At 66.1% G+C, this 55,400-nt stretch carries 57 protein-coding genes (2 of these 57 running past the window's edge); 26 read left to right on the plus strand and 31 right to left on the minus strand.

Annotation, left to right across the window (positions count from 1 at the left end):
• A protein-coding gene (locus ACHQ4I_RS22350; RefSeq protein ID WP_420773743.1) for a helix-turn-helix transcriptional regulator crosses the window boundary here: on the minus strand, positions 1–990 show its 5' portion. 6 nt of this gene lie to the left of the window's left edge; the window shows 990 of its 996 coding nt (coding positions 1–990); the start codon lies at positions 988–990; the stop codon falls past the left edge of the window.
• Between the two features lie 88 nt (positions 991–1,078).
• Here ACHQ4I_RS22350 and ACHQ4I_RS22355 point away from each other — a divergent pair, with 88 nt between their 5' ends.
• A complete protein-coding gene (locus tag ACHQ4I_RS22355; RefSeq protein WP_420773744.1) occupies positions 1,079–1,375 on the plus strand; it encodes an MTH1187 family thiamine-binding protein in 297 nt (98 codons plus the stop codon).
• Between the two features lie 109 nt (positions 1,376–1,484).
• On the opposite strand, the gene pafA is transcribed toward ACHQ4I_RS22355, so the two are convergent.
• The 5 genes from pafA to dop form a co-directional block, all read right to left on the minus strand.
• On the minus strand, positions 1,485–2,843 hold the full coding sequence (gene pafA, locus ACHQ4I_RS22360; protein WP_218007602.1) for a Pup--protein ligase: 1,359 nt from the start codon (positions 2,841–2,843) through the stop codon (positions 1,485–1,487).
• A 235-nt stretch (positions 2,844–3,078) separates the two neighbouring features.
• Positions 3,079–3,876, minus strand: a complete 798-nt coding sequence (prcA, locus tag ACHQ4I_RS22365; protein ID WP_420773745.1) for a proteasome subunit alpha — start codon at positions 3,874–3,876, stop codon at positions 3,079–3,081.
• Positions 3,873–4,739 (minus strand): proteasome subunit beta, encoded by an 867-nt coding sequence (gene prcB, locus ACHQ4I_RS22370; protein ID WP_420773746.1) that lies wholly within the window; start codon positions 4,737–4,739, stop codon positions 3,873–3,875. The genes prcA and prcB overlap by 4 nt, the downstream gene beginning before the upstream one ends.
• Positions 4,736–4,930, minus strand: a complete 195-nt coding sequence (locus ACHQ4I_RS22375; RefSeq protein WP_014351559.1) for a ubiquitin-like protein Pup — start codon at positions 4,928–4,930, stop codon at positions 4,736–4,738. Before ACHQ4I_RS22375 ends, prcB begins: the two co-directional genes overlap by 4 nt.
• Before the next feature lie 193 nt (positions 4,931–5,123).
• Positions 5,124–6,623 carry a depupylase/deamidase Dop gene (gene dop / locus ACHQ4I_RS22380; protein ID WP_420773747.1) on the minus strand — a complete coding sequence of 500 codons (1,500 nt, stop codon included), beginning with the start codon at positions 6,621–6,623 and terminating at the stop codon, positions 5,124–5,126.
• Between the two features lie 138 nt (positions 6,624–6,761).
• Between dop and ACHQ4I_RS22385 the strand changes: the two genes are divergently transcribed.
• The 3 genes from ACHQ4I_RS22385 (at position 6,762) to ACHQ4I_RS22395 (ending at position 9,465) form a co-directional block, all read left to right on the plus strand.
• Positions 6,762–7,991, plus strand: coding sequence for a DUF418 domain-containing protein (locus ACHQ4I_RS22385; RefSeq protein ID WP_420773748.1), 1,230 nt, complete (start codon positions 6,762–6,764; stop codon positions 7,989–7,991).
• Between the two features lie 210 nt (positions 7,992–8,201).
• Positions 8,202–8,918 (plus strand): hypothetical protein, encoded by a 717-nt coding sequence (locus ACHQ4I_RS22390; protein WP_420773749.1) that lies wholly within the window; start codon positions 8,202–8,204, stop codon positions 8,916–8,918.
• A gap of 19 nt (positions 8,919–8,937) precedes the next feature.
• Positions 8,938–9,465, plus strand: a complete 528-nt coding sequence (locus ACHQ4I_RS22395; RefSeq protein ID WP_420773750.1) for an NUDIX hydrolase — start codon at positions 8,938–8,940, stop codon at positions 9,463–9,465.
• On the opposite strand, the gene ACHQ4I_RS22400 is transcribed toward ACHQ4I_RS22395, so the two are convergent.
• Positions 9,466–10,080 carry a TetR/AcrR family transcriptional regulator gene (locus ACHQ4I_RS22400; RefSeq protein ID WP_420773751.1) on the minus strand — a complete coding sequence of 205 codons (615 nt, stop codon included), beginning with the start codon at positions 10,078–10,080 and terminating at the stop codon, positions 9,466–9,468.
• 61 nt (positions 10,081–10,141) lie between these two features.
• On the opposite strand from ACHQ4I_RS22400, the gene ACHQ4I_RS22405 reads away from it, so the two are divergent.
• Both ACHQ4I_RS22405 and ACHQ4I_RS22410 read left to right on the plus strand, forming a co-directional pair.
• Positions 10,142–10,729 (plus strand): alpha/beta fold hydrolase, encoded by a 588-nt coding sequence (locus ACHQ4I_RS22405; RefSeq protein WP_420773752.1) that lies wholly within the window; start codon positions 10,142–10,144, stop codon positions 10,727–10,729.
• Positions 10,726–10,983, plus strand: a complete 258-nt coding sequence (locus ACHQ4I_RS22410; protein WP_420773753.1) for a putative antibiotic biosynthesis monooxygenase — start codon at positions 10,726–10,728, stop codon at positions 10,981–10,983. The genes ACHQ4I_RS22405 and ACHQ4I_RS22410 overlap by 4 nt, the downstream gene beginning before the upstream one ends.
• Positions 10,984–10,999: 16 nt before the next feature.
• Here ACHQ4I_RS22410 and ACHQ4I_RS22415 read toward each other — a convergent pair whose 3' ends face one another.
• A complete protein-coding gene (locus tag ACHQ4I_RS22415) occupies positions 11,000–11,716 on the minus strand; it encodes a TetR/AcrR family transcriptional regulator (protein WP_420773754.1) in 717 nt (238 codons plus the stop codon).
• A gap of 96 nt (positions 11,717–11,812) precedes the next feature.
• Here ACHQ4I_RS22415 and ACHQ4I_RS22420 point away from each other — a divergent pair, with 96 nt between their 5' ends.
• Positions 11,813–12,712, plus strand: a complete 900-nt coding sequence (locus tag ACHQ4I_RS22420; protein WP_420773755.1) for an AurF N-oxygenase family protein — start codon at positions 11,813–11,815, stop codon at positions 12,710–12,712.
• Complete coding sequence (locus ACHQ4I_RS22425; protein WP_420773756.1) at positions 12,709–14,385, plus strand: DUF4873 domain-containing protein; 1,677 nt, start codon at positions 12,709–12,711, stop codon at positions 14,383–14,385. The genes ACHQ4I_RS22420 and ACHQ4I_RS22425 overlap by 4 nt, the downstream gene beginning before the upstream one ends.
• A gap of 5 nt (positions 14,386–14,390) precedes the next feature.
• On the opposite strand, the gene ACHQ4I_RS22430 is transcribed toward ACHQ4I_RS22425, so the two are convergent.
• The gene (locus ACHQ4I_RS22430; protein WP_420773757.1) at positions 14,391–15,260 is read right to left on the minus strand and encodes an alpha/beta fold hydrolase; all 870 of its coding nucleotides are present in this window, start codon (positions 15,258–15,260) and stop codon (positions 14,391–14,393) included.
• 45 nt (positions 15,261–15,305) lie between these two features.
• Here ACHQ4I_RS22430 and ACHQ4I_RS22435 point away from each other — a divergent pair, with 45 nt between their 5' ends.
• The gene (locus ACHQ4I_RS22435; RefSeq protein WP_420773758.1) at positions 15,306–16,082 is read left to right on the plus strand and encodes an AraC family transcriptional regulator; all 777 of its coding nucleotides are present in this window, start codon (positions 15,306–15,308) and stop codon (positions 16,080–16,082) included.
• Between the two features lie 15 nt (positions 16,083–16,097).
• Here ACHQ4I_RS22435 and glnA read toward each other — a convergent pair whose 3' ends face one another.
• Entirely contained in the window at positions 16,098–17,531 is a 1,434-nt protein-coding gene (gene glnA, locus ACHQ4I_RS22440) for a type I glutamate--ammonia ligase (RefSeq protein ID WP_420774177.1), read from the minus strand.
• A gap of 326 nt (positions 17,532–17,857) precedes the next feature.
• Here glnA and ACHQ4I_RS22445 point away from each other — a divergent pair, with 326 nt between their 5' ends.
• The 5 genes from ACHQ4I_RS22445 (at position 17,858) to ACHQ4I_RS22465 (ending at position 24,714) form a co-directional block, all read left to right on the plus strand.
• Positions 17,858–19,453 (plus strand): hypothetical protein, encoded by a 1,596-nt coding sequence (locus ACHQ4I_RS22445; RefSeq protein WP_420773759.1) that lies wholly within the window; start codon positions 17,858–17,860, stop codon positions 19,451–19,453.
• Between the two features lie 340 nt (positions 19,454–19,793).
• Positions 19,794–21,605, plus strand: coding sequence for an AMP-dependent synthetase/ligase (locus tag ACHQ4I_RS22450; protein WP_420773760.1), 1,812 nt, complete (start codon positions 19,794–19,796; stop codon positions 21,603–21,605).
• Positions 21,606–21,625: 20 nt separating this feature from the next.
• Entirely contained in the window at positions 21,626–22,798 is a 1,173-nt protein-coding gene (locus ACHQ4I_RS22455) for a PucR family transcriptional regulator (RefSeq protein ID WP_420773761.1), read from the plus strand.
• 164 nt (positions 22,799–22,962) lie between these two features.
• Positions 22,963–23,781, plus strand: coding sequence for an AraC family transcriptional regulator (locus ACHQ4I_RS22460; protein ID WP_420773762.1), 819 nt, complete (start codon positions 22,963–22,965; stop codon positions 23,779–23,781).
• A gap of 51 nt (positions 23,782–23,832) precedes the next feature.
• The gene (locus ACHQ4I_RS22465; RefSeq protein WP_420773763.1) at positions 23,833–24,714 is read left to right on the plus strand and encodes a sterol desaturase family protein; all 882 of its coding nucleotides are present in this window, start codon (positions 23,833–23,835) and stop codon (positions 24,712–24,714) included.
• Positions 24,715–24,717: 3 nt separating this feature from the next.
• Here ACHQ4I_RS22465 and ACHQ4I_RS22470 read toward each other — a convergent pair whose 3' ends face one another.
• Entirely contained in the window at positions 24,718–25,170 is a 453-nt protein-coding gene (locus ACHQ4I_RS22470; protein WP_420773764.1) for a hypothetical protein, read from the minus strand.
• A gap of 96 nt (positions 25,171–25,266) precedes the next feature.
• Here ACHQ4I_RS22470 and ACHQ4I_RS22475 point away from each other — a divergent pair, with 96 nt between their 5' ends.
• From ACHQ4I_RS22475 to ACHQ4I_RS22485, 3 genes are all read left to right on the plus strand, one after another.
• Positions 25,267–25,560, plus strand: a complete 294-nt coding sequence (locus ACHQ4I_RS22475) for a DUF6412 domain-containing protein (protein WP_420773765.1) — start codon at positions 25,267–25,269, stop codon at positions 25,558–25,560.
• Between the two features lie 95 nt (positions 25,561–25,655).
• Positions 25,656–26,537, plus strand: a complete 882-nt coding sequence (gene yidC, locus ACHQ4I_RS22480) for a membrane protein insertase YidC (protein ID WP_420773766.1) — start codon at positions 25,656–25,658, stop codon at positions 26,535–26,537.
• A gap of 306 nt (positions 26,538–26,843) precedes the next feature.
• The gene (locus ACHQ4I_RS22485) at positions 26,844–27,494 is read left to right on the plus strand and encodes a slipin family protein (protein ID WP_420773767.1); all 651 of its coding nucleotides are present in this window, start codon (positions 26,844–26,846) and stop codon (positions 27,492–27,494) included.
• Between the two features lie 54 nt (positions 27,495–27,548).
• Here ACHQ4I_RS22485 and ACHQ4I_RS22490 read toward each other — a convergent pair whose 3' ends face one another.
• Positions 27,549–27,926, minus strand: a complete 378-nt coding sequence (locus ACHQ4I_RS22490; RefSeq protein WP_420773768.1) for a nitroreductase family deazaflavin-dependent oxidoreductase — start codon at positions 27,924–27,926, stop codon at positions 27,549–27,551.
• Between the two features lie 77 nt (positions 27,927–28,003).
• On the opposite strand from ACHQ4I_RS22490, the gene ACHQ4I_RS22495 reads away from it, so the two are divergent.
• The gene (locus ACHQ4I_RS22495; protein ID WP_420774178.1) at positions 28,004–28,513 is read left to right on the plus strand and encodes an NUDIX hydrolase; all 510 of its coding nucleotides are present in this window, start codon (positions 28,004–28,006) and stop codon (positions 28,511–28,513) included.
• 213 nt (positions 28,514–28,726) lie between these two features.
• On the opposite strand, the gene ACHQ4I_RS22500 is transcribed toward ACHQ4I_RS22495, so the two are convergent.
• Together ACHQ4I_RS22500 and ACHQ4I_RS22505 are read right to left on the minus strand one after the other, a co-directional pair.
• Positions 28,727–29,407 carry a TIGR00266 family protein gene (locus tag ACHQ4I_RS22500; RefSeq protein WP_420773769.1) on the minus strand — a complete coding sequence of 227 codons (681 nt, stop codon included), beginning with the start codon at positions 29,405–29,407 and terminating at the stop codon, positions 28,727–28,729.
• A 71-nt stretch (positions 29,408–29,478) separates the two neighbouring features.
• A complete protein-coding gene (locus tag ACHQ4I_RS22505; RefSeq protein ID WP_420773770.1) occupies positions 29,479–29,847 on the minus strand; it encodes an arsenate reductase family protein in 369 nt (122 codons plus the stop codon).
• 169 nt (positions 29,848–30,016) lie between these two features.
• Here ACHQ4I_RS22505 and ACHQ4I_RS22510 point away from each other — a divergent pair, with 169 nt between their 5' ends.
• Positions 30,017–30,286 carry a hypothetical protein gene (locus ACHQ4I_RS22510; RefSeq protein WP_420773771.1) on the plus strand — a complete coding sequence of 90 codons (270 nt, stop codon included), beginning with the start codon at positions 30,017–30,019 and terminating at the stop codon, positions 30,284–30,286.
• Between the two features lie 132 nt (positions 30,287–30,418).
• Here ACHQ4I_RS22510 and ACHQ4I_RS22515 read toward each other — a convergent pair whose 3' ends face one another.
• A complete protein-coding gene (locus ACHQ4I_RS22515; RefSeq protein ID WP_420773772.1) occupies positions 30,419–31,732 on the minus strand; it encodes an aspartate aminotransferase family protein in 1,314 nt (437 codons plus the stop codon).
• A 107-nt stretch (positions 31,733–31,839) separates the two neighbouring features.
• Positions 31,840–32,802, minus strand: a complete 963-nt coding sequence (locus ACHQ4I_RS22520; RefSeq protein WP_420773773.1) for an NADP-dependent oxidoreductase — start codon at positions 32,800–32,802, stop codon at positions 31,840–31,842.
• 394 nt (positions 32,803–33,196) lie between these two features.
• Between ACHQ4I_RS22520 and ACHQ4I_RS22525 the strand changes: the two genes are divergently transcribed.
• Positions 33,197–33,697, plus strand: a complete 501-nt coding sequence (locus ACHQ4I_RS22525) for a hypothetical protein (RefSeq protein ID WP_420773774.1) — start codon at positions 33,197–33,199, stop codon at positions 33,695–33,697.
• Positions 33,698–33,714: 17 nt separating this feature from the next.
• On the opposite strand, the gene ACHQ4I_RS22530 is transcribed toward ACHQ4I_RS22525, so the two are convergent.
• From ACHQ4I_RS22530 to ACHQ4I_RS22560, 7 genes are all read right to left on the minus strand, one after another.
• Positions 33,715–34,329: a cutinase family protein gene (locus ACHQ4I_RS22530; protein WP_420773775.1), complete on the minus strand. Its 615-nt coding sequence runs from the start codon at positions 34,327–34,329 to the stop codon at positions 33,715–33,717.
• Positions 34,330–34,827: 498 nt separating this feature from the next.
• Positions 34,828–35,589: a DUF8020 domain-containing protein gene (locus tag ACHQ4I_RS22535; protein ID WP_420773776.1), complete on the minus strand. Its 762-nt coding sequence runs from the start codon at positions 35,587–35,589 to the stop codon at positions 34,828–34,830.
• 70 nt (positions 35,590–35,659) lie between these two features.
• Positions 35,660–36,910 (minus strand): ABC transporter substrate-binding protein, encoded by a 1,251-nt coding sequence (locus tag ACHQ4I_RS22540; protein ID WP_420773777.1) that lies wholly within the window; start codon positions 36,908–36,910, stop codon positions 35,660–35,662.
• Complete coding sequence (locus ACHQ4I_RS22545) at positions 36,900–37,964, minus strand: branched-chain amino acid ABC transporter permease (RefSeq protein ID WP_420773778.1); 1,065 nt, start codon at positions 37,962–37,964, stop codon at positions 36,900–36,902. Before ACHQ4I_RS22545 ends, ACHQ4I_RS22540 begins: the two co-directional genes overlap by 11 nt.
• Positions 37,961–38,842: a branched-chain amino acid ABC transporter permease gene (locus ACHQ4I_RS22550; protein WP_420773779.1), complete on the minus strand. Its 882-nt coding sequence runs from the start codon at positions 38,840–38,842 to the stop codon at positions 37,961–37,963. The genes ACHQ4I_RS22545 and ACHQ4I_RS22550 overlap by 4 nt, the downstream gene beginning before the upstream one ends.
• A 2-nt stretch (positions 38,843–38,844) precedes the next feature.
• The gene (locus ACHQ4I_RS22555; RefSeq protein WP_420773780.1) at positions 38,845–39,570 is read right to left on the minus strand and encodes an ABC transporter ATP-binding protein; all 726 of its coding nucleotides are present in this window, start codon (positions 39,568–39,570) and stop codon (positions 38,845–38,847) included.
• Positions 39,567–40,325, minus strand: a complete 759-nt coding sequence (locus ACHQ4I_RS22560) for an ABC transporter ATP-binding protein (protein WP_420773781.1) — start codon at positions 40,323–40,325, stop codon at positions 39,567–39,569. Before ACHQ4I_RS22560 ends, ACHQ4I_RS22555 begins: the two co-directional genes overlap by 4 nt.
• 223 nt (positions 40,326–40,548) lie before the next feature.
• Between ACHQ4I_RS22560 and ACHQ4I_RS22565 the strand changes: the two genes are divergently transcribed.
• Positions 40,549–41,835, plus strand: coding sequence for a PucR family transcriptional regulator (locus ACHQ4I_RS22565; RefSeq protein ID WP_420773782.1), 1,287 nt, complete (start codon positions 40,549–40,551; stop codon positions 41,833–41,835).
• Positions 41,836–41,863: 28 nt separating this feature from the next.
• On the opposite strand, the gene ACHQ4I_RS22570 is transcribed toward ACHQ4I_RS22565, so the two are convergent.
• The 7 genes from ACHQ4I_RS22570 to ACHQ4I_RS22600 form a co-directional block, all read right to left on the minus strand.
• Positions 41,864–43,006, minus strand: a complete 1,143-nt coding sequence (locus ACHQ4I_RS22570) for an ABC transporter substrate-binding protein (protein ID WP_420773783.1) — start codon at positions 43,004–43,006, stop codon at positions 41,864–41,866.
• Positions 43,003–43,779, minus strand: a complete 777-nt coding sequence (locus ACHQ4I_RS22575) for an ABC transporter permease (RefSeq protein WP_420773784.1) — start codon at positions 43,777–43,779, stop codon at positions 43,003–43,005. Before ACHQ4I_RS22575 ends, ACHQ4I_RS22570 begins: the two co-directional genes overlap by 4 nt.
• Positions 43,776–44,681 carry an ABC transporter ATP-binding protein gene (locus ACHQ4I_RS22580; RefSeq protein WP_420773785.1) on the minus strand — a complete coding sequence of 302 codons (906 nt, stop codon included), beginning with the start codon at positions 44,679–44,681 and terminating at the stop codon, positions 43,776–43,778. Before ACHQ4I_RS22580 ends, ACHQ4I_RS22575 begins: the two co-directional genes overlap by 4 nt.
• Positions 44,678–45,568 (minus strand): ABC transporter permease, encoded by an 891-nt coding sequence (locus ACHQ4I_RS22585; RefSeq protein WP_420773786.1) that lies wholly within the window; start codon positions 45,566–45,568, stop codon positions 44,678–44,680. Before ACHQ4I_RS22585 ends, ACHQ4I_RS22580 begins: the two co-directional genes overlap by 4 nt.
• A gap of 109 nt (positions 45,569–45,677) precedes the next feature.
• Positions 45,678–46,715, minus strand: coding sequence for a TIGR03842 family LLM class F420-dependent oxidoreductase (locus ACHQ4I_RS22590; RefSeq protein WP_420773787.1), 1,038 nt, complete (start codon positions 46,713–46,715; stop codon positions 45,678–45,680).
• Positions 46,716–46,735: 20 nt separating this feature from the next.
• The gene (gene hydA / locus ACHQ4I_RS22595; protein WP_420773788.1) at positions 46,736–48,157 is read right to left on the minus strand and encodes a dihydropyrimidinase; all 1,422 of its coding nucleotides are present in this window, start codon (positions 48,155–48,157) and stop codon (positions 46,736–46,738) included.
• 16 nt (positions 48,158–48,173) lie between these two features.
• Positions 48,174–49,010: a nitrilase-related carbon-nitrogen hydrolase gene (locus ACHQ4I_RS22600; RefSeq protein WP_420773789.1), complete on the minus strand. Its 837-nt coding sequence runs from the start codon at positions 49,008–49,010 to the stop codon at positions 48,174–48,176.
• Between the two features lie 122 nt (positions 49,011–49,132).
• On the opposite strand from ACHQ4I_RS22600, the gene ACHQ4I_RS22605 reads away from it, so the two are divergent.
• The gene (locus ACHQ4I_RS22605; protein WP_420773790.1) at positions 49,133–50,593 is read left to right on the plus strand and encodes an aminotransferase-like domain-containing protein; all 1,461 of its coding nucleotides are present in this window, start codon (positions 49,133–49,135) and stop codon (positions 50,591–50,593) included.
• On the opposite strand, the gene ACHQ4I_RS22610 is transcribed toward ACHQ4I_RS22605, so the two are convergent.
• Positions 50,590–52,335 (minus strand): CocE/NonD family hydrolase, encoded by a 1,746-nt coding sequence (locus tag ACHQ4I_RS22610; protein ID WP_420774179.1) that lies wholly within the window; start codon positions 52,333–52,335, stop codon positions 50,590–50,592. The genes ACHQ4I_RS22605 and ACHQ4I_RS22610 overlap by 4 nt on opposite strands.
• Before the next feature lie 466 nt (positions 52,336–52,801).
• Between ACHQ4I_RS22610 and ACHQ4I_RS22615 the strand changes: the two genes are divergently transcribed.
• The 4 genes from ACHQ4I_RS22615 to ACHQ4I_RS22630 all read left to right on the plus strand — a co-directional run.
• Entirely contained in the window at positions 52,802–53,530 is a 729-nt protein-coding gene (locus ACHQ4I_RS22615; RefSeq protein WP_420773791.1) for a peptidylprolyl isomerase, read from the plus strand.
• 143 nt (positions 53,531–53,673) lie between these two features.
• A complete protein-coding gene (locus tag ACHQ4I_RS22620; RefSeq protein WP_420773792.1) occupies positions 53,674–54,546 on the plus strand; it encodes an LLM class F420-dependent oxidoreductase in 873 nt (290 codons plus the stop codon).
• Positions 54,547–54,709: 163 nt separating this feature from the next.
• Positions 54,710–55,147, plus strand: a complete 438-nt coding sequence (locus tag ACHQ4I_RS22625; protein ID WP_420773793.1) for a hypothetical protein — start codon at positions 54,710–54,712, stop codon at positions 55,145–55,147.
• Between the two features lie 45 nt (positions 55,148–55,192).
• Positions 55,193–55,400, plus strand: partial view of a DUF2332 domain-containing protein gene (locus ACHQ4I_RS22630; protein WP_420773794.1) — the 5' end (the start) only. Its footprint extends 770 nt past the window's final position; only the first 208 of its 978 coding nucleotides appear in the window; it begins with the start codon at positions 55,193–55,195; the stop codon falls past the right edge of the window.

The following is a 55,400-nucleotide window of genomic DNA, read 5'->3' on the forward strand; positions in this document are numbered from 1 at the left end:
CGTGACCTCCGTGTGGTCGAAGACCGAACGCAATCGCGCCACCACGTCCGCGCGCAGTTCCTCGGGTGCGAGCACCACGGCGTCGGGGCCGAGGCCGGTGATCAAGCGCGCCAACCAGTCTCGGGATCGGATCGGCAATTCGACGACTACGCCACTGCGTTCGCCGATCGTGCGCTCCTCCATCACGGGGCCGAGTCTGCGGATTTCGCGCCCGCGGCCTTCGGCCACCCATACCGTCGCGGTGCCGGTGACCGGTGCGCTGCCGGTGACGGTGCCGACGATCTCACGCAGGTCGACGCCCTCGGGCTTGCCGACCGCATTCGGCGGGCCGTAGGCGGTCACATCGTCGCCGATGCGCGATAGCCGGAAGCTGCGGACCGCCTCCCGGTTCCGGTCGTGCCCGACCAGATACCAGCGGCCGTTATGGGTCACCACACCCCAGGGCTCGACATCGCGCATGACGTACGGCTCGTTGATAGCGCCCCGATGTTCGAATCGCACCGCCTGACCGGCGTCGATGGCGGCGAGCAGCTTGCCGAGCACCGCATCCGAGCCGCGAGTGCGAGCCGGGACCGCGGGCACCGAGGCCACCGCGGCATCGGTCTCCACATGGATTCCGGCCGCGCGCAATTTCAGCAGCGCCCCCTCGGCCGCGGCCGCCAGTTCCGGCGACTCCCACATCTGCACCGCGACCGCGACCGCCGCCGCTTCCTCACTGGTCAGATCGATATCGGGCAGCTCGTAGGCGTCGCGGTTGATCCGGTAGCCCTCCACTGTCGAATACCGGCTGACCTGCCCGACTTCCAAGGGAATGCCCAGGTCACGCAGTTCGTTCTTATCCCGCTCGAACATTCGACTGAACGCCTCGTCGCTGGCCGAATCCTCGTACCCCGCGACGCTGTCCCGGATCCGCTCCGCGGTCAGGAATTGCCGGGTCGACAGCAGCGCGATGACCAGATTCATCAGCCGCTCGACCTTGGATATCGCCACTCGACACAGGGTAATCGGCCATCCGTCGCGACCGCGCGTCGGCGCGCGATTACCCCCATTCCGGTTGCCGCGCCGCCATCATGGACTCATGATCATCGCGTTTTCCGTGACGCCGCTGGGTGCGGGTGTGGATGTCGGCCGCGCCGTCGCCGAGGCGGTCCGAGTGGTACGGGCCAGCGGCCTGCCGAACCGAACCGACGCCATGTTCACCACGATCGAGGGCGAATGGGACGAAGTGATGGGTGTGGTCAAATCCGCCACCGACGCCATCCTCGCCGTCGCTCCCCGCTGCAGCCTCGTACTCAAGGCCGACATCCGCCCCGGCGTAACCAACGCAATGACCTCGAAAGTCGAAACCATAGACCGCTACCTCGCCGAGGGCTGAACCAGTTCCCAGGTCCGCGTCGAGCGTAGTCGAATGGTGGTTGCCGAGGACGTGGTGAACCACCATTTGTCTACGCTCGGCACAGCAGGGCGGGCCGAGCTGGACCCGCCTACATCGAGGCGATCAGACGATCGACCCGCTCGTCTACCGAACGGAATGGGTCCTTGCACAACACCGTTCGCTGCGCTTGGTCGTTCAGCTTCAGGTGCACCCAGTCCACGGTGAAGTCGCGACCTGCTTCCTGGGCCGCGGTGATGAAGTCGCCACGGAGTTTGGCGCGGGTGGTCTGGGGTGGGGTATCCACGGCGGCGTCGACGGCTTCGTCTTCGGTGACGCGCTTGGCCAGGCCTTTGCGCTGGAGCAGGTCGAAGACGCCGCGGCCGCGCTTGATGTCGTGGTAGGCCAGGTCCAGTTGGGCGATCTTGGGGTCGGACAGCTCCATGCCGTAGCGGTCCTGGTAGCGCTGGAAGAGTTTGCGCTTGATCACCCAGTCGACCTCGGTATCGACCTTGGCGAAGTCCTGCGCCTCGACCGCGTCCAGGGTGCGGCCCCACAGGTCGACGACCTGGTCGATATTCGGGTCGCGGTCGCGGTTGCGCAGGTGCTCGACGGCGCGGGCGTAGTACTCGCGCTGGATGTCGAGGGCGCTGGCCTGCCGCCCACCGGCGAGCCGGACCGGACGACGGCCGGTCAGGTCGTGGCTGACCTCGCGGATGGCGCGGATCGGGTTGTCCAGGGCGAAATCGCGGAACGAGACGCCCGCCTCGATCATCTCCAGCACCAGCGCCGCCGTGCCGACCTTCAGCATGGTGGTGGTCTCGGACATATTCGAGTCACCGACGATGACGTGCAGGCGGCGGTACTTCTCGGCGTCCGCGTGCGGCTCGTCGCGGGTATTGATGATCGGCCGCGAGCGGGTGGTCGCCGAGGAGACGCCCTCCCAGATGTGCTCGGCGCGCTGCGAGAGGCAGAACGTGGCCGCCTTCGGCGTCTGCAGCACCTTGCCCGCGCCGCAGATCAGCTGGCGGGTGACCAGGAACGGCAGCAGAACGTCCGAAATGCGGGAGAACTCCCCCGCACGCACGACAAGGAAGTTCTCATGGCAACCGTAGGAATTGCCGGCCGAGTCCGTGTTGTTTTTGAACAAGTAGATGTCGCCGCCGATGCCTTCCTCCGCGAGGCGCTGTTCGGCGTCGATCAGCAACTCCTCCAGCACGCGCTCACCGGCCCGGTCATGGGTGACCAGCTGCGCCAAGTTGTCGCACTCTGCGGTGGCGTACTCCGGATGCGACCCGACATCGAGGTAGAGCCGAGCACCGTTGCGGAGGAACACGTTAGAGCTACGGCCCCAGGAAACTACCCGGCGGAACAAATACCGGGCCACCTCGTCGGGGCTGAGCCGGCGGTGTCCGTGGAAGGTGCACGTCACACCGAATTCGGTCTCGATCCCCATGATTCGTCGCTGCACACTATCGACATTACAGCCATGTCATGTACTCGCGTGGGGCTGCGGACAACCCCGATGCATACGTCTTCACAACGATTTCGCACGTGAGCGAAACGTTCAACGGAAAACTATCGCCGCGCCGCCACCCTGAGCAGCCGAACGTTCACCGCCGGCCACCGGCCCAGACGAAAGGCCCTCCCGACGAATCGGGAGGGCCTTTCAGAGCCCGCCGAACAACCCGGCCTCAGCCAGGCTGCTACTCCGACTTCGGAGCGTCCTTCGACTCCTTCTCCTCGGCCGCCGCCGTGGCCGCCGCGGCCTTGGCCTTGCTGCCCGACTTTCCGCCGGTCAGCAACTGTTCCAAGGTCGGGCCGGCGACCCGGCGGAATGCCCGCCGCGGCCGCGCCTGCTCCAGTGTGGCGACCTCCAGCGAACCCACCCCGAGCACCCGCTTGTCCTTGTCCGCGGCGCCCTCGGGCAACCCGGCCTGCAGGGCCTTCACCGCGACCGCAACCGCGCTGGCCAGGTCGAGACCGGGCTTGTAGGAGGTCTTCAACGCGGTCATGATCGGCTCGGTCGTGCCGCCCATCACCACGTATTCGCGCTCGTCGACTATCGAACCGTCGAAGGTGATCCGGTACAGCACCGAGTCCGGCGACTGTTCCGGATAGCCCACCTCGGCCACGCAGATCTCCACCTCGTAGGGCTTGAGCTGATCGGTGAAGATCGTGCCGAGGGTCTGCGCGTAGGCATTGGCCAGTCCGCGACCGGTGACATCGCGCCGGTCGTACTGGTAGCCCTTCAGGTCGGCCTGCAGAATGCCGCCGCGGCGCAGCGCCTCGAACTCGTTGTACTTGCCGACGGCCGCGAACCCGACGCGGTCGTACAGCTCGCTCACCTTGTGCAGCGTCGCCGACGGATTCTCCGCGACGAACAGCACACCCTTGTCGTAGGTCAGCACGATCACACTGCGACCGCGAGCGATGCCCTTGCGCGCGAGTTCGGTCTTATCGCGCATGATCTGTTCGGCCGACGCGTAATACGGCAGTGTCATGCTGAGGCACTCCCCTCTTCCGCGGCCTCGCGATCGGCGACGATCGCCCGCGTGATCTCCTCCAACCGCGATTCGGTCACCTCGTCGGCGCCCTCATCGTTGATCACGATCGCCGTCGGGTAGATGCCGCGCACCAGATCCGGTCCGCCGGTGGCGGTGTCGTCGTCGGCCGCGTCGAAGAGCGATTCGACGGCGATGCGCAATGCGCGGTCCTCATCGATTCCCTTGGCGTACAGCTTCTTCAACGACGACTTGGCGAACATCGAACCCGAGCCGACCGCGGTGTAACCGAACCGCTCCTCGCTGCGCCCGCCCACCACGTCGTAGGACACGATGCGACCGGCCTTGTCCGGATCGGTGGCGTGCTGGTCATAGCCGACCAGCACCGGAACCACCGCCAGACCCTGTAGTGCGGCGGGAAGGTTGTCGCGCACCATCTTCGACAGCTTGTTGGCCTTGCCGTCGAAGGTCAGCGAGACACCCTCGATCTTCTCGTAGTACTCCAGCTCCACCGCGAACAATCGCACCATCTCGATGGCCATGCCCGCGGTGCCCGCGATACCGGCCGCCGAATAGGTGTCGGTGATGTACACCTTCTCGATATCCCTGCTGGCCAACAGGTTTCCCTGGGTGGCCCGCCGGTCACCGGCGATCAGCACACCGCCGCGGAAGGAGACCGCCACGATGGTGGTGCCATGCGGAGCCAGGTCCTTCGCGGCGGTGCCACCGGAAGTTCCGGTGGCACCCTCGATCGCGCCGAATCGGTTGCCGGGCAACAGTTCCGGTGCGTGCATGCGCAGGTGTTCGGTGAATGACGAGAGGGCGTGCCCCGGGTGGAGACGCAAGGGGTCACCTGCTGTCACTGGCCACCCTTCTGCACATACGCGCGAACGAAGTCTTCCGCGTTCTCCTCGAGCACATCATCGATCTCGTCGAGCAGGTCGTCGGTGTCCTCCGCCAGTTTTTCGCGGCGCTCCTGACCGGCGGCGTCTACGCCCTCCGGCCCCTCGTCCTCGTCGCCGCCCCCGGCGCGCTTGGTCTGCTCTTGTGCCATGGCAGCCGACCTCCTCTGTCCTCATCATGACCAGGGCTCTATTCTGAGCACGACCCCGGTCATGAGCAATGTCCGTGCCCGTACATCAACACTACCCAGCCGCCCCGACAACGTGTCGTATTCGGCGCCGATGTGCTCCCGAGTCGACATCTACGTCAATCGCCCGGTGCACGCGAATTCCCTTGGCCGAGAACTATGTCGTGAGCTGTTCGACCAGTTCAGCGGCGGTATTCACGCCGTCGAGCAGCTTGCCGACGTGGGCCTTGGTGCCGCGGCGGGGTTCCAGGGTCGGGATGCGCACGAGCGAATCGCCGCCCAGGTCGAAGATCACAGAATCCCAGCTGGCCGCCGCGATATCGGCGCCGAATCGACGCAGACATTCGCCGCGGAAGTAGGCGCGGGTGTCGGTCGGCGGCTTGGTCATCGCATCGAGGACCTGCTGCTCGTTGATCAGGCGCTTCATCGAGCCACGGGCGACCAGGCGGTTGTAGAGCCCCTTGTCCAGGCGGACATCGGAGTACTGCAGGTCCATCAGGTGCAGCTTGGGCGCGGCCCAGCTCAGGCCCTCCCGCTTGCGCATACCCTCGAGCAGGCGCAGCTTGGCGGGCCAGTCCAGCAGGTTGGCACACTCCATCGGATCGCGTTCGAGCAGATCCAGCACCATCGCCCAGTTCTCCAGAACGTCCTTGACGCGCTCGTCGTCGTTGCCGCTGCGGGCCACGAACTTCTCGACCCGGTCCAGGTAGATGCGCTGCAGGGCGAGTCCGGTGAGTTCGCGGCCGTCGGTGAGCGCCACCGTCGCGCGCAGGGTCGGATCGTGGCTGATCTGGTGTACGGCGGTGACCGGGCGGGCCAGCTGCAGATCCGACAGATCCTCGCCCGCCTCGATCAGGTCGAGCACCAGCGCGGTCGTGCCGACCTTGAGGTAGGTGGACATTTCGGCGAGGTTGGCGTCGCCGATGATGACGTGCAGGCGGCGATATTTGTCCGCATCGGCGTGCGGCTCGTCGCGGGTGTTGATGATGCCGCGCTTGAGGGTGGTCTCCAGGCCGACCTCGACCTCGATGTAGTCGGCGCGCTGGGACAGCTGGAATCCGGCGTGGTCACCGGACTGGCCGATGCCGACCCGGCCGGAGCCGCAGATCACCTGGCGCGAGACGAAGAACGGGGTGAGCCCCACGATGATCTGGTTGAACGGGGTGTCGCGGCTCATCAGGTAGTTCTCGTGGGTGCCGTAGGAGGCGCCCTTGCCGTCGACATTGTTCTTGTACAGCTGCAGCCGCGGCGCGCCGGGCACGCTGGAGGCGTGCCGCGCCGCCGCCTCCATGACGCGTTCGCCCGCTTTGTCCCAGATGACCGCGTCCATCGGGTCGGTGACCTCGGGTGCGGAATACTCCGGATGGGCGTGGTCGACGTAGAGCCGGGCGCCGTTGGTGAGGATCATATTGGCCGCGCCGACCTCGTCGGCGTCGATCACGGGGGCCGGACCGTTCATGCGACTCAGGTCGAATCCGCGCGCATCGCGCAGCGGCGACTCCACCTCGTAGTCCCAGCGAGTGCGCTTCGCCCGCGGCACACCCTCCGCGGCCGCATAGGCGAGAACCGCTTGGGTGGAGGTGAGGATCGGGTTGGCGGACGGCTCGGTGGGGGTGGAGATGCCGTATTCGACCTCGATGCCGATGATGCGCTGCATACCGTCGAGCCTAGGCGACGCACGGTCGCCGCCTGTGGCGACCGGCGGCATCGGCGATCCCGATGGATGTCAATGTCATACCGAGGGTGGTACTTCCGGAGGATACGTGCAGGCCGGAGCGGGCTGGATATTCGGAGCATGACCGATTCGATCGCCGAAATCACGGGGCGACACCACACGCCGGACGAGCCGATCACCCCCACAACGACGGCCCCCGCGCGGCTGGAAGCATTGGACGTGCTGCGCGGCATCGCGATCCTCGGCACGCTCGGCACCAATATCTGGATCCTCACCAATGCCGAGGGCCTGGTCGGCTACCTCGACGAACTGGGGCATTCCACGACCGGCTGGATGTGGGCCGAGCGGGTGCTGCAGCAGCTGACGCAGGGCAAGTTCCTCGGGTTGCTCACCATCATGTTCGGCATCGGCCTGGCCATCCAGCAGGGTTCCGCGGTGCGGGGCGGGCGGCGCTGGCCGGGCAGCTATCCGTGGCGGGCCGGCTTGCTGCTCCTCGACGGTGTGCTGAATTTCGTCTTCGTCGCGGAGTTCGACGTGCTGATGGGGTACGCGATCACCGGACTCGTCGTCGCCTTCATCCTGGCGACGAGCGATCGCGCGCAATGTCGTTGGCTGATCATCGCGGCCGGTTTCCATATCGCGATGCTCACCCTGATCGCGATCGCGATGGCCTTTGCGAGCCAACAGGATCCGACGCCGCGCGAAGCGCTGGACCCGAATCCCTATGCGAACGGGTCGTTCTGGGATCTGGTGCTGTTCCGGCTGGAGAACGCGGGCATGTTCCGCTTCGAGCCGATCTTCATCTTCCCGATGTCGATCGCGCTGTTCCTCGCGGGTGCGCGGTTGTTCCGGGCCGGAGTGTTCCGGCCCGAGGGCGCGCGCATTCGCCGACGGCTGATGATCATCGGATTCGCGGTTGCCGCGCCGATCGATCTGGCCGTCGGTGTGCTCGGCGGGGGTGATCTGGTGTTGCTGACCAGGTACGGCACGGCCCCGTTCGTCGCCTTCGGCCTGCTCGCGCTGGTGGCGCAGTTCTACCTGCGCCGCCCGCGCCTCGGATTCGTCGGCAGGCGGCTCACCGAGGTCGGCCGCAGCGCGTTGAGCTGCTACATCCTGCAGAATCTGGTCGCTTCGATCTTGTGCTACGGGTGGGGCTTCGGGCTTGCGGCGCAGGTGTCCCCTGATGCAAGGGTGCCGTTCACTGTCGGTATCTACGTAGTGGTCGCGCTGATCATCGTCACCGCCGCGCACCTGTGGTTGCGCCGGTTCGAGCGCGGTCCGGTCGAGTGGGTGTGGAATCTCAGCTATCGGGCACTGGCCCGCGAACACCGAGTCAACGCGTCCGAGTAGTCGCGATGCATGCATCGCCGCAGCTCGAGCACCAGAAATCCGTGCCATGGCGGCCATATGCGGCGGAGTGTGAGCCGGAAAGAACACGAGTACAGAACTACTCGTGTTCTTTCCGCGCGGGTGCCGGATTCTTACTCGGCGTCACCAATTGCGTCGACGTATCGATTTCAGTGGCAGTGGAGGTGCGTCGTGTCGGAACCGGCCCGAGCAATGAGTAGGGATCACGCGTTCGCCGAGCTCGAACGTCTCGCGAGCGAAGACCTGATCCTCTTCGACGGGCCCGCATCACCAGCCATGGTCGGATTCGCCGGATTCGACCCGCACTCCGGTCGACCCCTACCCGGCAGTCTCGCCGGGGTGATCATCCGCCGCGGCAACACCCCGGCGACCCCCGAACACCTCGACCCGCGAAATGCGCTGGCGCTGGTGCGATTCTGCCGATTCCTCGCCGCCAATTTCGGCGTCACCGAGCTGATGGTGCTCGGGATGGACGGCGGCGGAACGCATTCGGACGGCACCCCGCGCATCGACTGCCACGGCCAGGGGCGCGCGGTGGACTTCGTCGGGGTCACCATGCCGGTCGGCGATGTGTCGCGCAGGATCAGCGTTGCGACGCACTGGGGCACCGTCGAGACCGAGATGACACCCGGCGGCGCCTGGCCGAGCGGGTCCCGGATGCGCTATCGACTCGACGAACCCGATGCGAGTCCGCTCGGCGACCCGGATGGCGATCTGTTCGTCGCCGACTTCTTCCGCAGCGTCTACGACTTCGCGGCCAGCGAATGGCAGGACTGCTCCGACAGTCCCGATCCCGCGTGTGCCATCTCCACCATCGGCGATCCGAGTTTCATCCTGCACCCCGACCATCCCGACGCCAGATCCGTCGACCACATCCACTTCCAGATCGGTAAGTCGGGGACGGAGTGAGTGGACTAGCGTCGTCGAGGTGACGCTCGCCGACCGATATCCGTTGCTGCACACGCCTACTCGGTGGGAATGGGGCGGTCTGGACGTTCGATTCTCCACCGATCTGCCGCCCGACGAACTCGTCACCAATATCCATGTCATCTGCTTCGTCGGCACCGAAATCGTATTGTGCCGCGACGATCGCGATATCTGGATCGTGCCCGGCGGCACCAGAGAAGCGGGCGAATCGAGCGACGACTGTGTGCGCCGCGAGCTCATGGAGGAGGCCGGCGCCCGTCCGATCGGGCCCGTGCGGCCGTTCGGGGCCCATCACACGACCACCGATCGCCCTGCGCCGCATTATCCTTGGCAGCCGCATCCGCACAAGGCATGGTTGTGGTGCACAGCGGATGTGGTGCTGGAGTCCGCGCCGACCAATCCCGACGATGCCGAGAACATTCTCGAGGTCCGGACATTTCCGCCCGACGAGGCCATGCGCCTGTCCCGTACCGACGGTGACCATATGGCCGAGTTGCTGGCCCTGGCAATGGAATTCCATCGAGCGTGATTATCGGCGCGCGCGAAACCCGTTGAGCAGTCGGGCGATATCGGCCGGCGCGTGTTCCGGTCGCAGCGGTGCGTGTTCGACGAGTAGGCGGTACCAGAACGGACCGAAGATCAGGTCGGTCGCGTATTCCACGTCCAGGTCGGCCGCGAGCTCACCACGCGCCACACCGCGGTTCAGCACGCGTATCACGACATCTCGCCGGGTTTGCACCCATTCGCGGAACGGCCCGGCGAAGTCCGGATCCAACTGGGCCTCGGCCATCAGCCCGCGTAAAGCCTTGACCCGCAGTGGATATTCGACGACCCCGTACAACGCCGCGAGGAAGACGGTCAGGTCCTGCTCGGCCGATCCGGTGTCCGGGTCCGGCATGCGCGCGGTGACCGCGGCGCCTTGCGCATCCATCACCAGGGTCGCCTTCGATTTCCACCAGCGGTAGATGGTGCTCTTGGCGACGCCCGATCGGGCCGCGACACCTTCGATGGTCACCTTGCCGAAGCCCTGTTCCTCCAGCAGTTCGGCCGTCGCCCGCAGTACCGCATCGCGCGCGGACTGGCTCCGGATCCGCCCGCCGGACCGCGGCGCCGCGGTGTCTCCCACATCACTTCCCTTTGCCATGGCGATCAGTGTATCGTTTGCGAAACGCTACGCAGCGTTTCGATTTAGGAGTTGAGTGACAATGAGTGCGATCGTCGTTAACCACGGGCTCGGAGCACGCGACGACAGCGTGTGGTTCCCGTACTTCGCGGCGGAGTTGACCGCCTCGGGGCATACGGTAAGCATCCCGAATCTGCCCGATCCCGAAGCGCCCCGGCTGGATTCGTGGCGCAAGACCTTCGCCGAGGCCGCGGCCGCGGCCGGTCCGGCGAGCGATACCGTGCTGGTCGGCCACAGCATCGGCGGTGTCAATGTGCTGCGGATGCTCGAACAGCACGATGTCGCCGCGGCCGGGCAATTCGCCGGGGTCCTGCTGGTTTCCACCGCCGCGCACGAGGTCGGCTATGACCTGTTGGCCGAATTCTTCGACGGACCGTTCGACTGGGCGCGCATCCGCACCGCGGCTCGTGAGTTCCGCGTGTTGGCGGCCGTCGACGATCCGGTCAATGTCCCCGATCCGGTCGAACACGTCGGACTGCTGGTCCGCGGCTTGGGGGCCACCGCGGTGCTGACGGCGACCGGTAGCCACCTGGGCAACTATCCCGACGATCACATCGAACTGCCCGAGGCGGTTCGGTTGGTCGGCGAAATCCGAGCGGCCACACGATGATTCAGCAGCAGACCAACGAAAACAGCCAGCCTGCTGTACAACCCGCGGGTCCGGTCAAGTGGAAGCTGTGGCTGCTGACGGTGGTCGGGATCTATCCGCTGCTCACCGTGCTGGTGACGGCTACCGCGCCGCTGCTCGACTCGATCGCACCGCCGCTTCGGCTGGCGATCATTGTTCCGATCGCCGTCGCGGCCATGGTGTGGGTCGTCATGCCGTTGCTGACCCGCCGCTTCGCGCGGTGGCTCATGCGATGACCCGCGCGAGGCGATTCTATTGGGACCGTACCGGTTCCGCGCGGTTCAGTAGATCGCTCACGATCGTGTCCCGCTCCAGCGGCACCCCGAGGCTGCGCGCATTGCCTTCGAAAAGCGCCAGCACCGATTCGGTCAGAATGCCCTCGACCTGATCGGAGGTGAGGGTGGTCGCGGCGTCGGAGCGCCAGTTGCTCACGAAGCCGTCGACGAAGCCGATAATGCCGAAGGCCATCGGACGGGCGCGGTTCGGGTCGATACCGAAGCGCGCCAACGAGATGGCGAAGAGGTCGGCGAGTCTGCCGCCGATGCGATCGCGCGCGCCGGTCAGCGCCTGGGACGAATCCCCTTGTGGTGCGGCGTCACCCAGGAATCGGTGCAGATTCGGATGACGCTCCACCCAGCCGACATAGGTACCGACGGCACCGCGCACCGCATCACGCAAGGTGCCGTCGGGCTGCAGAGTCGGCATCAGCGCCCTCAGCAGTGAATTCAGGATCTCCTGACGGATCTGCTCGTCGAGATCGGCGCGCCCGTCGAAATGCCGGTACACCACCGGCCGCGGCAACCGCAGCCGGTCCGCGATCGCCTGCACGGAGACCTCGACTCCCTGCTCTTCGATCACCGTGATCGCCGCGTCGATGACATCGGCGCGGCGACGGGCCTTGTGGCCGTTCCAGCGGGTGCTGCGGCCATCTGCCCCCGCGGGCTCGCGCTTTCCGCTGGTCGTGGTCACAAAATCACGATACCCGCCCGACTATTGACCGTGACAGACTGTCACACTAATCTGAGTGTAACAGCTTGTATCGGGTATTCGAGAGTTGGAGCTGACATGGGCAACGAGGCCGCAGTCATCCCGCAGGAATCCTTCGCGCAGCGACTGCTGACCGGTTCGGTGAAGAAGTCCTATGAACCTGCCGTCGATATGGACTGGGACGCGCCACTGGATCCGGACAAACTCTTCCTGCCGCCCGAGATCATCTCGCTGTACGGCACCGCGCTGTGGGAATCGATGAGCCCGCAGGAGCGCCGCGAACTGTCACGCCAGGAGCTGGCCAATGTGCTGTCGGTCGGCATTTGGTTCGAGAACCTGCTCAACCGGCTGCTGCTGCGGGAACTGCTGCGCGACGATCCGACCACCCGCCATTCGCACTACACGCTCACCGAAATGGGCGACGAGTGCCGGCACATGATGATGTTCGGCAAGCTGATCGACCGGATCGAGGCGCGCCCGTATTGGCCGCGACTGCCGGGACGGCTGGCCATCGGTGCGCTGCCGCTGTTCCTGCGCGGGTCGATGACCTGGGTTGGCGCGCTGGTCGGTGAGGAGATCTTCGACGCACTGCAGCGGCGCACGCTCGACGATCCGCAGCTGCAGCCCTTGGTTTCTCGGGCAATGCGCATTCATGTCACCGAGGAGGCGCGGCATATCGGATTCGCGCGTGACGCGCTCGTGCGGCGGGTGCCGACCATGTCGCGGCCCGAATTGGCCTACACCCGTTTGTGTGTCGCCGTTGCCGCGCCGCTATTCGTCTATCTGATGACCAACCGGCACATGTACGACCGCGCCGGGCTGGACGGGCGCGCGGCCCGGCGGATCGCGACGAACAACCCCTACGCCAAGAAGGCACTCGGCACCGGTGCGGCGAATCTCGGTGCGTTCCTGGACAAGCAGGGGCTGATCGGTCCGGTGGGCAAGGCGATCTGGCGCTGGCGGGGGCTGTACACGTGACCGAACCCGAAATCGTCATTGTGGGTGCCGGTTTCGGCGGTATCGGCATGGCCATCGAATTGCGCAAGGCCGGTTTCGACGACTTCGTCCTGTTGGAGAAGGCCGACGAGATCGAACCGAATCAGCGCTGGACCCGTACGTTCGCCCGGCAGCCGGAGATACTGGACCATCTGCGCCGCACTGTGGACAAGTTCGATATTCGCAGGCATATTCGGCTGCGGTCGGAGGTTGTCGCGCTCGATTTCGATGACGAGACCGATCGCTGGCATGTGCGCACGGCGGACGGGCGGCACTTCCGGCCGCGCTCGGTGGTGATGGCTCCGGGATCGCTGCGCGAGCCGAGCGTGCCGGACTTGCCGGGCCGGGATGCGTTCCGAGGACGCAGTTTTCACTCCGCGCAGTGGGATCACCACTTCGATATCACCGGCAAGCGCATCGCGGTCATCGGAACCGGTGCCAGCGCTGTGCAATTCGTGCCGCGGATCGCGAAGCAGGCCGAGCGGGTGACGGTGTTCCAGCGCACACCGCATTGGATCGTGCCGAAACGGGATCGGCCATTGTCACTGGTAGAGCATCGGATGTTCCGGTATCTGCCCGGATCGCAACGGCTCTACCGCTGGGCGATCTATTTCGGCTACGAATCGTTGACCCCGGCGTTCATGAATCCGAAGCACATGCGTCGCGCGGAGGTCGTGGCGCGGGCGCATTTGCGTCGTCAGGTGACCGACCCGGAACTGCGGCGTGGCCTCACGCCCGATAATCGGCTCGGATGTACGCGAATTCTGGTGTCCGACAACTACTATCCGACGCTGCAACGCGACGACGTGACGCTGGTGACCTCGCCGATAGCCTCGATCACCGAGTCCGGGATCGTCACCACGGACGGCATCGAACAGGAATTCGACGCCATCGTGTACGACACCGGATTCAAGATCTCCGACCAGCACATCGTCGGCGCGAACGGGCTCACGCTCCAAGAAGCCTGGCGCGAAGGGATGGCAGGCTTCCTCGGCGTTGCCGTGCACGGGTTCCCGAACCTGTTCCTCATCATGGGTCCGAATTCCGGTGGTGGGAACCAATCCATCGTCTTCATGATCGAAGCGCAGGCCCGATACATCCGCCAATGCCTGGAGCTGTTGCGAAAGACCTCGAACACGCGGATCGAGGTGCGGGCCGCCACGCAGCACGAGTTCAATCGCCGTGTGCAGTCGAAACTTGCCGGTACCGTGTGGAATTCGGGTGGCTGCCGGAGTTGGTACCTAGACGAGCACGGCGTCGGTCGCGCCGCGTGGCCGGGCTCCGGCCTCTCCTACTGGCGCACCATGCGCAGACCGGACCCCCGACACTACGACCTCACCGTCCCAGCGGATCGCGAACCGGCACACGAGTATTCGGGTCCGGCGCTCCTCGACGCCCCCGGTGCGGAGGTTCCGGTCGAAGTCACCCTCAGCGGTCACCCGGACCCGATCGATGGCCGCTACCACTGGTACGGACGCGTCGCCCCGAGCGACGGCCACAAGTTGCCCGATCCAGGACGCGGCGAGGTGCTGCTCACCCTGCCCGGCGGCGAGCCCACCCCGGGCCGCCTGCAGGAGCGCGATCCCTGGGGAAACCTCCGCATCGTCGGCATCGGCACCCCGCCCTACCCCCTGGCGGCCGTCGCCGCGCACTGATCGGGCTATGTCGCCGGGCGCAGGAGCCAGGCGCGCAGTGCCGCGGTGACCTCGTCGGGACGCTCCTCCATGACGAAGTGGTTGCCGCCGTCGATGCGGACGAGCGTGGCATATGGGATGCGGTCGGCCAGTTCCTGGGCGGTGCGCAAGGGAATGGCCGGGTCGCGGTCACCCCAGATGACCGTCGTCGGGCAGCTGATCGCATCGAGTCCGACGGCCAGTTCCGGGCGGACGCGGACGCGGTAGCCGGACCAGAAGTGGGCATTCCAGCGGCGACCGGCCACGGTGTCCAGGGCGGCGAGGTATCGGCTCAGCTGTTCGGTGCCGAAGGACCCGTTGCGCACATAGCGTGCGAGACCGACGCGATGCACCCAGCGGATCGGTGCTGCGGTGAGCAGCGGGCGCAGCAGCGCGATGCGTGCCATTACCGTCAGCAAGCCGAACAACAGGTAGTACGGCGGTGTGAAGACGCCCTGGGCCCGCGAATTCAGGATCGCGAAGCGGCGCACCCGTTGCGGATGACGCTGCAGAAAACCCAATCCCAGGAAGCCGCCATAGTCGTGACAGGCCAGATCGACACGCTCCAAACCGAGCGCATCCAGCATGCGCCCGATCCGCTCGACCTCGCTGTCATAGTCACAACTCAATGCCGTATCCCGGTCGGAAGCACCCCACCCGAGCCAGTCCGGCACGATGACCCGGCGCGATAAGGCGAGCGGCCCGATCTGGTGCCGCCACGCGGCGTGACTCTCCGGCCACCCGTGCAGCAGTACCAGCGGATCGCCCTGCCCGACATCGACATAGCGCAGCCGTGCGCCATCGACCGTCACCTCCCGCAGCTCGAAGGCCGACTCCACCTGCCCATCCAGCTTCATCTCTGATCTCCCGTCTGTCCTGCGACTTTCTGTATCGTCGCGGACATGGCACGGTCGGCACTTCCAGAAACGTGCGCCCCCGACATCGCGGTCACTCCGGCGCGGCTGTGGCTGCGGCTCGGACACGCGATCTACATCGGGCCCGGGATGGCCCTCGGCGCACACTCCACCGCGATCGCCGGTCTCGGGGTGGGATTGGACGGCCCGTTCCGGGTCCGGGTGGCCGATGCTCCGGATATCACCGCCCGCAGCTTCCTCTTCCGCGCCCGCGTCAGCCACCACATCCTGGACACCGACGTCGCCAAGCTCTTCTGCTTCTTCGACCCGACCTCGGCCAATATGGCCCGCTGTCTCGGCGGGATGCGGCGCACCGTCCACGGCTACAGCGCCGACCACCGGCACGAGGCCGAGCTGATCGAGATGTGCGCCGATCCCGCGCCGGATATCGACCGCCTCCTAGAGCTCGCCAGCATCCCCGTCCCCACCATCCGCGATCCCCGCATCGCCGCAGTCGCATCGGCCATCCGCGCCGACCCGACCCAACCGCAGCGCGCCGCCGAAAAGGCAAGCGCCGCAGGACTATCCACCTCCTACTTCCTGCGCACCTTCGCCGAACAGACCGGCACCAGCTTCCGCCGCTACGTGCAATGGGCCCGGATGCTGCACGTGGCCAAGGCCTATGCCGCTGGCCACGACCTCACCCGGGCCGCCGTCGACGCGGGCTTCGCCTCCCCGTCGCATTTCAGCGACACCTTCCGCGCCATGTTCGGGCTGACCCCGACCGCGTTCACCACCATCAATGGCGAACTCCATATCGACTGATTTCGACCCCGAGGTCTACACGTCGAAATAGAGGTCGAATTCGTAGGGGTGGGGGCGGACATTGATCTCGGAGATCTCGGTGTCGCGCTTGAGCCGGATCCAGGTTTCCAGGAGGTCGTCGGTGAAGACATTGCCCTCGGTGAGGTAGTCGTTATCGGCTTCCAGGCGATCGATGACGCTTTCGAGGCTCGGCGGGGTTTGGGTGACCTCGGCGGTCTCCTCAGGGGTCAGTTCGTAGAGGTCCTTATCGATCGGTGCGGCGGGTTCGATCTTGCGGCGAATGCCGTCCAGACCGGCCATCATCATGGCGGCGAAGGACAGGTAGGGATTGCCAGAGGAGTCGGGGCAGCGGAATTCGAGGCGCTTGGCCTTCGGATTGGCGCCGGTGACCGGAATGCGTATGGCCGCTGAACGATTGCGCTGGCTGTAGACGAGATTGACCGGCGCCTCGAAACCGGGAACCAGACGCTTGTAGGAGTTCACGGTCGGATTGGTGAACGCGAGCAGCGACGACGCGTGACGCAGCAGCCCGCCGATATAGTGCCTGGCCAGATCGGACAGGCCCGCATAACCCGCCTCGTCGTAGAACAGCGGTGTGCCGTTCAGCCACAGCGATTGGTGCACGTGCATGCCGGAACCGTTATCACCGAACAGCGGTTTGGGCATGAAGGTGACGGTCTTGCCCTCGGCCCACGCGGTGTTCTTGATGATGTACTTGTAGAGCTGCAGATCATCGGCGGCGGCCAGCAGGGTGTTGAATTTGTAGTTGATCTCGGCCTGGCCCGCGGTGCCGACCTCGTGGTGGCCCTTCTCCAATTCGAAGCCCGCGTTCTGCAGGTTGGTGCACATCCGGTCGCGCACATCGACGTCGGCGTCATACGGGGCCACCGGGAAATAACCGCCCTTGGCGCGCACCTTGTAGCCGCGGTTGATGGTGCCGTCCGGATTGTACTTCGCACCGGTGTTCCAGTCGGCGGAAGACGAATCCACCTCGTAGAAGGCACCGTTCATTTTCGTGTCGTAACGCACGGCGTCGAAGATGTAGAACTCCGCCTCGGGGCCGAAATAGGCGGTATCGGCGATGCCGGTGCTCTTCAGATACTCCTCGGCCTTGCGCGCGATATTGCGCGGATCGCGACTATAGGCCTCGTGGGTATGCGGATCGTGTACGAAGCAGTTCAGATTCAATGTCTTCGCGGCACGGAACGGATCCAATTTCGCGGTGCCCAGGTCCGGCAGCAGCAACATATCGGACTCGTGGATCGACTGGAAGCCCCGCACCGACGAACCGTCGAAGGCGATCCCGTTGTCGACCAGATCAGCGCCGAATGCGGCGGCCGGAATCGAAAAATGTTGCTGGACACCGGGAACGTCGCAGAATCGAATATCGACGTATTCGACTTCCTCGGCGCCGATGTACTCCAGCACTCCCTCGGTGGTGGCAGTCAAGGTTGCTCGCTCTTCCAGCACGGCTCGCTCCTCGCTCTCGCGGCGCAGGTTTTTTCCGCGGGTGGCGAGGCGACCTTCACCTGAGGACGGACCCGTCCCGGGTCACGGCAGGTCCTGCTCGCCGAGTCTCACCATACGACTTCGGCATCAGCGGCGGACCGAATCCCGACGAGAAATGGACCGATCCGGCATCACCCGCCTGGGCACCCGCACAAAGATCGCGGGTGGGCTTCGGCATACTGCCGATACCGCCGCCCGCGGCACCCGGGTGAGCTGGACCTCACGCCGGTCCCGATCGCCGGTGCGTGCGGTTCGAAAGGTATGACATGACTTCGTCTGCGCTGCGGTCCGCCGCGGTGAGCGCCCTGTGCTGCGCGGTGCTGGCCGCCGCGACTACCGTGCACGCGGCCGCCGAGCCGGGCCGAACCTGGTACGTCAGCGCCGCCGCCGTGCCCGGCGGAAACGGGACGGAGGCAACACCTTTCAATACCTTAGCCGCGGTCCAGCAGGCATCCGACGCGGGCGACACCATCATCGTCCTCGCCGCCCCCGCTCCGCTCGACGGGGGAATTGCGTTGAAGTCCGGCCAGCACCTCGTCGGTCGCGGCGGCACGCTCACCAATACCACCGCCGCCAATGACGGTGACGCGGTGCGCCTGGCCCCTGACACCGAGGTCCGCGACCTGATCGTCGCGGGCGCGCAGCGTGGCGGCATCTACGGGCGCAATATCGGCGGCGTGGTCCTCGCGGGCAATACCGTCACCGGTGCCAACCGCGCCTGCCACGACGGCTTCATCGTCCAGCCGTTCCCGCCGATGCTCGGTGTCCCGTTCGGCATGTCGCTGCCGGTCGCCCCGAATCTGGTCGCCCTGAATAACGGCTGGGCCGCCATCATGATCGACTCCGACAGCGGTTCGAGCTCGCTCACCCTGGAACGGAATACGGTGCGCGACACCGCCTGTGGCGACGGCATCGACGTGCGCACCTCGGGCACGGCCCAGGTCACCGCCACGTTGATCGACAATCTCGCCGAGAACGTCAACGAGGGCCTGGCCAAACTCTCGGTACTCGCCATGGGCCTGCAGAGCACCGGAACCTCGGCGCTCACCGCCACCCTGCACGGCAATACTCAGCGCAATATCGCTGTGCCCGAAGCGGATCCGAGTAACGCGGTCGCCGACAGCGAGGGCATCTTCGTCAATGCCGCTGGCCGGGCGCGGATGCGCATCGCCATCGACCACAACACCTACGCGCACGGCGGCGGCCACTTCTCCGCCAACGGCCTCGAATTCGTCACCAGCAATGGCACCCCCGACAGCGAGGTGATCCTCACCAACAGCGAATTCCGTGACGTGCCCGGCGATATCGTGCAGAACCTCAACCTCAGCGCCGAGGGCGCGCGCCACGCCATGACCATCGACGGGCTCACCGCCGCGGGCTCCAACTTTCCCGGCGCCGCGCTCAACCCGCTGGTGCCGGGCAATCTCGGAACTTGCCTGTTCTCCGCGAGTTTCGGCCGCGACGACCACACCGCGCTGACTTTGCGCAACGCCCACCTCGAACATTGCAGCGCCGACGGCATCGGCGTCTACGCCTACTCCCCCAACGGCGGTAATCCGGCCACTCACGAGATGAGCTTCGCTATCTCCGACACCACCCTCAGCGACACCGCAGTCGCCGACCTACACGTCCGCACCGTCGGCGACCTGACCCTGACCGGCTCCATCGAACGCTCCACCTTCCCGGGCGAGATCACCCTCGCCCAATCCGACGGCACCCTCACCCCGCCCTCCATCCTCGACTTCGGCGGCGGCCGCCTGGGCAGCGCGGGCCAAAACTGCCTCTCCCCCAACGCCACATCCACCCTCACCACCCCCCAACTCCCCCTCCAACCCCCCACCCCCTCGCCCCCCTGCGCCTGATCAAGATCAGGTGGAATCCATGGCGGCATCGCCCGAGAAGCCCCCGCCGCCAGTGCCACCTGATCTTGGTTCCGTGGCCGAAACTGTCGCTGGTGTGGCGGGAGCTGTCCTTTGGATTTCGAGCGGGGTGGCGCAGGGTGAGGCAGCAAGGGGACGGGGCATACCCAACCTGACGGTTCGGCGGATTTGGTCAGGTGCATAAGGGGGAGCGCGACAGTCTGCGTGTTTGCCGATAGCGCCGCGGTTTGCCAATGCGTTGTGCTGGTAGGTGACGGTGAGGTCAGCTGCGTGGTCGCTGGTGGCGGTGTGGCCTCGACACCATTGAGTAGAAGGTTGGGTCTTGGTTTCATCGACAGAGCCGGCGGGCCAGGCCCGTCCGGACACGCTTTGTGCGGCTTTCCAAGCGAATGCCGTGAAGTATCCGCACGTGGTCGCGCTGCGCACCATGGGTGGAGCGGTGGCGATCACCTGGGGTGAGTACGCCCAGCGGGTGCGCACCATCGCCTGCGGTCTGGCCGCCCTCGGTCTGCGCCGCGGCGACACGGTGGCGTTGATGATGACCAACCGTCCCGAATTCCATCTCTGCGATACAGCCGTCCTGCACGCGGGCGGCACCCCGTTCTCGGTGTACAACACCAACCCGGTCGACTTGCTCGCGTACCAGTTCGGCAATGCGGGCAACAAGATCGTGATCTGCGAACGCCGGTTCGCGCCGCAGATCCTCGAGGCCGTGGAAAAGGCCGCGGTCCAAGGCAATCACGTCGAGCACGTGATCTGCGTCGACGAGGCACCGGCGGGAACGATCGCACTCTCGGACGTGGAGACGGCCGAGGCGGATGGCTTCGACTTCGAAACCACATGGCGCAGTGTGAAACCCGAGGATCTGCTCACCATCGTCTACACCTCGGGCACCACAGGACCGCCGAAGGGTGTCGAACTCACCCATACCAATTTCCTCGAAAACGCGCGCGTCATAGCGACATTCGGCGGTGGGAGCGGCCGCGACCGGGTCATTTCGTATCTGCCGGACGCGCACGCCGCCAACCGCTGGTTCGCGCACTATCTCACCATGCTGGAGGGCGGCGAGATCACCACCGTCGCCGATCTGAAGCAGGTCGCCGAGGCGCTGGCCGAAGTGCACCCGACCGTCTTCCTCGGCGTCCCTCGGATCTGGGTGAAGGTGAAGGGCGCACTCGAGGAGCGTTTCGCCGCCGAACCCAGCCCGATCAAGCGCGCGCTGGTCCAGTGGGCGGTACGCGCCGGACGCGCCCGCGCCAGGGCCGCCTCCGATGGCCGCGCGCTCGGGCTGGTCGAAAAAATCCGGTACCACCTCGCCGATCGCCTGGTCCTCGCCGCTATCCGCACCCGACTCGGCCTGGATCAGGCCCGCGCCGCGGTCACCGGTTCGGTGGCCATCCCGCCCGACGTGCACGAGTTCTTCCTCGGGCTCGGTCTGCCGTTATGCGAGGGATACGGCATGACCGAATGCACGGCGGGTGCGACGCTCAACGGTCCCGACCGCGTCAAGATCGGCACGGTCGGGACCCCGCTACCGGGCGCCGAGGTGAAGCTCGCTGACGACGGCGAGGTGCTGATCCGCGGCAAGATGGTCATGCGCGGCTACCGCGACGATCCGGAAAAGACCGCCGAGACAATCGATGCGGATGGCTGGCTGCACACCGGCGATATCGGCTCGATCGACGCCGACGGCTACCTCTCGATCGTCGACCGCAAGAAGGAACTCATCATCAACGCCGCGGGAAAGAATATGTCCCCCGCCAATATCGAGAACACCATCACCGAGAACTGCCCGCTCGCTGGCACCGTCGTGGTGATCGGTGAACAGCGGCCCTACAATACGGCGCTGATCTGCCTCGATCCCGATCTGACCCGGGCCTTCGCGCAACGCCACGGGCTCACCGAAACCACCGTCGCCGGGTTGTCGAAGAATCCGGAGATCTTGGCGGCAATCGAGCAAGGTGTGGCCGCCGCCAATGGCAAACTCTCCCGGGTGGAGCAGATCAAGAAGTACATCGTGCTACCCGAGGTGTGGGAGCCCGGCAGCGATGTCCTGACGGCCACCGGCAAACTCAAGCGCACCCCGATCGCCACCCGCTACACGGATACGATCGAGAGCCTGTACTCGAAGTAGGTCCGGGACGGAGAAGTTCAATGATGCCATCGCGGACCCGAGTCTTCGACGATCTGCACCGCAGAGCCGCGTCGCTGGTCGACGGGTTCTACGCGACGATGCCGCCGTATCCGCGGATACCGCAATCACTGGTGGAGACCGATTTCGCGCGCGGCACGAAGCTCAACGTGGACCTGTTCTTCGAGTATCTGCGCCGCGGGACCGAACCCGTGGAGGCGGACACGCGCGAACTCGTCGAGCTCGCCATGGACCGGCTCCGCGACGGCACGCCACTGCCGGAAGTGCTGGATCGGTATCGGCTCGGCGCGGCCTTCATCTGGGAGCGGCTGCGCGAATCGGCCACCGCCGCCGAACGGGATCTGCTGCTGGACGCCTCGCTGGTGCTGCTGAAGTACGTCACCCTGGTAACCACCCGCATCGCCACCGCGGCCACCCAGCGCTCACACGATCCGCGGTGGGAACTGCTGGAGCGCCGCCGCGGCATCGCCGACGCCCTGCTCACCGGGCGCGACCCGGTGGAGTGGGCCAATGATCCGGTCATCCCGGTCGCCGACGCCTTCCTCGTCGCGGTATTCCGCCTGTGCGGCACCCGCGGCGGGCCCGCGTCCGCGCTGCGGCACCGGGTGGAGGCGATACCCGGGGTCTTCCTGCGGCTGGACGCGGGCGGGTGGACCGCGCTGATCCCGCTGCAACCCGGCGACGACGGCACGTCCGCGATAACCGGCCTCACCACCCGCCTGCCCGCGCACCAGCCCGGCCAGGTGCCGCCGTACTGGGTCGGCGTCGGCGCGGCGGGGAGCCGGCCGGAGATTCCGACGATGTTCGCCGAGGCGCGGGTGCTCGCCGAACTCGGCCGCTGCCTGACTCGCCGCGAAATCCTCTGTCGCCGAACGAATTTGCAGTTCGAGTACACGGTGGCGGTCAGCGATGCGGCGCGGCCGGGGCTGGCCTCGGTGCTCGCGCCCCTGGATACCCAGCCGATGCTGGCGGAGACCCTGGAGGTATTCGTCGACAGCGGATTCAACCAGTTGGCGACCGCGCGACAACTCAGCGTGCATCGAAATACCGTGACCTACCGTCTGTCCCGCGTGCACGAACTCACCGGCCTCGACCCGCACCGGCCCGCCGATGCGATGACCCTGTCGGCGGCCCGTCTGGCCCGCCGTCTCGAATCCGCCGACTTCGCCCCCTGACGCGTCCGACAACCGCACGTTGATTCCCGGACACCCCCACCGCCGTCGGTTGGTCACCGAGTTCCTGGATCGCGTCGCCGTTACCCGGACAGCGGCGGTATGACCGGGATAGTCTCCGTGAGGGATCCGATTCGGGATTCGCAGTCACCCGGGAGCGTCCGATGATGAAGGCTCTGGTTACCAACGGGGCAACCACCTCCCCCCGATCCGTGCACTACGTCTCCGGGTCACCCGGTGAACTGCGTTGGGAGGGCACCGCACTGCTGCGCGCAGGCGTGCTCGCCTTCGGCGGCAGCATAGGCGCCACCGCACTGCACGCCCACCACGCCGTCCAGGTGATCGCCGCGTGCACGCCGGTGGTCGTGGTGGACGCCAGCGGCATCCGGCATCAAGGCTCGCACGTCATCGTGCCCGCCGACGCACCGCACCGCATCGCATCCGGCGCCGAACGCGGCACCGCGATCTATCTCGACCCCGAATCCGTCGCGGGCGCGGCCGCCGACCGCAGGGCCCACACCTACGGATGGGCCGACAGCGCACATTCGCTACCCATCGATCCGGAGCGGGAGACCCTGGCGGAACTGGTCGCCGAAGTCGTCGACGATCTCGAGCGCGACGATTCACACATCGTCGAGCCGGGCCGCCACGAGGCGGTCACCGAGGTGCTGGAGCTACTGCCGTCGCTGGTCGGCGACGGCCCGATCCGCGGCGCGGAGGTCGCCCGGCGGGTCGGCATCTCCGCGACCAGGCTCACCCACCTGTTCACCGAACAGGTCGGAATTCCGTTGCGCCCCTACATACTCTGGCTCCGACTACATGTGGCGATAACCCGCGTACGCTCCGGCGACGACCTCACCGCCGCCGCACACGCCGCCGGCTTCGCCGACAGCTCCCATCTGACCCGCACCTGTCGCCGCACCTTCGGCCTGCCCCCATCGGCCCTGAGCCGCCGCGTCCAGTGGGATCTCGGCGACGCACCCTAGGTCGACCGAATCGTTCAAGTGATCGCGGGCATCGCCGACCAGGCTTGCCCCATGACCACCGTTACCCGCACACCCACGCAGCGTCTCGCGCGCTACGGCTACGTGCCCTTCATGCTGATCGGCCTCAATGGCATCGGTATCGCACTGAGTTCGATTGGTGCGCCGAAGTTTTGGCTGTTGCTCGTACTCGCTGTCGCGATCGTCGCGTCATTTCTGGTGGAGCGGGTGATTCCATACGAGGCCGACTGGAATCACGACTCGAACGACACCCTGCGCGATCGCATCCATGTCTTCGTCAATGAAATGCTCATCCTGCTCAGCGTCACCTCGATTCCGCTGCTGGCCGCCATCGTGCCCGCGCCCGGCATCTGGCCGACATCGTGGCCGTTCATCTGCCAGGTCCTCATCGCCATCCTCGTCGCGGATCTGGGCATAACCCTGGTGCATCTGGCCAGTCACAAGGTCGGGTTCCTGTGGCGCTTCCACGCCGTGCACCACAGCGTAAAACGCTTCTACGGCCTCAATGGTTTGATGAAACATCCATTGCACCAGACCATCGAGATGGCCGCCGGTGTCGCTCCCCTGATCCTGATCGGGCTGCCGTCGAATGTGGCTGCCGCCCTTGCCCTTTCGGTCGCCATCCAACTGCTGCTGCAACATTCCAATGCCGACTACCGCATCGGACCGGCCAAATATCTGCTGGCACTGAACGAAGGGCATCGCTTCCATCACCTGAAGTTCGCCGGTATCGGCGACGTCAATTTCGGCCTGTTCACCCTGATCTGGGATCACCTGTTGCGCACCTATTCCTACGATCCGGCGCGCCGCTTCGTCACCGATGACCTCGGCATGGCCGCGAAACCCGACTACCCGACCGCCTACGTCGACCAGCTCATCTACCCGTTCACACCGGACGGCGGCTGTGAAATGTAGTCGCTACCCGGCCGATCGATGCCGGATGAACCAGGCCGTGGATTCCCGTTTGCACAGCATCACGATGACGGCGAAAGACAGAGCCAGTCCCGCGAAACCCGGCAGCGGGCCCACGGCCGTCAACCCGAGACAGAGGAATCCGGAAATGGCCGCGAGCGCAACGCCGATCACCTGCACGGTCCGGCCGTTCATGCCGAATGCGAAGGCGACACCACCGAGCAACCAGGCGAACAGATAGCCGAACGCGATCGCACCCCCGAGATCCGGATTCCTGGTCACGATGGCGAAGCCGATGAGTGCGATGCCGAGTCCGGCCAGGCACCAGGACAGGGTTCGGGCCATGCGAACGGTTGCGGGCATGACCTCCGGCGTTCCCGCAAAACCGTAGTGGCGCGGGTCGTAATCGGCATATTCGGAACTCGCCGGGTCGTCGGGTGAAGAGTCGTACGAATTCACGGCACTGCTCCTTCGATAGATGAGGCCATCATCAATTTCGGTGAGCGCCCGGTCACTATATCGCCGGGAGGGCGCACCGGCCGGTAGGCTCGGGGCATGTTCTCGCGGGTACACCTGATGGCGTTCGCGGTCTTCGCACTCGTCGTACCCGCGCTCGCCCTGGCCGCGGCTCCGTCGAATGAACCGGCGGCACTGGCCGTCTTCGGCGTCATCGCCGCATCACTGGCCCTGACGCTGACCGCATTGCAGAGCACTCCGCTATCGCTGGCGGTGGCCCACTCGGGTCCGCCCTCGGCACAGCGCCGTCGCAGGGGTTCTTTCCTGCGCCAGAGCAATCCCGACACCGCGGGACGTCCGCGCCCCCGAGCACCTGGGTCGGCCGCCGCGTAGCGACTCCCTTGCCGGTCGCGGCATACCGCCCGGCAATTCGGCCGAACATTCCCATCGACGTGTGCCCGCGCACGTTCGCACAGTCAGGTGCTCTCATGCTCGACTTCATTTACTATCCGGTGTCCGCCATTCTCTGGTTGTGGCACACCGCCTTTGCCGCCGTCCTCGGTCCCGCCAGTGGCATCGCCTGGGTACTCGCGGTGATATTTCTCGTCATCACCCTGCGCGCCGCGCTGTTCCTGCCGTTCATGAAACAGGCGCGCACGCAGGCGGCCATGCAGCGACTGCAGCCGCGCGTCAAAGCCATCCAGAAGAAATACAAAGACGATCCGCAGCGCAAGAACACCGAACTCCAACAGCTGTTCAAGGACAACGGAATCAATCCCTTCGCCAGCCTGGTTCCACTGGTCGCGCAGATATTCGTCTTCGTCGGCCTGTTCCATGTGCTGCGATCGTTCGACCGCACCGGCACCTTCGACTACCTATCGTTCGGGCGCACCGCGACCATGACGGCCGACCAGAACGCCGCCACCGCGAATTACCTCTTCGGCCCCACCGACGTACAGTCGTTCCTGCACGCCGACCTCTTCGGCGCGCCCCTGTCGGCAACGCTCGCGGGTGCGGGCGAGTTGCTGTCGGCCGTGGCGATCATCGCGCTACCGCTCATGCTCATCGCCGCTGTCGCAACGCATTTCACGGCGCGCGCCGGACTGGACCGGCAGACCGGATCCACACAGCTCCCGTTCATGCGCTCCCTCACCCTATGGGCATTCCCGGCCACCGCGGTTGTCGGCGGCGCGCTGCTGCCGGTGGCGATCCTGCTGTACTTCGTCACGAACAACGCGTGGACGCTGGCCCAACAGCATTTCGTCTACCGACGCCTCGATGCCGAAACGGCCACCGAGGCAATGCCACTCGTCGCCGAGGTGAACTCGGCCCCGAAACCCGGCGTGAAACCGAAGCGGCAGCAGCGGTAATAAATCATTCGCACGCCCACGGCCGCGATGCCTATGGTTGTCGGAGATCGAGTCAAGGGGCGCACCGGAATCTCCGGCCCGCGTTCCCCGTGTCGGGCTCGGTCTCTTACCTGGCGAAGGGCGCAAGCCTGGATGAGGTTCGATTCCTCTGCGATGCCACCCGGTTCCGGTCGGATACGGCGAGCGGCTCTGCGGGCTCCACGGCTACGGCCGCGGGACGCCCCCGCCGCGGACCCGTGACCGGGACCGGGTGACATTCGAAATGACAAGGCAGCCAACGACACACGCCACGGGAGGAGTGAAAATATGTACACGACGGTCATGGAATGGCAGCGGACGCTGCTGTACCGGGACGGCACACTCGAGCGTGTGCTCGAGCCCGGACGCCACCGCTACGACGACAAGCGCTGCACACTGATCGCCGTGGACATGCGGCCCCGGCTGCTGCATATCAGTGGACAGGAACTGCTCACCCTCGACGGACTCTCGCTGCGGGTCAGCTACGCGTTGAACTGGCAGGTCATCGATCCGCAGGAATTCACCACAGGCGCGCAGTACCCGGAGCAGGTGCTCTATGCCGCGGTGCAGGACGCCGCACGCCGGGCCGTGGCGGGCCACACCCTCGACGAACTCGTCGCCGACCGCGCACTACTTGTCGGCGATCTCGTCGAAATCGCCACGGCGGTAGCCGGACTCGGTATACGCGTCGACGGGCTCAATGCCCGCGACCTGATGCTGCCGGGTGAATTGCGCAGGGCGGCACTGGAAACGGTGCTCGCCAAGGAGCACGGTCGCGCGGAACTCGAACGAGCCCGCGCCGAGGCCGCGGCACTGCGGTCACTCGCCAACACCGCGCGTCTACTCGAGGAGCACCCGGCGCTGCTGCGGCTGCGCACCCTACAGGTGGCGGCCACACCGGGCACGCAGGTGGTGCTCGACCCCCGCGAGCGCCCCTGAGCCGACACGAACCCCCTTGTCCACTGGGACAAGGGGGTTCGGTGCCCAAGGCTGCTACGCGCGACGAGCCTGCAAGTAGTACTTGGCCGACATCATCTTCAACGCCTGCCGGATGACGGGTGGCGCCCACCGCGCCGACGGATCGTGTTCCACCACCGGATCGATCAGCAGGACCACTGTGCCTTTGGTCTCGAGCTCGAAACCGCCTGCGGCCGTGATGTTCTTCACCCAGTCGACATCGCGGCCGTAGGTGAGCGCGATGCGGTACACACCATCGTCATCGAACGCCAACACCGGAGTTCTATAGGAGCGCCCCGATTTTCGTCCCTTGTGGACGACAATGCTCATCGGCGGAACCCGACCGGCCAATCGGCCGAGGATCGGATTGGTGATATGGCGGTTCAATTTCGCCAGTGCGCGCGGAAGCACCATCTGGGGCGGTCCTCTCTCAGGGTGGCGTGCGGAGATCAGGTTACCCTCGACCGGTGTTCGCACACCCTCGGTCGGAGATGATCGCGGTCTATGACGCCGCGGGTCGCGAGATCGGCGCGGCCGACCGCGCCGCCGTCTATCGCGACGGGATCTGGCACGCCAGCGCGGGCGTGCTCGTGCGCTCCGGCGATGGGGAGCGGATCTATGTACATCGCCGCACCGACACGAAGATGGTCTTCGCGGGCATGCACGACTGCCTCGCCGGTGGTGTCGTCGATCCGGGCGAGACACCGGCGCAGACCGCGGTCCGCGAACTCGCCGAGGAACTGGGCATCGTCCTGCCCGCCGACGCACCCCCGCTACCGCTGCGTGCCACGGCGTCCTGGGACGGCGAATGGCAGGGCAGACCGATGCGCTGTCATCTGTTCGCCTATGAGCTGCGCCATGACGGGCCGATGCGCCACCAGCCCGAGGAGATCGCCGACGGCTGGTGGTGGACCGATGCCGAACTCCGCGCACACCTGGCCGACCCGACCTGGCCGTTCGTCCCCGATACCCGCATCCTCACCGACCAACTGCTGGCCTGAATGCCATCGGCCCACCAGGTCCAGGACCTGATGGGCCGACGAGCCTGCGATCTGTCAGGCGGCGCTACCGCTCATAGCACCCATGACCTGGGTGAAGAGGTTGGCGACGACTTCGAGGAGCTCCATGTACATTCCCTTGCTGGACCCGATATGAAATTTGCATTCTGCATGAGTTAGGTGTCCAGCAGGTAAGAGGGTCGTGAAGTTGAGTGACTAGCCCGAGGACGCCGCCGACCCGGCCCAGGCGGCGAAGGCGCCCGGATTTCGGGTCTGCAGCAGCACCCGGCCGGGCCCGGTGAAGTCGAAGACCAAGCCCTCGCCCGACTTCAGCGACTGGATGGACCGCCCGGAGACCGCACGCCGGATGGTGAAGTTCATGGCCAGGTCATAGGCCACCACGTGTCCGGTGTCGATGGTGATCGGCTCGCCCGGCTGCAGATCGATCACATCGATCGCGCCGAACACACCGACGACCACCTCACCGTCGCCGTGCGCGCGCAGACCGAAGCCGCCCTCACCGCCGAACAGGTTCGCGAAACCGCCCCATTTGCCCTCCACCTGCACGCCGTGCGAGTTCGCGATCCAGCCGCCGCGGCTGATGAAGAACGGCCGATCGGGCGTGATCTGCAGGTTCAGCATGTCGCCGGGTAGTGCGGGCGCGACATCCACCCAGCCGCCCTGCGGCGGTGCGGTGAAGGTCGAGACGAAGAACGATTCGCCGGCCAGCACCGACCGCTTCAGCCCGGCGAGGATGCCGCCTTCGGCCTTGGCCTGCAACGAAACTCCCGCCGAATGCGCGACCATGGCGCCGCTCTCGACCCGCATCGGCTCGCCGCCCGCGAGGAAGCACCGCGCGACGGCGGAGGCGGGGCTATGGCGCAGTTGTACCTTCATATTTGCCGACCCTACCGCCTGATTCGCCGCGAAAGGCCGGCCGAATCGACGCGGAAATCAGGGGTATCGGATCAGGTCAGCGAACGCAGTGTTTCCTCGTCCCGCGCGACTACCGCGCCACCGTCCGGGGTGAGCACGATCGGGCGCTGGATCAGCTGGGCGTGCGTCGCCAGCGCCTCGATCCACTTGTCCCGATCGGCCGGGGTGCGCCCCCACCCGGACATGCCGAGATCCTTGGCGATCTGCTCACCCGTCCGGGTGATCTCCCACGGTTCGGCGCCCAGCCGCTCCAGTACGGTGCGCAGCTCGGCCACGGTCGGCGGATCGTCGAGATAACGCCGCACCGTGTACTCGACGCCCGCCTCGTCCAGGTGCTCGGTCGCGCAGCGGCTCTTGGTGCACCGCGGGTTGTGCCAGATCTCGGTGTGCCCAGATGTCATGGCTTCCAATTAACCATGGCGGCCGGGGTGTGGTCTGCACGGGCCGACCCAACCGCGCCGCCGCGGCTCAGCCTCGGTCCAGGCTCCGGAAGAACGACCGCACGTCATCGACGAAAAGATCCGGCGCCTCCAACGCGGCGAAGTGCCCGCCGCGCTCGAACTCCGACCAGTGCACGATGTTGTTGCCGGTGTCCAGCGGCCGCGCTTCGACTACCGCGCGGTCCGCGATTCGAACCCCGCGGCCTGCCCGGCGGGGATTCCGCGGCACATGTGGCCAGTGGGGTGGCCCGAAGGTGGCCGTAACATCGGCGCGGACAGCCCGCAGTCGCTGGTCTTCCTGCTCGCCGCGATCGATGCCGACTTCGAGATCGAGGACGGCGAGGAACTAGCCGCCCATCTGCGACGGATCACCCTGCGCTTCCAATCCGCGCTCGACTGAATTCGGCCATAGATGGGACCGCGGCCAGCAGCACAGCGACCGCGGTGCCCGCACCGCACGGTCAGCGCCACCACCGACAGTCGCAGCACGTTGTGCGTATTATCCGGCGGGGTGAGTTCCCGCGGCTTGCCACTACTGCACGTATTCGTCGGCGATATCGAGTACCGCGTCGACGATCTCCAGTCCGGTGCGCAGGTCGTCGGCGGTCGTGGTGAGTGGCGGCGCGATCTGAAAGCGGTTGCCCGCGTTGAACGGCCACAATCCGCGTTCCTTGGCGGCGGCGGTGACCCGGTTCATCGGCTCGGCGGCGAAGCCTGCGGCGGCGAAGGGAATCAGCGGTTCCCGGGTGTGCGGGTCGCGCACCAACTCCAGCGCCCAGAAGAAGCCGAGGCCGCGTGCCTCGCCGACGCTGGGATGGCGAGATGCCAAGTCCGCCAGGCCCTTTCCGAGCACATCCGCGCCGACCGAGCGGACATGGTCGAGAATGCCGTCGCGTTCGAAGACACCGATCGAGGCGACGCCCGCCGCGCAGGCCAAGGGATGACCCGCGTAGGTCAGCCCGCCGGGATACACCGTGTTGTCGTAGCGCTGGGCGATCTGCTCGGCCATCAGCACACCGCCGAGCGGGACGTACCCGGAGTTCACGCCCTTGGCGAAGGTGATGATGTCGGGCGCCACGCCGTAGGCCTGCACCGCGAACCACTCGCCGACCCGGCCGAATCCGACCATCACCTCGTCCGCGATGTAGACGATGCCGAATTCGTCGCACAGCGCGCGCACCCCGGCGAGATAACCGGGCGGCGGCACGAGGACACCGTTGGTGCCGACGACCGTCTCCAGGATCAGCCCCGCGATGTGCTGCGGACCCTCCAACTCGATGACCTGGCGCAGATGCTTCAGCGCCGCCGCCGTTTCCTCCTCGGGAGTTGTTGTGTCCCAAGGCGATCGGTAGGGATAAGGCCCGAAGAAGCGGACCACGTCGACATTGGTCGGCTCGGCGCCCCAGCGCCGCGGCTCACCGGTCAAACCGATCGCCACGCCGGTGCCGCCGTGATAGGAGCGGTAGGCGGCAAGCATTTTCGTGCGACCGGTGTAGCTGCGCGCCAGCCGTACCGCGTGTTCGACGGCCTCCGCGCCGCCGGTGGTGAACAGTATCCGGTTCAGGTCGCCGGGCGCGCGTTCGACGATCAGCCTGGCCAGTTCGCTGCGCACCGCATTGCCGACGGTCGGCGAGATCGTAGTGAGTTTCTGTGCCTGGTCGATGATCGCCGCGACGATATCCGGATGCTGGTGGCCGATATTGACATTCACCAGTTGGGAGGAGAAGTCGAGATAGCGTTTTCCGCTCTCCTCCCAGAACCACGAGCCCGACGCGCCGACGATCGGAACGGGATTCAGTGTCGCCTGGGCGCTCCAAGGATAGAAGACGTGGTCTGACCCGCTCATGCGGCGAACTCCCCCTTCGAACCCGGATAGAACAGCACATTGGCACCATAGCCCGATTGCGGCGGCTGCGTGGTTGGAGACACGGTCTCTACCCAGCCACATGCCGGTCAGGGAATCAGCACGAGCTTGCCGGGTGCGTGTCCGACGATGCCGACCTCGTGGGCCTTCGCGGCCTCGGCGAGCGGGAAGGTGGCATCGACGATGACGCGCAGCGCACCGGATCCGGCCCGCTCGACGAGTTCGCCACGGGCGGCGCCGCGGATCTCGGTGCCTGCGTCCTGCCCCGGCCCATAGCCGAGCACCTTGATGCCGACCGCGGCGCGTCGTGGCGACCCGGCGATCGAGGCGATCCGGGCGCGGTCGGCCACCAACTCCAACGAGACGTCGAGCGCCTCGTCGGTACCGGCGAAGTCGACGGCGGCGGTGACGCCCTGCGGCGCGGCGGCTTTCACGCGATCGGCGAGCCCAGGGCCGTAGCCGACGGGGATGGCGCCGAGCTCGCGCAACAATGCGTGGTTGCGCTCGGCGGCGGTGGCGATCACCGTCGCACCCGCGGCGGCGGCCAGCTGTACGCCCATCAGGCCAACCCCGCCGGCCCCGCCGTGGACGAGCACCGTGTCGCCGGCGCCCACGCCGGCGGCGTGCAGCGCGTGCACGGCGGTGGTGCCGGTCAGCATCAGCGACCCGGCCTGGGCCCACCCGATCCCCGCGGGCTTGGCGAAGATCGACGTGGCCGCAGCCGTGACGTAGTCGGCGTAGGCGGCCGTCACGGGGTACACGATGACCTCGTCACCGACCTGCACACCGGTTACATCCGCGCCGACCTCGGTGACGACGCCCGCGCACTCCAGACCGATCGAGGGCATCGAGGCGGCGACCCCGGCGGCGTCCTTGTGGTCGTCGTCCACGGCGTGGAAAGCCCCGCTGTAGAGCTTCCAGTCGATTGGATTGACCCCTGCGGCCCGGACCTCGACGACCACGCCGCCGGCGGCCGCGCGCGGTGTCGGCACCTCGGTCACGACGAGTACATCGGGTGTGCCGTAGGCGGTCGGACGCACGATTCTGGGCATGCTTGGGCTCCTGTCCTGGTGGGGTGGCAGTCGGCCCGGCGAGGGGCGCCGCGACCGATCGGATGTCTCGTCGAGAGCGGCACATCCGCTGTCGAGAACTCCCGAGGATCAGTATTGGCCCGCCAAGGCATGACCTGCAGCGCAACATTGGTAAGGAGTACTTGCGTGGCACGCAAGTGGGCATGGGTTGTGGCGCGTGCCGGCTACTCCTGATCGCTTGTCCGACAGGGGCATCCGACCGGACCGCAAGGCGCCACATGCCGATGAGCGTGAGCGGCGCGGCAATTGCTGTGAAAGCCCCCATGACAGGCCCTCTTGCCATTGCACTATTTGGTGATAGTTTTTCTGTATGGTCGGCTGGACCTAATACTCGCTGCGCATCGAGGGAGATGTCGTGTCAAGTGCCGGAAACGTCGCCGCTGCAAGAGTTTGCGGGGGAATTCTCGGTATTCTCGCATGCCTGGTCGGGGTGAGCACCGCGCACGCCGATGATGGCCCCGGCCCGTTACTGGTCGGGGACACAGCGTATTTCGCTATGGGCAGTTGGAACTGCTCGATCGGTGCGGACGGCACAGTCGGCTGCGACCTCGCAGACCCGGCCCCGTCCATGAATGTGCTGTATGTCGGAACGCAGGTGTCGATGCCGAATGTGCCGGCCATCATCATCGACTCGACCATGTGGCCGGCACATCCTCAGTGGAACTCCAACGGCAGTCACACTGTGCCGGGCGGAAATCCGCCGCTGCCGCGCATCGCACCCGCGGGTTACCACGACCCCCAGTATTCGATCACATATGCCGGAGCGAATTGCCAGATCACCTATCAAGGTGCGGCAGTATGCACATCGATGGGGCACGGGTTCAGCCAATGGGGACCGGTGCCGCAAGGCTACTGATCCCCACGAATCACTGGCTACCGATACCAGATACCGGAATCCCAATCACTGTAGTCCCACACGTTGAAATCGTAGCGACCATGCGCACCCCCGAACAGATAGCCCCACCATCCGGCCGAGGTGTCGCAGATCTGGTCGTCGTGGTTGCACACCGTCAGCACCGGGAAGTCGCCGAACCAGTCGTCGACACCGGCCAGTGGATAACCGACGATCCCACTTCCGGGAGCCGACGACAGGCCACCCCAACCGGGCCCGGGGGCTCGCTTGGGATCCGACAGGAGAATAGCGTTGGCATTGCCGACATCCTGGTGGGCGGTGACCCAGGCGTGGACGATGCCCGCGCCCTCGCTGTGCCCGATCAGCCTGATGTGGTCGTCCGGACATTCGCTGCGATGCAGCCAGAACAAGCGGTCGAGTTCGTTCAATCCCGACATCGGGTCGAGCGAATTGTAGCCGACAGGTTGATCCACAAAGGGGATGAACACCGACGATGTGTTATCCCCGAGACCGCCGATACCGATGGCCCAGTCGCCAATACAGTTGTCGGCGTGAGCCTTCGACCCCATTTCGTTCGTGAAGGAAAGGATGATAGCCAACAGTAATGCGGCGAAGAGCGCCGTTGCTCTACGCATGGTCGTACTTCTTCATTTATCGCGCCTCCGGGTCCAGCCCGGCTTGTGCCAGGGGGTACCCAAAAGTTGCTCGCGTTCTTGCTTTCTGGCGAAATAGTTACACAGGCCATCGATATATTGGCCGGAACGCAATGTCGGAGGCCATGATCCGCAAAGGAGATCCGCCTGCCCGAGCGATACACTCCCCGTTTCCCGAGCTCCGATGGTCGAACGTCGCGGAGCATGGCTGCGAGGAATGGTTGTCGCGGTCGACTTTTGGGATGAGGAATCCGCAAGGTGACCGCCGACCAGCCTTTCCAGCAATCATCCAGTCCTTCGAACCGGGACAGCGTCCATAATCGACTGCGGTGCACGGTTTCTGGGCGGGTGTCCCGACTTCGACGAGTCCGGCCAGGGCTTGGGGCAATGGGCCCTGGCGCAGGACGCCGAGGTGCGGCGGCACCGAATGCCCACCGCCCCGCGCCCGGACGCAAGAGCCGGGCGCGGGGGTGCGGGACCTTACTTCGGCGCCGCCGGAACCATCGGGTCCTTGCAGGCGGGCAGCTCGGCCGGGCACGGCGACAGGATGGTGCTGAAGTATTGGAAGGCCGAGAACAGGGCCAGCGGGCCGCCGACCGTCACCAGGCCGACCATGGCACCGACCGCACCCAGGGTGGCCGCGCCGAGCACGCAGCCCGCGACGGCCGCACCGACAAACGGCAGCAGCAGGGCGATGACCGGGCTGGCAAGGGTCGCACCCGCCGCGCCGCCGACCAGACAGCCGACACCGCCACCGAGTACCGCGCCGACAATCGCGCTGACCGCGCTGCCGATGGTGAGCCGCTGCGCGAACGTGCCGAGGGCCGACTGGTCACGCGGGGTGAGCGATTCCGCGATCGGCTTCGCAGCCTGCTCGGGGGTGATGATGTCGCTCGCTGCGATATCCGCGATCGGCGTGCCACGTTCCCGGGACGGCGTCAAGACCGCGGTGTCGCCGTCGATTCGGGCGGTAATGGGATACGCGGTGTTGTCCATCCGATAGGTCAGCGGAATCGCCGCCGCCGGGGTGCCCGCGGCATCGGTCAGCACCAGTTGGTCGGCGACCGTCCTCAGCACGCCATCGGTGGTCTTCAGTACCGCCGAATCTCCTTGGCGCGACACCTCGTAATGCACCTCGGTCTGCACGGGTGCGGCCGTCGGCTCGGCGTAGACAGTGCCCGAGCCGATACCGACCGCGGTGGCGGCCAGGGCGGCGGTCACGATGAACTTGCGCGAATTCATATTGATCCTCATCGATCGTTTTCTGGAGAGCTGTCGCGGCGGCACACCGCGACAACGACTGCGGGAACGGCTATTTGCTGGTGTCGACGATCGGGCCGACGGCCGACCAGTGATTGCCTTCGAAGCGCTGGATCTGCACGCCCTCCATCGGGAAGGCGTCCCCCGGACCGGTTTTCAGCGTGATGCCGGGCAGCAGCGTGTCGATGGCGATACCGGATAGGCTCCGGGTGGCATCCCGAAGTCCTTCGCGGGTAGCGCATTTCGCGGCCTCGAAGGTCTTGGCGAAGCTGTCGGCCGCCGCCCAGCCGGTCAGCGTGTAGGTATTGGTCGGATCCGCGCCCGGCGCGTACTTGGCCAACTTCTCCCGGTACGACTTGATGGCCGCGTCATCGGCCCAGCGTGGATCGGCCGGATCCTTGGTGAAAGCGGTCGACACCACGCCCTGCACATTCTCGAAGCCGACCGGCTTCAGCACGGACAGCGAATTGGCCACCATGGACACGATGTGCAGCGGATTCCAGTCGGGGTTTCGGGCATCACCGGCCAACGCCTGCGAGGCGAACTTCGGCGTCGAGATATCCAGCAGCACATCGGCTTTCGAATTCGCCAGATTGCGCAGCTGCGGGTCAACGGTGGGGTCGGTGACCTCGTAGCTCTGCTCGGCGACCACCTTCACGCCGCTGCCGGCAATGGCCGCGACGAAGCTGTCCTTCAGGTCCTTGCCGAAGTCGTCGTTCTGGAACAGCACCGCCACAGTGCCGTTCGGCTTCTCCTTCTTCACGTAGTCCGCGAAGGCCCGCCCCTCGGCGCGGTAACTGGGCTGCCAGCCGATGGTCCAGGGGTGCTCGCTGTCGGAGCCCCACTTGGTAGCTCCACCCGCGACGAAGACCTGCGGCACCTTGCGCTGGTTCAGGTAGTCCCACACCGCCGAGGAGGTCGGCGTGCCGAGGGTCTGGAAGATGGCGAATACCTGATCCTGTTCGACCAGGCGGCGCACCTCCTCCACGGTCTTGGGCGGCTGGTACCCATCGTCACGGACGTTGTATTCGACTGTGCGCCCGCTGATTCCGCCCTTCTCGGCATTGAGGTAGTCGAAGTAGGCCCGCGCACCCTTGGGTATCTCCCCGTACGCGGAGGCGGGACCGGACAGCGGGTAGACCCCGCCCAGTTTGATACTCGAGTCGGTGATGCCGACGGTCTGCTGTCCCTTGCAGTCGCCTTGGGCGACGGCACCGGCACCGTCGCCGCGACCTCCGCAGGCGGTGGCGGCGAGCAGCACGGCCGCCGCGGCCCCTATGACGCGAATGGCCTTAGTGCGCATTGACTTTCCCTTTCCGAGCGATATTTCCGATCCAGCTCGCCGCCCGTCCGGCGAGGCCCGCCAGTCCGGTCGGCGCGAGGTACATGACCGCGATGAGCAGCAGTCCGAAGACCACGCCCGGCGCGGCCTGATTGACATCCTGGGCGAGGGTGGGCACGTACATGACGAACAGTCCGCCCAGCAGCGGCCCCCACAGCGAACCCAGTCCCCCGACGACCAATCCGGCCAGCAGAGTGATGGACAGTCCGGTGGCGAAGGAGTCGGGTGAGACGTAGGCGATCACCCAGGTGTAGACGCACCCGGCCACACCGGCGAACATGGCGCTCCACGCGAAGGCGAGGGTCTTGTAGTGCGCGGGCCGCACCCCCATGACCTCGGCGGCCGTCTCGTGATCGCGAATGGCGTTGAGCGCCCGCCCGACTCGCGAGCGCAGTACACCCGCGACGAACAGGAAACTCACCGCCGCGACGACCAGCGCCAGGAAGTACAGCCACTGGTCCTCGGCCAGCCCCGACCATTGCGGCGGCTCCGGCTTGGACACAGTCAGCCCCATGGACCCGCCGGTGAGCGTTGCGAAGCGCTTGAGCAGCGGCACCAGGAAAATGGCAATGGCGAGGGTGACCAGCGCCAGGTACAGGCCGCGCAACCGCAGCGCCGGAATACCCAGTGCGAAGCCGAGCACGAAGGTCACCCCGGCCGCCACCGGCAGTGTCGCGATATGCGGTGTGTCCCAGCGGTCCAGCAGGATGGCCGTGGTGTACGCGCCGATGGCCAGGAACGCCCCGTGTCCGAGCGAGATCTGACCCGTCTGCCCCACCAGCAGATTCAGTCCGAGCAGGGCCACGGCATACACGAGTGCCATGGACAGCTGGAAGGTATAGAAAGGGGCGAGCTGGAAGGGCGCGCAACAGGCCACTGCGAGCAGCGCGAGGACGACCAGCGCATTCCGGTGGCGTAGCACCTGGGTGAGTCGCGACTCTCGTCGCGATGCGGGAGATTCGCCTTCCGTCTCGTCCCGCTCGGGTATCGCGGTGGCGATCGCGTCCTCGCTCATACCCGTTCCACCACCGCTCGTCCGAACAGTCCCTGCGGCCGCAGCAGCAGCACGCCGAGAATGATCACCAGTGGCACGCCGATTTTCAGTTCGGTGCCGATGGCGTCCACGTATGCGCCCGTGAGGGTTTCGGCGACGCCGACAATGAGACCGCCGATCACCGCCCCACCCGGACTGTCGAAGCCACCCAGGGTGGCCGCGGCGAAGGCGTAGATGAGAACCCCTCCCATCATGTTGGGTTCGAGGAAGAGCACGGGTGCCGACAGCACCCCGGACACCGCGCCCACCAGTGCGGACAGACCCCAGCCGAGCGCCAGCACCACGCCGACGCGAATGCCCGACAGGCGCGCGGAGGCGGGATGACTGGCCACGGCCCGCATGGCCAGGCCGATCTTGGTGTAGCGGAAGAGCAGGTAGATGAGGCCCATGACGAGCGCGACCACGACGATCACACCGAGGTTGCCGTATCCGGCGGTCACTCCCCCGGCGCGTAACACACCGTCCGGGAAGGGATTCGGGAAGGATTTCACCTGATACGACCAGATCCATCCGGCCGCGGCATTGATGAAGAAGTACAGGCCGACGGTGACGATCACCAGGGTGAGTTCGGACGCTCCCTCGACCGGGCGAATGACGACCCGTTCGATGAGCATGCCGCCGACGAAGGACACCGCGAGCGTGACGAGAAGTGCCGCCCAGAACGGCATTCCGTATTCGACGCACTGCCAGGCGAGAAAGGCGGAGAACATGGCCAGCTCGCCCTGAGCGAAGTTCACGATTCCGGTGAATCGGAAGATGAGCACCATGGCCAGGGCCAGACCGGCGTAAATCGCACCGGCACTGAGCCCTTCGATGAGCTGTTGCAGGAGTCCGGTCATGGCTACACCCGGTATCCGAGATAGGAGCGGGCGACCGCTTCGTCGGCCCGAATCTGATCGGCGGTGCCGGACAATACGATTCGGCCGGTCTCGATCACGTGGGCGTGATGGGCGACTTCCAGCGCGAGATGCGCATTCTGTTCGACGACTATCACGGTGGTGCGCTCCTCGGCATTGATGGTGTGCACGATCTGGAAGAGCTCCTGGGTGACCAGGGGCGAAAGACCGAGGGACGGTTCATCGAGCAGCAGCAGCCGCGGTCGCAGCATGAGGGCGCGGCCGATGGCCAGCATCTGCTGTTGTCCGCCGGAGAGCCCGCCCGCCGGGTCGCGCAATTTCTCCTGTAGAATGGGAAAGAAGTCGAAGACCCGGATCAGGTCGGCCTCCACCCGTGTGCGGTCGCGCCGGGTGTAGGCCCCGACCCGCAGGTTCTCCTCGACGGTCAGGGCGGTGAAGGTGCCGCGTCCCTCGGGAACGTGTGCCACGCCCATGCGGGCAACGGATTCCGGTGCCCGCCCTGTGATTACGGTGTCTTCCAACCGAATATCACCGCGCGCCTTCACCATTCCGCACAAGGCGCGCAAGAGGGTGGTCTTCCCCGCGCCGTTGGGCCCGAGAATGGCGCAGACCTCGCCGCGCCGCACGGCGAAGCTCACGCCGTGCAACACCCGCGCACCGCCGTATCCGGCGTGCAGATCCTCGACGGTCAGAAAGGGGTCCAGGCTCATGCCGCGCTCCCCAGATAGGCCGCGATGACAGCCGGATTCCGCTGCACCGCTTCGGGTTCGCCATCGGCGATCACAGATCCGAATTCGAGGCAGACGACGTGGTCGCAGGTGCCCATGACGAAGCCCATATGGTGTTCGACCACGATGACGGTGAGATCCAGATCCGACCGCAGCGCCCGCAGCCGGGCCGCGAATTCGTCGACCTCGCCGTGGCTGAGGCCATTGACCGGTTCGTCGAGCAGCAGCAGCTTGGGCCGAACCGCCAATGCGCGGGCGAGTTCGATGCGCTTGAGGGTGCCGAACGGCAGCCCGGCGGCGAGACGATCCGCCACATCGGTCAATTCCAGACGCTCCAGCAGCTCGTCGACCTCCGCACGCAGCCGCCGTTCCTCCCGCCGCACGCCCGGCAGCCGCAGCCCCGCGGACAGGAATCCGGCGTGCGCCCGGTGGTGCGCGCCGACCAATACGTTGTCGCGGACCGACAGGCGCGCAAACAGTCCCAGATTCTGGAATGTCCGTGCGATGCCGAGCGCGGCGAGTGCGTGCGGCGGCTGGTCCAGCAGCGGCGCACCCTCGTAGGTGATGGTCCCGGCATCGGGTGTGTAGCGGCGGGTCAGACAATTGAACAGTGTTGTCTTCCCCGCGCCGTTGGGCCCGATGAGACCGACCATCTCGCCGGCGGCGACTCGGAAGCCGACCTCCGCCAGCGCGGTGATCCCGCCGAAGCGGAGACTGAGTTGTGAGATTTCGAGCATGCGGCCTCCGGCCACCGCGAACGGCGGGCTGACATCGGTGCGGACCGCGTGACGCGACTCTCACCGGAGGGATAGAACTCGGTCAGCGTAAAAGTCGCAGGTCAGGGCGCACATTGGACGTGGAGGACCAAGTTCTGCGACGGCATTTGTCCGCCGCGGACATGGCCTCGGGACCGTCAGCCGCGTTGACACGCCGAGTGGCGACGTGGATTAATCCCGTCTCATGACTGTGTCTGCTGGATCACACTCGGCCGCGATCGCGAATTACTCCGCGAGCGTGCTGGCCGCGCGCACCCGCATAGTGACCCGGCTGTTCGACCAGGTCCACCAGATGGCCGATATCGGCGTCACGGCGATCATGGGTCAGATTCCGGCCTATGCCGCGCGCGACGAGACGTTCTATGCCGATGTGCACGATCAGCTCGCCCAGCTGTGCCGGATCGGATTGGGCGCACTGCTCGAGGATCGCCGCGTCACCGCCGGGGATATCGCGTACACCCGGCGGGCGGCGGCGCGGCGGGCGCGCGAGGGACTGGCGTTGGTGGACTACATCAACGCCTTCCGACTGGGGCAGCAGGCGCTGTGGAAGTCGCTCATGGACTTCGCGGGTGATTCCAAGGACGATCGCGAGGCGGCGCTGTCGATGGTGGTGCCGCTCAATCGGTTCTGCGATCTGGCGGCCACACAGGCGGCGAACGCCTATCTGGAATTCCAGCAGTACCAGTCCGAAAACGGCCAGGAAAGCCGGGAATTGCTCGACAGCCTGTTGGCCGGGGCGCTGCCCGAACGCGGTCCGCAACTGTCCTCGGCACACGGGTTCGGTATCGGTGTCGATCCGGGCGCACCGCTGGTGGTGGTCACCGCCGCGGTGCTGGATCTGCACGGATCCGATACCGACGCAAAGCATCTGACCTCGGCCGCGCTGGCCCGGATCGGCGTCAATGGCCTGCGCACATTGGCGGGTGCGCATCGCGGCGAGGTGGTGGCGATACCGGCGCTGGGCCGCAATGGCTCCACCGAGGTGCTGTGCGAGCGACTGGAGGCGATGCGGGACAAACTGCTGGCGGCCGGTATCCGCCTCGCCATCGGTATCAGCCCCGTGGTCACCGGTATCGCCGATCTCCCACGGGCACACCAGGAATCGCGCTCCGCACTGGAACTACTACCCGAGGAGGGCGGCGTCCTGGCGCTGCCGCACCTGCGCCCCTTTCGCTATCTGATGCTGCGCGCCGACGCCACCACCCGCCATCTCGTCGACCCCCGCATCCGCGCCCTGCTGTCCGAGGACACCACCCGCGGCGGCGTCCTCGCCGACACCATCCGCGCCTTCGCCGCGGCCGATATGAACCTGCGCGAGGCCGCCGACGCACTGTGCGTGCACCACAACACCGCCAAGTACCGCCTGGGCCGCATCCAGGAACTCACCGGGCGGAATCTGCGCAGCGTGAGCGATCTGATCGATCTACTGGTGGCCATCGAACTGCAAGAGACGCAACGGGATCGGAGCTAGGAAAGCCGCACGGCTTCCTCGAGCGTAGCTATTTACCGCCTTCGGTGAGCGTCACCTGCTGCGGTGCGAATCCCGCTCCGGTGACGTCGATTCCACTGGATTTCAGCACGTCCAGGGCCTTGGTGACGTATTCGTTGGTGAAGGCGTCCGCGTCGGGATCCTTCTTCAGCACCGTGACGCCCTCCTGGTTCTTGGTCTCCTTGGCGATCTTCACGGTGCGGTCCCACGCGGTCTTGTCGATCATGCCGATACCGTTGGGCGAGGGCCAGATCAGCTTGTTGACCTCGTTGATCTGCCACTGCTGGTGGGTCGCGCCGAGGGTGCTGCCCGCGGCCACCGTGATATCGCGGCACTTGTCGACATTGTCGCGACAGAACGCCCAGCCCTTCAGTGAGGCCGCGATGAACTTGACGGTCTGGTCCCGGTATTTCGAATCCTTCAGCTTCTCCGAATTCGCCCAGATCGCGTCCTGCAGCATGGCGACGCCCTCGTCGTTCCAGTCGATGGTGGCGAAATCGTCTGCGGTGTAGAGCTTTCCGGTGTCGGGGTTCTTCGTCTCCAGCAGCTGGGCGTATTCGTTGTAGGACATGGCCTGGGCGGCATTGATGTCCTTGGCGAGGAAGGCGTTCATATCGAACTGCTGCTGGACCAGCTTCACATCCTTGGCCGGGTCGATGCCCGCCTTCGTCATTCCGGCGAACAGCTCGAATTCATTGCCGTAGCCCCAGTTTCCGACGGTCTTGCCGCGCAGTGCGGCCGGACCCGTGATGTTATCGGCCTTGAAGGACACCTGCTTGGTGCCCGAACGCTGGAAGACCTGCGCCACATCGGTAATGCCCGCCCCGGCCTCGCGGGAGGCCAGCGCCTTGGGCACCCAGGCGATCGCGTAATCGGCCTGGCCCTGGGCCAGCACCGTCTGCGGAACGATATCGGTTCCGCCGTCGAGGATTTCGACGGACAGGCCCTGCTCCTTGTAGAAGCCCTGGTCCACGGCGGCCAGATAACCGGCGAACTGCCCCTGTTTGAACCACTGCAACTGCAAGCGGACCTTGGTCAGGCCATCCGCGGTGGTTCCGGAGCCATTCTCGGTGGTGCTGCAGCCGGTCAGCGCGGCCGCCACCAACGCCGCCAGCGCGAGACAAGCACGTAGACGCCCTGTGTTACTTCTCATTTCGATCTCCCAAAGATGTCGCGGATCAGCATGGTCCGGGGTCGGCGGGTCAGTTGTTCGAGGATCAGGACGACGGCAAGGAAGAGCAGTCCGACGATCATGGCGCCGACCACATAGGCCCACGCCCGTGGATAAGCGGTATTCGCGGCGGCCGAGATGATTCGGCTGCCGAGCCCGTTCTGCAGGCCGCCGAAGTATTCGGCGATGATGGCCGCGATCACCGCCCCGGGCGCCGCGATACGCAGACCGGTGAACAGGTAGGGCAGCGCCGCGGGCAGCCGCACCATGCGGGTGATCTGCCAGCCGCCCGCCGCGTACGAGGTCATCAGATCGGCGTGCACCTGCGGAACCTGGCGCAGACCACGGGCGGTGCTGACGAACATCGGGAAGAACACCACGATGGCGACGACCATGCGGCGCGGGGTGTCGGTGGTGGTCGAATACATCGAATTGAGCAGCGGGGCGAGCGCGACGATCGGGACGGCGGCAGCCGCGGCGGACAGCGGGATCAACAGCCCTTCGACCAGCCGGAACCGCACCGCCAGCATGGCCGCCACGATGCCGAGGACGGCACCGACCAGCAGGCCGATGAGGGCATTCGTACCGGTCGCGATGGCCGCGTCGACGATGCGATCGATGTTCTCGGTGAACTGCTTCGCGATCGCGGTAGGCGCGGGCAGCAGGAAAGACGGCACGCCTGCCGCGACGGTCAGCACCTGCCACAGCGCCAGGCCGCCCACGCCGAACACCACCGGCGGTAGCCAGGATTTCATCGCATATCCCCTCCCGCCACGATGATGTCGGCGGCCTCGTGTCCGCCGCGCAGTGCGGTGCGAACCGCGGCGACTGCCTCGAAAAACGCTTCGCTGGAACGGATATCGTCGCCGCTGACGCCCGCCTCCCGGCCCCAGCCGCCGGTCGGCACGATCTCGGTGATGCGCCCCGGCCGCGGTGACATGACCACCACGCGGTCGGACAGGAAGACCGCCTCGGGAATCGAGTGCGTCACGAAAACCACTGCGGCACCGGTCTCTCCGGCGATGCGCAGCAGTTCGCCCTGCATGCGTTCGCGGGTCATCTCATCCAGTGCGCCGAACGGTTCATCCATCAGCAGCAGCGAAGGTTTACGGGCCAATGCCCTGGCGATCGCGACACGCTGCTGCATGCCACCGGACAGTTCCGCCGGATAGCGGCGCGCGAAATCGGTGAGACCGGCCATCTCAAGGAGTTCCGCACTGCGAGCGCGTCTTTCGGTCTTGGGGACCTTGTGCAGTTCGAGAGGCAGTTCGACATTGGCTTGTACGGTGCGCCAGTCGAGCAGGCCCGCCTGCTGGAAGGCGATGCCGTAGTCCTGGTCGATCCTGGCCTGCCGGGCGGATTTACCGTGCACGGTCACGGCGCCGCCGGTCGGTTGTTCCAGATCGGCGATGATGCGCAGCAGGGTGGATTTGCCGCAGCCGGAGGGACCGATCAGCGAGACGAACTCCCCCGCGAGGACTTTCAGCGAGACATCCGAGAGTGCGGTCACCGAACCGGCGTCGAAGGTCTTGCCGACATTGGTGAGGTCGACCGCCGCGACGTCCTCGGCCTTCGCCCCGACGGGACCCCGATCCGACACCTCGATCCGCGCATCGGCCTCGCTGCCCGTGGTGGCCGATTCCACTTTCCCGGTCAACGGGTACCTCCTGAAGAACCGCGCGCCCCGGCGGGACGGCTGTAACGACGTAGTGCCACTTCGGCCAGGCCGACGACGGCGGTGACGGCGACGCCGAGCAATGCGGCGGCGAGGACGGCCGCGTAGAGCCGAGCCGCGTCGCCGGTGGCCTGCTGGGAGAAGACGATGATCTGGCGGCCGATACCACCCGCGGTGCCGGTCGAGATCTCCGCGACCACCGCGCCGATCACCGATGCCGCGGCGGCCAAGCGCAGGGCGGGCAGGAAATGCGGCACCGCTGCGGGAAACCGCAAGTGCACCAGCGTCTCCCACCAATTCGCGGAGTAGCTGTGCAGCAATTCCACCGATGCCTTGGACGGCGCCTGCAATCCGCGCAACATCCCGACCGCGACCGGGAAAAAGGCCAGATACGACGCGATGACCGCGATACTCATCCACGGCCGCCACGGCTCACCGGCGATGACGATCTTCCCGCCCCACCCGGCCACCAGCGGCGCCAACGCGATCAGCGGAACCGTCTGCGAGACAACGATATAGGGCAGCAACCCGCGTTCGATGAAGGCGAAACGCTGCATCACCACGGCGAGCGCCACACCCACCACGGTGCCGATCGCCAATGCCAGCAGCGCGAGCCCGAAGGTGAATCCTGCTGTGCGCAATAGTGTTCCACCGACGGTGCCGGTGCCGTCCTTGTCACCGAGCACGGTAATGACCGACCAGACATGCGGCAGCGCACCATCACTCGTGCGCGGCAGGATCCGGGTGTCACCGATACTCACCCCGCGCTCCGGCACGAAGTACTTGACGAGTTCCCAGACCACGACCACCAGTACCAGCACACCGACCGCATAGCCGACCTGCCGCGCCCGCATCGCTGCCGCTCTCATCGATCACCCGCCGACACCGCAACCGGCTCCGCCTCGGACTCCGCCAGACGCCTCTTGACCAGCTCACAGCACGCCGCCGCGAGCGCGAGGGCCGCGGCTGCCGAGGCGATCACTCGGCGCCCGCCGTCGCCGTGACCGGATGCGCCAACCGTGGCAGCACCGATTCCCCGTATGCCTCCAACGTGGCCGTCTTGGCGTCGTGCTGGAGGTAGACCGCGAACTGGTCCACGCCCAGCTTCTCCAGTTCGTGCAGCCGGGCCAACTGCTCGTCGGGCGTGCCGATCAGGCAGAACCGGTCCACGATCGCATCCGGCACGAATTCGGCGTGGGTATTGCCCGCCCGGCCGTGCTCGTTGTAGTCGTAGCCCTGGCGACCCGCGATGTATTCGGTGAGCGCTGTCGGAATTTCGCCGTCGGTACCGTATTTCGCGACGATATCGGCGACGTGGTTGCCGACCATGCCGCCGAACCAGCGGCACTGTTCGCGGGCGTGCGCCGTCGCGGCGGCCGACCCGTCAGTCACATAAGCCGGGGCCGCCACACAGATTCTCACCGATCCGGGAGCACGGCCCACCCTCTCGGCGGCCGCCCGCACCCGCGCGATGGTCCACGCGGTGATATCCGGATCGGCCAGTTGCAAAATGAATCCGTCGGCGACCTCGCCGGTCAGATCGAGTGCGCGCGGCCCGTATCCGGCGACCCACACCTCCAGCCGCGAGGCGCTCGCCCACGGGAAGCGCACCACGGTGTCGTCGATGCGGGCGCTGCGGCCGTTGCCGAGTTCCCTGATCACCTCGATGGATCGGCGCAGTGTCGCCAGCGTCGTCGGTTTGCCGCCGAGGGTGCGCACCGCGGAGTCGCCGCGGCCGATGCCGCAGACGGTGCGGTTGCCGAACATATCGTTGAGCGTCGCGAAGGTGGACGCGGTCACCGTCCAGTCCCTGGTGGCCGGATTGGTGACCATAGGGCCGACCATGACCTTGCGGGTGGCGGCGAGAATCTGGCTGTATATGACATAGGGCTCCTGCCACAACAGGTGCGAATCGAAGGTCCACACATGCGAAAAGCCATGTGTCTCCGCCTGTCTGGCGAGTTCGATCACCCGCGATGCGGGAGGAGTGCATTGCAGCACCACACCGATATCCATGCGGCACTCTCCATTTCGAATCAGATCAAGTTCTGCGACAGTTCCCGGGCGATGAACCGACCGTGACCGGCAGTACCCAGATACGCACCGTCGTCGATGATCACGCGGCCGCGGGAGAGCACGGTGTCGACGTGTCCGTCGATCTCGAAGCCCTCCCAGGCCGAATGGTCCATATTCATGTGGTGGGTCTTGCCCAACCCGATGCTGGTGTGCCCGTTCGGGTCATAGATCACGATGTCGGCGTCCGCACCCGGGCTGATGACACCCTTACGTGGATACATGCCGAACATGCGCGCGGGCGTGGTGCAACACACATCGACCCAGCGTTCCAGCGAAATCCAGCCGTTCTGCACACCCTGGAACATCAGATCCATCCGGTGCTCGACGCCGCCGATCCCATTGGGGATCTTGCTGAAGTCGCCGACCCCCAGCTCTTTCTGGTCCTTCATGCAGAACGGACAGTGATCGGTGCTGACCGAGGTGACGGCACCGGTGCGGATATAGCGCCACAGTTCGTCCTGATGGCCTTGCGCCCTCGACCGCAGCGGTGTCGAACACACCCACTTCGCGCCCTCGAAACCCGGTGCGCCCAACTGCTCTTCGAGCGACAGGTACAGATACTGCGGGCAGGTCTCACCGAAGACGTTCTGCCCGGCGCCCCGTGCGGCGACGATCTGTTCCATCGCCTGCTTGGCCGAGACGTGCACGACATACAGCGGCGCATTCGTCAACTGTGCCAACATGATCGCGCGGTGCGTGGCTTCTTCCTCCATCTGCCACGGCCGGGTCACGCCGTGGTAGTAGGGCGAGGTCTCACCGCGCGCCAGCGCCTGCTCGACCAGCACATCGATGGCAATCCCGTTCTCCGCGTGCATCATCAGCAGCGCGCCGAGATCGCCCGCCGATTGCATGGCCCGCAGGATCTGGCCGTCGGTGGAGTAGAACACGCCCGGATAGGCCATGAACAACTTGAAACTGGTGACGCCTTCGGCCACCAATTCGCTCATCCCCTTGAGGGATTCGTCGTTCACCTCACCGATGATCTGATGGAACCCATAGTCGATCGCGCAGTTCCCCGCGGCCTTCTCGTGCCACAGACCGAGGGTGTCCTGCACCCGCTCGCCCGGCTTCTGCACCGCGAAGTCGACAATGGTCGTGGTGCCGCCCCAGGCGGCGGCGCGGGTGCCCGTCTCGAAGGTATCCGAGGCCTCGGTGCCGCCGAAGGGCAACTGCATATGTGTATGGCCGTCGACGCCACCCGGAATGACGTATTTGCCGGTCGCGTCGATGACCACATCCGCGGACTCGGCGAGATCGGCGCCCAATGCGGTGGCGCCGGGCTGCAGAACGGCGGCAATTGTCTCACCGTCGACGAGCACATCGAGCTTTTGCGATCCGGTGGCCGAGACCACCGTGCCGCCGTGAATGAACGTCTTCGTCATATCGATATCACCAGCCTCAGGGAGCCACCAGCGGTCCGTAGGCGTCGGGGCGGCGATCGCGATAGAACGCCCAGCGGTCGCGCACCACCTTGATCAGATCCATATCGAGGTCACGGATCACCAGTTCGGGATCGGTGTCCGAGGCGACGTCTCCGACGAATTTACCTTCCGGATCCACGAAATAGCTGGTTCCGTAGAAATCGTCATCGCCGTATTCCTCGATGCCCACCCGGTTGATGGCGCCGATGAAGTATTCGTTGGCCACCGCGGAGGCCGGCTGCTCCAGCTTCCAGAGGTAACCGGACAGGCCGCGCGAGGTGGCCGAGGGGTTGAAGACGATCTCCGCACCCGCCAGGCCGAGCGCCCGCCAGCCTTCCGGGAAATGCCGGTCGTAACAGATATAGACGCCGACCTTGCCGACGGCGGTGTCGAAGACCGGCCAGCCCAGGTTGCCGGGCCGGAAGTAGAACTTCTCCCAGAACCCCTTGACCTGCGGAATGTGGTGTTTGCGGTACTTGCCGAGATAGCTGCCGTCCGCATCGATGACCGCCGCGGTGTTGTAGAGCAGGCCCGACTGTTCCTGCTCGTATACGGGCAGGATCATCACCAGGCCCAACTCCTGGGCCAGGGCGGCGAATCGCTCCGTGGTCGGCCCGGGCACCGATTCCGCGTAGTCGTAGAACTTCGTGTCCTGTACCTGGCAGAAGTACGGGCCGTAGAACAGCTCCTGGAAGCAGATCACCTTGGCGCCCTGCGCGGCGGCCTGGCGTGCGTAGTCCTCGTGCGCCTTGATCATGGACTCTTTATCGCCCGTCCAGTTCGTTTGGACGAGCGCCGCTCGAACGATTCCCATGCTTTGTTATACTTCACTGCGAACCAATTCGGTTGTGTTACAAGATTGCGGAAACAGTTTCGTAGCCGTAAACCTTGGGGCCGGTCATCGTTCCGGCGCTGTGCCCGACGCAGAATGACGCTGTGAACTTCGATCCGACTACCGCGCCGCAGGTGCCCGCAGACGACGCGCGAGACACCGCGCCCGCTCCTGCCGTAGCCGGGTCCGGCCTGTTCAACGCCGATCTCGAAGATCGAACCCCGGCCGGGATCGCGGCCGCGGTGAGCCGCCGGATTCGTTCCGGTGCAATCGAACCCGGGTCCCGACTGCCGACCGTGCGTGAGGTCGCCCGCGAGTTGCGAGTCTCCCCCGCGACCGTCAACCAGGCTTGGCGGGCGCTGGCCGCCACCGGCGCCATTGTCGCGCGCGGGCGCGCGGGAACCTTCGTCGGCGAACGCACCGCCACCCGTCCGGCGCCGTCGACGGGTCGCTACCAGCGCCTGCATCCGCCCTCGGATAGCGCCTTCCGCATCGACCTGTCCCGCGGCACCCCCGATCCGGAGCTGCTACCGGATCTGGTCGCCGCCCTGCGCGCGATCACCGAGCACGGTAGCGGCGGCGACCTGGCGGCCGACTACCTCGGTGCGGCCGTGCTGCCGGAACTGGCCGCCAAGGTGCGCGCCGATTGGCCCTTCCGCGCCGAACGTCTCGCGGTACTCGACGGGGCGCTCGATGCCATCGATCGCGTGCTCACCGCGCACGTCCGTCTCGGTGACGCGGTCGCGGTCGAAGATCCTTGCTTCCCACCGTTTCTCGACCTGCTTGCCCGTCTCGGCGCCCGGCCGATTCCGGTCCGTATGGACGAATCCGGCTTGCTACCAGCCGATCTCGGCCGCGCCGTCACGAATCACGGTGCCACCGCATTGATCCTGCAGCCCCGCGCCCAGAATCCGACGGGCGTCTCGCTCACCGCCGCACGCGCGCGCGAACTCACGGATATCCTCGCGGGCACCGCCACCCTCGTCATCGAGGATGATCACTCCGCCGGAATCGCCTCCGCCGCACTGCGTTCCCTCGGATCGCGACTACCGAGCCGGACGGTACACATTCGGTCGTACTCCAAATCCCATGGCGCGGATCTGCGTCTCGCGGTCGTCGGCGGTCCCGCCGATCTGCTCGATCCGATAATCGAACGCCGCATGCTCGGCCCCGGCTGGACCAGCCGCCTGCTGCAGCGCCTGCTGCTCACCATGCTCGAGGACGATACCGCCGCACGCACCGTCGCCGCCGCACGCACCGAATATCGCAGGCGCGCAATGGAACTCCGCCGCGCGCTGGCTCGCAAGGGTATTACCGTCGCCCGTGGCGACGGCATCAATCTGTGGCTTCCGGTCGCCGATGAGAACGCGGCCATGATCTCCCTGGCCGCCGCCGGCATCAAGGCGGCACCCGGACGTCCCTTCGAGGTCGAGGACCATCCACCCGGCGACCACTTGCGCATCACCGTCGCCGCGATTACCGACGGCGAATTGGACTGGCTCACCAGCGAACTCGCCGCCGCGACCACCGCGGCTCCCACCTACCGCCGCGTCCGGCGCGCCTAGGACCCGGGCTTGATATCGAAGCTCGTGGAGCCGCTGTCACCGGCCGGAATGATGGGCAGGACCAGCGACGACGGGTGTTCGGCATCCTTGTAGATCGTCTGCGTCGCGGGCTGCGTCCTGGCGCTGTCGCCGAAGGGTTCGCCGGTATTCGGGTTCGGCGCGTACTGCGGGTAGTCACTGCTGCTGATGGCCACCCGGATCCGGTCGCCAGCCTTGAATTGGTAACTGGTCGGCCAGATCTTGATGGTGAACGCATACGGCTGACCGGGCACTAGAGCGGTGGGGTCGGACAGCGAATCCCGGAACGCGGCACGAATGATGCCATTGTTGAGATTGACGGCCGATCCGTCGGGTCCGACAACCTCCAGCCGCGCGACGAAATCGGTATCCGGGGCGGTGGAGGATGCCCACAACTTCACGGTGATCGGGCCGGTAACCTCGGTGTCGGTTTTCAGTGGATCGGTTGTGTAGGTGAGCACATCCGAACGCTGCTCGACCGCGGACTGGTCGAACGGTCCCTGCGGGCCCGAGCCCACCGAACAGCACGAATGCCCGCCGATGCTCGGCGCCGCGGATGCGGGATCGTAGACGTACCTGTCCACCGCCGCGGGTCCGGTCGGCGCCTGCTCGACCAGTTTGCCGACCCGTCCGGACATGCCGTTGGCGCCGCTGTCGGCGAAGTAGTACTCCTCCCACTGTGTTTGCGGCAGTGGCCAACTCGGCGCCGACTTCCAGCGATTGGCACCCATGAGGAAGTAGTCGACGCGTGGTTTACCCGCTACGCCGTTGTCCTGCCCCTTCAGGAAGTGGTCGAACCACGCGAGCATCAACTCGTTGATCGGGCTGTCACCCACCGACCCCAGCTTCTCGAGCCGGGGCGCGATGGTCGAGGTGGGCCGTCCCCAGCCGAGGTGATCCCACGGGCCGATCACCAGTCGCTGGTTCTGCCGCGCCTGCGGGTCCCCGCCGCGCTCGACCATGCCGGTGAAGTTCTCGACGCCGCCCGCGAGGAACGCGTCGTACCACCCCTCGATATCGAGCACCGGCACGCGCACATTCGGGTAACGGTCGCGGATGCTCCACTGCTTCCAGTAGTCGTTGCGTACCGAGTTGCGGATCCAGTCGAAAAACCACGCAGCGACGGCCGGATTTCCCGGCTGCAGCGGCGGAAAGTCTTTGTACGGGCGGTAATTCAGCCACGATGTGACGTTCTGCAGATCGGTGCGCAACTGGTTCGCGGTGGCCTTGTCGTCACGTTGTTCGGCGGATTCGAGTCCGATGGTGCCCATGGCCCAGGGTTCGACGAAGGCGAGCCGGAACGCGCCGCCCTCATAGGTCCAGCCGTCGTAATAGTCGGAGGCGGTATTCGCGGGCACGATCGTGGTCAGATGCGGCGGCGTCTCGATGGCGGCAAGCCATTGCGTGGCACCGACATACGACGAACCGTACATACCCACCTTGCCGTTCGAACCGGGCAGTTGGGCGGCCCATTCCACGGTGTCGTAGCCGTCGCGCGTGTCATTGCCGAATTCGGTGAAGGTACCGCCGGATTTCCCGATGCCGCGGATGTCCTGGATGACGACAAGGTAGCAGTGCGAGGCGAACCAGTCGGGTGTTCGATAGCGCGAAGGCTGGATCTGGGCGGCGGATTTGCCGTATTGGGTGCGCATCAGCACCACCGGAACCGGATCGCTGGTTTGCGGACGGTATACATCGGCGCGCAGTACCGTCCCGTCGCGCATCGTCGCCGCGACATCGGTCTGCTTGTCGACCGCGCACGACCCCCTGTCGTCGTTGGGCGGCCAAGCCCCCGTTTGCGACGACGATTTCGTGTCACTGCTCGCGGTGCAGCCGCCGACCAGCGCGCCGACGCACACCACGGCGGTGAGCACGCGACCGATGCCAAATGCGTATCCGGACAAGTCGATACACCTCCCGTGGAGGCGGTTTCACCGGAGATTCAGTGCGTGCCGAGCCATTAGTGATCAGGTGCGCCTCCGTCGCAGCCATGCTAACCGACACCCTGATGCGCTCGGCACGGATTTTCCCGCGGTCCGGCTGTGCCTGGGCGGCATGCGGGTCGATCGTGGCCGGATTTGTGTTGCCGCACAGTCGTAATCCGGCATCTCGTTCCGTTCGGCGCGTCGAGATGGAATGATCCGCTGAGCATCAACCGATGCGACACCCAAAAGAAGGAGATCTCGACCGGTGAGCAGCCATGTGCAGGCGCGGCAATTCGACCACCACAAGCCCACCAGGCGCCAGCCTCGCCGAGTCGGGTCCGCCCTGCTCCGGGGCCTCGGCGTACTCGCCGTGGGCACCACCCTCGCGGTCTTCGCCGCGGGCGGCGTCTCGGCGAATCCGGGCAGTGCGCCGGTTGCCGGATGCGTCGCCCCGGATATGGTCAAGCCCGAGATCAAGCAGTGGGACGCCGAGCCCGCGCTGGCGATCGACACGGGCAAGGCCTACACCGCCAAACTGGAGTCCACCTGCGGCACGGTGGATATCGCCCTGGACGCCGCCCGCGCCCCGCGCACGGTGAACTCGTTCGTCTTCCTGGCCGGGCAGCGGTATTTCGACCACACCCAGTGTCACCGCATGACCACCAGCGGCATCTTCATCCTGCAATGCGGTGACCCCAGCGCCACCGGTATGGGCGGCCCCGGCTACCAGTTCCCGAACGAGAATCTCGACGGCGCCACCTACCCCGCGGGCACGGTCGCCATGGCCAACGCCGGACCCGATACCAACGGCAGCCAGTTCTTCCTGGTGTACAAGGATTCGCCGCTGCCGCCGAGCTACACCCCCTTCGGCAAGATCACCGGCGGCATGGACGTCCTGGAGAAGGTCGCCAACGCGGGTGTCGTCCTCGGCAGCGAAGACGGCCGGCCGAATGCCGACGTCATCCTGAATTCGGTCACCACGACCCAGGGCTGATCGTTTGTGCCGGGTGGCGGTGCCGTCGCAACGGCATCGCCACCGCTGGCGACGTGCACGAGGTGATTCCGCACTTGACTTGGAGTGCTCTCCAGGTCATAGCGTTGGTGGTTCAGAGTCGTCTAGAACCAGGGGATCACTTCATGGAACTCGGTTTTCATCTACCGATATTCGATATCGACGGCGGTACGACGGCCATCGCCGGTGAGCTGGCCAGGGTCGGCGCGGCGGCGGAGGCGGCCGGTGCGACCTGGCTGTCGTTCATGGACCACTACTTCCAGATCGAGCCGACCGGCCTGCCGGCGGAGTCGAACATGCTGGAGGGCTACACCACGCTCGGTTATCTGGCCGCGCATACCTCCCGGATCGAACTCGGCCTGCTTGTCACCGGTGTGACGTATCGGCATCCGGGTCTGCTCGCCAAGATCGTCACCACGCTCGACGTCCTGTCCGGCGGCCGGGCGGCGCTGGGCCTCGGCGCCGCTTGGTTCGAGCGCGAGCACCGCGGGCTCGGGGTGTCGTTCCCGCCGATCGCCGAACGATTCGACCGGCTGGAGGAGACGCTGCGGATCTGTCAGCAGATGTGGGATCCGCAGAACAACGGCCCCTTCGACGGCAAGTACTACCAGCTGGCCGAGACGCTGTGCTCGCCGCAGCCGATCAACCGGCCCAAGGTGCTCATCGGCGGTGGCGGCGAACGCAAGACGCTGCGATTGGTCGCGCAGTACGGCGATGCCTGCAACCTGTTCGGCTCCTCCCCGGAGGATGTCGGCCACAAACTCGACGTCCTGCGTCGGCATTGCGACGACGTCGGGCGCGATTACGACGACATCCGGATAACCATCATGGCCAATAATCCGCGACCGAATCCGGATAATCGCGACGAATTCGTCCGGCAGATGACCGATTACGCCAAGCTCGGCGTCCACACCGTGATCATCATCCCGACCACCGGGTCCCCGGCCGCCTGGATCGACCGCATGGCACCGGCAGTCCCCCAGCTCGCCGAGCTCTAGCGCCGGGTCTCGGCACAAGCCCTTTCGGCATCGCGCACGTGGCGAATGGGCTTGTGCCGCAGCGAATGTCGCGCGTGTGACCGGGTCCGACTCGCATAAGGGGTAACACCGGCGGCGAGTTGTGGATAGTGTGCTGAAATCTGTACCGAACAGAGGAGCAGCCATGCGCGCGAACTGTCGGAACAGGCCGTACATCTCGTATCGACTACGAGTTCGCACCGGTCTCGCGGGGATGGCCGCCATGGCGCTCTGCATATCGGGCGCGGCGACCGCCGGTGTCGCGCACGCCGCCGATGCGGCGGGCGAGCTGGTGTCCTCGATCCCGCAAACACCGGGTTGGGGTGGGTTCGACCGGGTGTCGGCGCTCGAGTACGTCACCGAAGGCCCGACCGGTGCGACCGCGACGGCGACCGGACTGCTGTTCACCCCGAATGGGACACCGCCACAAGGCGGTTGGCCGGTCATCGCCTGGGATCACGGCACCAACAGCATGAGCCCGCAATGCGGATACCAGTTCCACACCTACCCCACCGACCACCGCGGCATCGTCGAAGCCTCCTGGCCCCAACTCATCCCGTACCTCGCCGACCTGTTCGCTTAGCGCGCGAAACACTATCCGCTGCAAAAGATTCGACAGGGTATCGAGATGGACACCGCGCAACGCTATCGCCTCTTCGCCGAGACCGAAGCACGAGGCAACTCGCCACGATACGAGCAATGGTGCCTCGGAATCGCCGAGACCCCTGAACTTCTCGCGTTGATCGAGCAGCTACCGGAGCCGAAGCGGCAGCCGAATCTCGTGCTCGGCGCGACACGGTATGTGGGAGTACCGGATTCGGAGTTCCCGGAATTCG

The sequence above is a fragment of the Nocardia nepalensis genome (genome assembly GCF_048910785.1).
GTDB lineage: Bacteria > Actinomycetota > Actinomycetes > Mycobacteriales > Mycobacteriaceae > Nocardia > Nocardia nepalensis.

What these genes read in the sequence shown, in the direction of transcription:
- ACHQ4I_RS22355 (WP_420773744.1), top strand. Translation starts at nt 1,079, where the DNA reads ATGATCATCGCGTTTTCCGTGACGCCGCTGGGTGCGGGTGTGGATGTC.
- prcA (WP_420773745.1), bottom strand. Translation starts at nt 3,876, where the DNA reads ATGACACTGCCGTATTACGCGTCGGCCGAACAGATCATGCGCGATAAG.
- ACHQ4I_RS22375 (WP_014351559.1), bottom strand. Translation starts at nt 4,930, where the DNA reads ATGGCACAAGAGCAGACCAAGCGCGCCGGGGGCGGCGACGAGGACGAG.
- dop (WP_420773747.1), bottom strand. Translation starts at nt 6,623, where the DNA reads ATGCAGCGCATCATCGGCATCGAGGTCGAATACGGCATCTCCACCCCC.
- ACHQ4I_RS22385 (WP_420773748.1), top strand. Translation starts at nt 6,762, where the DNA reads ATGACCGATTCGATCGCCGAAATCACGGGGCGACACCACACGCCGGAC.
- ACHQ4I_RS22390 (WP_420773749.1), top strand. Translation starts at nt 8,202, where the DNA reads ATGAGTAGGGATCACGCGTTCGCCGAGCTCGAACGTCTCGCGAGCGAA.
- ACHQ4I_RS22400 (WP_420773751.1), bottom strand. Translation starts at nt 10,080, where the DNA reads ATGGCAAAGGGAAGTGATGTGGGAGACACCGCGGCGCCGCGGTCCGGC.
- ACHQ4I_RS22405 (WP_420773752.1), top strand. Translation starts at nt 10,142, where the DNA reads ATGAGTGCGATCGTCGTTAACCACGGGCTCGGAGCACGCGACGACAGC.
- ACHQ4I_RS22410 (WP_420773753.1), top strand. Translation starts at nt 10,726, where the DNA reads ATGATTCAGCAGCAGACCAACGAAAACAGCCAGCCTGCTGTACAACCC.
- ACHQ4I_RS22420 (WP_420773755.1), top strand. Translation starts at nt 11,813, where the DNA reads ATGGGCAACGAGGCCGCAGTCATCCCGCAGGAATCCTTCGCGCAGCGA.
- ACHQ4I_RS22430 (WP_420773757.1), bottom strand. Translation starts at nt 15,260, where the DNA reads ATGAAGCTGGATGGGCAGGTGGAGTCGGCCTTCGAGCTGCGGGAGGTG.
- ACHQ4I_RS22435 (WP_420773758.1), top strand. Translation starts at nt 15,306, where the DNA reads ATGGCACGGTCGGCACTTCCAGAAACGTGCGCCCCCGACATCGCGGTC.
- ACHQ4I_RS22445 (WP_420773759.1), top strand. Translation starts at nt 17,858, where the DNA reads ATGACTTCGTCTGCGCTGCGGTCCGCCGCGGTGAGCGCCCTGTGCTGC.
- ACHQ4I_RS22455 (WP_420773761.1), top strand. Translation starts at nt 21,626, where the DNA reads ATGATGCCATCGCGGACCCGAGTCTTCGACGATCTGCACCGCAGAGCC.
- ACHQ4I_RS22460 (WP_420773762.1), top strand. Translation starts at nt 22,963, where the DNA reads ATGAAGGCTCTGGTTACCAACGGGGCAACCACCTCCCCCCGATCCGTG.
- ACHQ4I_RS22465 (WP_420773763.1), top strand. Translation starts at nt 23,833, where the DNA reads ATGACCACCGTTACCCGCACACCCACGCAGCGTCTCGCGCGCTACGGC.
- ACHQ4I_RS22475 (WP_420773765.1), top strand. Translation starts at nt 25,267, where the DNA reads ATGTTCTCGCGGGTACACCTGATGGCGTTCGCGGTCTTCGCACTCGTC.
- yidC (WP_420773766.1), top strand. Translation starts at nt 25,656, where the DNA reads ATGCTCGACTTCATTTACTATCCGGTGTCCGCCATTCTCTGGTTGTGG.
- ACHQ4I_RS22485 (WP_420773767.1), top strand. Translation starts at nt 26,844, where the DNA reads ATGTACACGACGGTCATGGAATGGCAGCGGACGCTGCTGTACCGGGAC.
- ACHQ4I_RS22490 (WP_420773768.1), bottom strand. Translation starts at nt 27,926, where the DNA reads ATGGTGCTTCCGCGCGCACTGGCGAAATTGAACCGCCATATCACCAAT.
- ACHQ4I_RS22495 (WP_420774178.1), top strand. Translation starts at nt 28,004, where the DNA reads ATGATCGCGGTCTATGACGCCGCGGGTCGCGAGATCGGCGCGGCCGAC.
- ACHQ4I_RS22500 (WP_420773769.1), bottom strand. Translation starts at nt 29,407, where the DNA reads ATGAAGGTACAACTGCGCCATAGCCCCGCCTCCGCCGTCGCGCGGTGC.
- ACHQ4I_RS22505 (WP_420773770.1), bottom strand. Translation starts at nt 29,847, where the DNA reads ATGACATCTGGGCACACCGAGATCTGGCACAACCCGCGGTGCACCAAG.
- ACHQ4I_RS22515 (WP_420773772.1), bottom strand. Translation starts at nt 31,732, where the DNA reads ATGAGCGGGTCAGACCACGTCTTCTATCCTTGGAGCGCCCAGGCGACA.
- ACHQ4I_RS22520 (WP_420773773.1), bottom strand. Translation starts at nt 32,802, where the DNA reads ATGCCCAGAATCGTGCGTCCGACCGCCTACGGCACACCCGATGTACTC.
- ACHQ4I_RS22530 (WP_420773775.1), bottom strand. Translation starts at nt 34,329, where the DNA reads ATGCGTAGAGCAACGGCGCTCTTCGCCGCATTACTGTTGGCTATCATC.
- ACHQ4I_RS22535 (WP_420773776.1), bottom strand. Translation starts at nt 35,589, where the DNA reads ATGAATTCGCGCAAGTTCATCGTGACCGCCGCCCTGGCCGCCACCGCG.
- ACHQ4I_RS22540 (WP_420773777.1), bottom strand. Translation starts at nt 36,910, where the DNA reads ATGCGCACTAAGGCCATTCGCGTCATAGGGGCCGCGGCGGCCGTGCTG.
- ACHQ4I_RS22545 (WP_420773778.1), bottom strand. Translation starts at nt 37,964, where the DNA reads ATGAGCGAGGACGCGATCGCCACCGCGATACCCGAGCGGGACGAGACG.
- ACHQ4I_RS22550 (WP_420773779.1), bottom strand. Translation starts at nt 38,842, where the DNA reads ATGACCGGACTCCTGCAACAGCTCATCGAAGGGCTCAGTGCCGGTGCG.
- ACHQ4I_RS22555 (WP_420773780.1), bottom strand. Translation starts at nt 39,570, where the DNA reads ATGAGCCTGGACCCCTTTCTGACCGTCGAGGATCTGCACGCCGGATAC.
- ACHQ4I_RS22560 (WP_420773781.1), bottom strand. Translation starts at nt 40,325, where the DNA reads ATGCTCGAAATCTCACAACTCAGTCTCCGCTTCGGCGGGATCACCGCG.
- ACHQ4I_RS22565 (WP_420773782.1), top strand. Translation starts at nt 40,549, where the DNA reads ATGACTGTGTCTGCTGGATCACACTCGGCCGCGATCGCGAATTACTCC.
- ACHQ4I_RS22570 (WP_420773783.1), bottom strand. Translation starts at nt 43,006, where the DNA reads ATGAGAAGTAACACAGGGCGTCTACGTGCTTGTCTCGCGCTGGCGGCG.
- ACHQ4I_RS22575 (WP_420773784.1), bottom strand. Translation starts at nt 43,779, where the DNA reads ATGAAATCCTGGCTACCGCCGGTGGTGTTCGGCGTGGGCGGCCTGGCG.
- ACHQ4I_RS22585 (WP_420773786.1), bottom strand. Translation starts at nt 45,568, where the DNA reads ATGAGAGCGGCAGCGATGCGGGCGCGGCAGGTCGGCTATGCGGTCGGT.
- ACHQ4I_RS22590 (WP_420773787.1), bottom strand. Translation starts at nt 46,715, where the DNA reads ATGGATATCGGTGTGGTGCTGCAATGCACTCCTCCCGCATCGCGGGTG.
- hydA (WP_420773788.1), bottom strand. Translation starts at nt 48,157, where the DNA reads ATGACGAAGACGTTCATTCACGGCGGCACGGTGGTCTCGGCCACCGGA.
- ACHQ4I_RS22600 (WP_420773789.1), bottom strand. Translation starts at nt 49,010, where the DNA reads ATGGGAATCGTTCGAGCGGCGCTCGTCCAAACGAACTGGACGGGCGAT.
- ACHQ4I_RS22610 (WP_420774179.1), bottom strand. Translation starts at nt 52,335, where the DNA reads ATGCGCGACGGGACGGTACTGCGCGCCGATGTATACCGTCCGCAAACC.
- ACHQ4I_RS22620 (WP_420773792.1), top strand. Translation starts at nt 53,674, where the DNA reads ATGGAACTCGGTTTTCATCTACCGATATTCGATATCGACGGCGGTACG.
- ACHQ4I_RS22625 (WP_420773793.1), top strand. Translation starts at nt 54,710, where the DNA reads ATGCGCGCGAACTGTCGGAACAGGCCGTACATCTCGTATCGACTACGA.